This is a genomic window from Roseburia sp. OM02-15 (genome assembly GCF_003481835.1).
GTDB lineage: Bacteria > Bacillota > Clostridia > Lachnospirales > Lachnospiraceae > Eubacterium_I > Eubacterium_I ramulus_A.
Genome location: NZ_QULX01000004.1, coordinates 173,014 through 230,684, shown reverse-complemented (window position 1 = coordinate 230,684; position 57,671 = coordinate 173,014). Strand labels below are relative to the sequence as shown.

The following is a 57,671-nucleotide window of genomic DNA, read 5'->3' as shown; positions in this document are numbered from 1 at the left end:
TGCGGGGATGCAGGTCGTCTGGGATTGGCAGGACAGTATTTTGAGGTGGCAAAAAGCACATTTTGTGTAGATCATCATATCAGTAACCAGTCTTTTGCTGATTTTAACTATATTTTCCCAAATGCAAGCTCTACCTGTGAACTGGTTTATCAGCTTTTAGATAGCAGCAAGATCACAAAAGAGATTGCCGAGTGTATTTATCTTGGAATCGTGCATGATACAGGTGTGTTTCAATATTCCTGCACCTCATCGAAGACGATGGAGATTGCGGGAAAACTGATGGATAAGGGCATTGATTATTCCCGGATCGTAGACGAGACATTCTATATCCGTACTTTTGCGCAGCAGCAGATTCTTGGAAAGGCACTGATGGATGCGGAGCTGCATTTTGACGGAATGTGTATTTCCAGTGTGATCAAGCGCAAACAGCTGGAAAAATTTCATGTGGAACCAAAAGATCTGGATGGAATTGTAAGTACCCTGCGTTCTACCACGGGCGTAGAGGCTGCTGTGTTTGTATATCCGAATGAAAATGATACTTATAAAGTCAGTCTTCGTTCCGCTTCTTATGTGGATGTGGCAGCGATCGCCGTAGAATTTGGCGGCGGCGGACATTGCCGGGCAGCCGGTGCGTCCATCGAGGGAAAACCGGATGACATCCTCAAAAAAGTACTTGCAAAAGTCAGAAAGCAGTTAAAGACAAAAGAGGAAGATGGATGTACAACGGAATCATAAATGTATACAAGGAAAAAGGATATACTTCTTTTGATGTAGTGGCGCGGATGCGCGGGATCTGTGGACAGAAGAAAATCGGTCATACCGGGACGTTAGATCCGGATGCGGAAGGCGTGCTGCCAGTCTGCCTTGGAAAAGCAACGAAAGTCTGTGATATGCTGACCGATTCGGATAAGGTATATCGTGCAGTCATGCAGCTTGGCGTGGAAACGGATACACAGGATCTGACGGGAACCATTTTAAAAGAAGTGGATACTTCCGGTCTTATGGAACAGAAGGTTATGGATGCGGTGATGCAGTTTGAAGGCGAGATCCATCAGGTTCCGCCAATGTATTCCGCATTGAAAGTAAATGGAAAGAAACTGTGTGATCTGGCCAGAGCCGGTGTCACTGTGGAGCGGAAAGCCCGTCCGGTGACGATTTATAAGATTCAGGTGGAAAACATAGCACTTCCGTACGTAACAATGACGGTTTCCTGTTCCAAGGGTACTTACATTCGTACGTTGTGTCATGACATTGGACAGAAACTTGGCTGCGGTGCGGCTATGAAAAGCCTTGTCCGTCTTCAGGCAGCAGGATATCGCATGGAAGATGCATATAAGCTGGACACCTTACAGGAATATAAAGAAGCTGGCACATTAAAAGATGTGGTGACCCCGATCGAACATGTATTTGAAGTGTATCCGGTGCTGACAGCAAAGCCGGAATTTGACATTATGTTAAAAAATGGCAATAAGATGGCGCTGCAGCAGTTTCAGGAAACGATAAAACCGGAACCGGAAATGAAAGTGCGTGTCCGGATGTCGGATGGACGTTTTGCAGCCGTTTATGAATATCGGGAAGATCTTGGACTGTTCCGTCCGTCAAAAATGTTTTTGGAGGATTAACGAGTAAGGATGAAATATATAAAAGATACATTGGATTTTAAAATTGAAGAACCTTCGGTTATCACTCTGGGCAAGTTTGACGGTCTGCACAGCGGACACCGTTATCTGATGGAGGCTATGCAGAAAGGCAAGGAGCAGGGGCTCAAATGTGTGATCTTTACCTTTGATATTCCACCGAAAGCGATTCACAAAGGTACGTACAATGTGTTATCTACGAATGAAGAAAAAGCACATATTTTCGCAGAAGCGGGAGTGGATTATCTGATCGAATGCCCGTTTACCGATGACTTCCGTCAGCTTTCTCCCTATGCATTTTTGCAGATGCTGAAAGAGAAGATCAATGTAAAAATGATCGTGGCAGGCACGGATTTTCATTTTGGATATCAGCGTGCCGGTTCCTTTCGGGAATTACAGCAGTATGCGGATGATCTGGGCTATGAGGCAGTGATCGTTAAGAAAAAACAGTACAAAGGCGAGGATATCAGCAGTACGAGAATCCGTAAGGAGATCGCAGAAGGAAATATGGAAGAAGCCAATTATCTGCTGGGCTATTCTTATTTTCTCACCGGCCCGGTGCTTCACGGCAACGAGATCGGACGGACCATCGGAATCCCGACAGCAAATCAGCGCCCGGAAGAATTTAAACTGCTTCCACCAAAGGGTGTGTATGCAGTGGAGATTCTGGCAGAAGGAAAACAGTATGACGGTATCAGCAACGTGGGATGCAAGCCGACCATTGAAGGGGTCAATCCTATGGGCGTAGAGACATTTTTGTTTGACTACTCAGGCAATCTGTACGGAAAGGACATCAAAGTGTCTTTCCTGAAGTTTATCCGCCCGGAGCGGAAATTTGGTTCTCTGGCAGAATTAAAGGCACAGATGGACCGGGATATTTTGGTTTGTAAGGAATATCTGAAAAATGTGCATGAAGCATAAAAAGAGATAGCAGATGATTTTTGGTAAGTCTGACGGTGGATGATTTTGCAGAAAGTGGTTTACAAGTCAGATTGAATATGATATATTGATTAGGCGTGAGTAAAAAGCCCATACTCAGTACCCGGACACTCCGACCGGTACTTAGTAAACACGCGTGATTGGGCGATTATAAAAAATAAAGGAGGAAATCAAGATGATTTCAAAAGAAAAAAAAGCAGCGATTATGGCAGAGTATGGTAGAACACCAAACGATACAGGATCACCGGAAGTACAGATCGCAATCTTAACAGCAAGAATCCAGGAGCTCACAGAGCATCTGAAAGAGAACCCGAAGGATCATCATTCCAGAAGAGGTCTTCTGAAAATGGTTGGTCAGAGACGTGGTATGCTTGCTTACCTTCAGAAAAAAGATCTGGAAGGTTATCGTGCACTGATCGCAAAATTAGGCATCAGAAAATAATAACAGGATAGCTGTCAGAATAGAGCGGAATTTCCGCTCTATTTTGGATTGGCGGGAGGGTTTATCCGAGACCGCTGATGTGTGCAAAACCATGGATCACTTGTACAAAGGATAGATGCAAGTGTGATGTGGGAAAGTTTTGTACAGATCAGTAGTTTCGGGTCTCCTGCCACAGTAAAGAAGGAGAGAAAATAATGAAGAAAACCTATTCAATGGAACTGGCCGGAAGAACATTAAGCGTTGATATCGGTCGTGTAGCCGCACAGGCAAATGGCGCAGCTCTTATGCATTATGGAGATACAGTTGTATTATCTACAGCAACTGCATCCGAAAAACCGCGTGAGGGAATCGATTTCTTCCCGTTAAGCGTAGAGTTCGAAGAGAAAATGTATTCTGTAGGAAAAATCCCGGGTGGATTTAACAAACGTGAGGGAAAAGCATCTGAGAACGCTGTTTTAACAGCACGTGTTATCGACCGTCCGATGCGTCCGTTATTCCCGAAGGATTACAGAAATGACGTTACTTTAAATAACATGGTAATGAGCGTTGATCCGGAGTGCCGTCCGGAGCTTCTTGCAATGCTTGGTTCTGCTATCGCAACAAGTATTTCCGATATTCCGTTCTGCGGACCGTGTGCAACTACACAGATCGGTATGGTAAACGGCGAATTCGTTGTAAACCCGTCTCAGGCTGACTGGGATAACGGAGATCTTCAGTTGACTGTTGCATCTACTTCCGAGAAAGTTATCATGATCGAGGCAGGCGCAAACGAGATCAAAGAAGAGAAAATGATCGAAGCTATCTATATGGCTCATGAGATCAACCAGACAATTATCGAATTTATCAACAAAATGGTTGCTGAGATCGGCAAACCAAAACATGAGTATACAAGCTGTGCAGTTCCGGAAGAAATGTTCGCAGCAATGCGCGAGATCGTAACACCGGAAGAGATGGAAGAAGCTGTATTTACGGATGTAAAACAGGTTCGTGAGGAGAATATCCGTGTCATCACAGAGAAACTGGAAGAGGCATTTGCAGAGAACGAAGAGTGGCTTGCAGTTCTTGGCGAGGCAGTATATCAGTATCAGAAAAAGACTGTTCGTAAGATGATCTTAAAAGATCACAAACGTCCGGATGGTCGTGCCATCACACAGATCCGTCCGCTGGCAGCAGAAGTTGACCTGATTCCGCGAGTTCATGGTTCTGCAATGTTTACCCGTGGACAGACACAGATCTGTACGATCACAACTCTGGCTCCGTTATCTGAAGTTCAGAAAGTAGACGGATTGGATGAGAATATTACAAGCAAACGTTACATGCATCACTACAACTTCCCGTCCTACTCTGTAGGTGAGACAAAACCGTCCAGAGGACCGGGACGTCGTGAGATCGGACATGGAGCATTAGCTGAGAAAGCATTAGTACCGGTACTTCCGAGCGAGGAAGAATTCCCGTATGCAATCCGTACTGTATCTGAGACATTTGAGTCCAATGGATCTACTTCTCAGGCAAGTATCTGTGCATCTACCATGTCTCTGATGGCAGCAGGTGTACCGATCAAGAAACCGGTTGCAGGTATTTCCTGTGGTCTGGTAACAGGCGAGACAGATGATGATTACATCGTTCTGACAGATATCCAGGGTCTGGAAGATTTCTTTGGCGATATGGACTTTAAAGTAGCCGGAACACATGACGGTATCACAGCAATCCAGATGGATATCAAGATCCACGGACTGACAAGACCGATCGTAGAGGAAGCTATTGCAAGAACACGTGAAGCAAGACTTTACATTCTGGATGAAGTTATGAAACCGGCGATCGCTGAGCCGAGAGCACAGGTTGGAAAATATGCACCGAAGATCATCTCCATGCAGATCGATCCGCAGAAGATCGGTGATGTTGTTGGTCAGAGAGGAAAGACCATCAATGCCATCATCGAGCAGACTGGTGTTAAGATCGACATTACAGATGACGGTTCCGTATCTATCTGTGGTACAGACGCAGACATGATGAACCGTGCAGCAGAGCTGATCCGCATCATCGTAACAGATTTCGAGGCAGGTCAGGTTCTTACAGGTAAAGTCGTAAGCATTAAAGAGTTTGGTGCATTCATCGAGTTCGCTCCGGGCAAAGAGGGAATGGTTCATATTTCCAAGATTTCCAAAGAGCGTATCAACCGTGTAGAAGACGTTCTGACACTTGGCGACAAGGTTACCGTTGTTTGCCTTGGAAAAGACAAGATGGGAAGAATCAGCTTCAGCATGAAAGATGTAAAATAATAAATGATGAAATAAAAACCGGTGGGCAGATGCCTGCCGGTTTTGTTTTGGCTAAAATTGGAAATTTCGTTAAAATTTTCCCGGACAAAAGCACTTTCTGCCAGGCAGAATATATTACTATATGGAAAGAATCTTAAAATATATTCATGCGTCTGCTGCATACAGACAGGGGATTTTCGGACAGGGTATTCTTGTAGCGGTGCTGGATACGGGAATTTCTCCCCATACCGATCTGCAGGGGAGAATTGCCGGATTTCGGGATTATATCAGACAGCGTCCGCAGCCTTATGATGATAACGGACATGGAACGCATATCAGCGGAATCATAGGAGCCGGTGGGAAAGGAGCCATTCATGGAGTTGCACCGGGGTGCTATTTGTGGAGCTGTAAGGTTTTGGATAAAAACGGAAACGGAAAAATTCAGGATACCTGTCAGGCAGTAGAGGATATTGTTGCATACAATCAGAGACATACGCAGAAAATACGAATTATGAATATCTCTGTTGGTATGTTGGAACGGGTACAGCCGGAATTGCAGAAGCGTCTGTTGCAATGTGTAGAACGTGCCTGGGATCAGGGGATTGTGGTACTGGCAGCCGCAGGCAACAATGGGCCGGGAGAACATACGGTGACCAGTCCCGGGATCTCAAAGAAAATTATTACGGTGGGAAGCTTGGATAGCTGCAGTGAAACCAGGCGGGAACTGAGCCTGTATTCCGGGCGGGGGCCGACAGCGTCCTGTGTGGTAAAACCGGAGATCGTGATGCCGGGAACGGATATTATCAGTTGTGGCACGCGTCAGGGAAGTTATGTGAAAAAGAGTGGAACTTCCATGGCGGTGCCAATTGTATCTGGTATCATTGCGTTACTTTTGAGCAAAGATCCTTCTCTGACACCAAATGAGGTAAAATTACAGTTGTATCGCAGCGCGGACCGTACCGGGATGGATCGCCGGATAAAATGCTGGGGAACCATTGATCTTCGAAAATTACTATCTGTATATTAAATATAGATCGCAAAGGAACTGGGGGCATGAGTAAGTGGTAAAGGCGGATGGTGAATGTTCGTTTTGTGCGCTAGAAATATTGATGAGAGCAGTAATTCTTAGCAACGGAAGGTTCTCCATTTGAGCTGTGGTTACTATTGTTCAGGAAGAACCGGGATACAATCTGTACCCATGCATCTTTCAAAGTAAGTAACGGAATACTATTGGCAGCAAGAATGTTAACAGATCCCACATTTTCGCTGTTTAGTGTATACACAGCTTTGCCGATCACGTCACCCTTTTGAATTGGAGCTTCCACACGATCCGGGAGCTCTAATTTTTTCTCCAATTCTCCACTGGTATTTTGGGTGTCAAGATAATGGAAAGCGGATTCATATTGCAGTGAAAGCTGTGACTGACTGCCTCTGGAAACCAAAATGTCCGGTAAGACATCCTGATTTTCATCTGTATACACGCGGCAGTTGGCAAATCCCCAGTCGAACATGGATTTCACATCTGCAATGCGTTCTTTGCTGCTTGCGGCGCCCATAACGACTGCAATCAGACTGAGCGAATCTTTCGTTGCGGTTGCGGAGAGACAGAAACCGGCTTTGGAGGTAAAACCGGTTTTCAGTCCGGTGGCATAAGGATACTGCTTGATCAGATGGTTCGTATTGCTGAGGGTAAAGGCAGAATCGCCCCGGGCAGTATGGTGAATGATATCTTCCTGCCAGATTTTGGTATAATCAAAAATTGTCGGATGATTAACCGTAAGTTCCCGTGACATCAGGGCGATGTCATTGGCGCAGGAATAATGATTGTCTGCATCGAGTCCGCAGCAGTTTACAAAATTTGTATGTGTCATGCCAAGGGAGGCAGCAGTTTCATTCATTTTCTGAACAAAGGCATCTTCACTTCCGCTGATCAGTTCTGCCATGGCAACACAGGCATCATTGGCACTGGCAACGGTGATACATTTGATTAGAGTTTCCACCGTCTGGGTTTCGTTTGGCTCTAAGTACACCTGAGAACCGCCCATGCCGGCAGCATGTTCTGAAATCGTTACCGTGTCTTCCAGATGAATCTGTCCGGCTTCCAGTGCCTGAAAAATCAAAAGCAGTGTCATGATTTTGGTGACGCTTGCCAGCGGGCGTTCTTCGGTGGAATTTTTTTCATACAGGATCGTACCGGTGGCAGCATCCATTAAGAGGGCGCATGGCGCGGTAACGGAAGGGGCAGAGCCAGCAGTTTCTGTATCAGATGCAGAGATTTCTGTGGCATAAGTGGTGACAGGAAGGGTGCACAACAGCAGCAGGAGCGCGAGAAAAACAGAAAAGTGGCGTTTCAATCTTATTTTCATATAGAATCCCGGAATGTTTTTCTATATTTTTATGTGCCGGTGGGAAAAACTATGCGTTTGACAGGGAGAAAGTGGGAGAAGAAAGGGAAAAACCAGAGAAAGACCTTGAATTTTTGCGGGGATTCAGTACAATAGTGTAAGATTGGAGAAAATGTGTCTTATGGAATTAAAGGTAAAACTGGAAGTATTTGAGGGACCGTTGGATCTGCTGCTTCATTTACTGGATAAAAACAAGGTGAGTATTTATGATATTCCGATCGTGGAGATTACGAACCAATATCTGGATTATATCCGGGAGATGCAGCGTCAGGATCTGAACATTATGAGTGAATTTCTGGTTATGGCGGCAACGCTTCTGGAGATCAAGTCCAAATGGCTTCTGCCCAAGGAAGAGTCTGAGGAGGAAGAAGAAATCGATCCCCGTGCGGAACTGATGGAGCAGCTGCTGCAGTACAAGCTGTTTAAATATATGTCACAGGAATTAAAAGACCGGCAGATTGATGCGGGACGCCGTCTGTTCAAAAATCCATCAATTCCGGAGGAAGTGCGCTCTTATGAAGAACCGCTGGATCTGGATGAATTGACGAAAGGGTACGATCTGAAGAAGCTGCATGCGATTTTTGAATCAGTCATGAAAAAACAGACTGATAAAATGGATCCGATCCGTTCCAGATTTGGAAAAATCGAACGGGAGGAAGTGTCACTGGATGAAAAAATGATCTATCTGGAAACTTACTGCATGGAACATGAACGTTTTTCTTTCCGGGATCTGCTGGAGCGGCAGGGAAGTAAGGTGGAGATCATTGTAACCTTCCTTGGTATTCTGGAACTGATGAAAACCGGGCGGATACAGATCGAACAGGAACATTTATTTGACGAAATCTATATTACCGTATGCCCGAAAACGGAATTGGAGATACAGGAGTAAAGAAACATGAAAATTGAAGAATACGAAGCAGCGGCAGAAGCGATTCTGTTTGCAATGGGAGATTCGGTAGAACTGAAAAAACTGGCGTTTGCGCTGCAGGTCGGAGAGCGGGAGGCAGAACTGATCGTGCGGAATCTGGCAGACCGCTATCAGGCATCCAACTGTGGACTGCAGATCCTGGAACTGGATGGCGCGTATCAGATCTGTACAAAACCGTCCCAGTATGAATATCTGATCCGGATCGCAAAGCAGCCACGCAAACAGGTGCTGACGGATGTATTATTGGAAACGTTATCGATTGTTGCGTATAAGCAGCCGGTAACAAAAGTAGAGATTGAAAAAATCCGCGGGGTATCCTGTGAACATGCCATTAATAAACTTCTGGATTATGGACTCATTCAGGAGGCAGGACGTCTGGATGCACCGGGACGACCGATCTTGTTTGGAACCACGGAAGAGTTTTTACGCTGTTTTGATGTGCAGTCTGTGGAAGAATTACCGGACATGAATCCGGATAAGATCGAGGAATTGAAGCAGGAAGCTGAGGAAGAAGTGCAGCTTCAGTTGAAAGTGTAATTAACAGAACGAAACAAAATAAAACAGAATAAAAAAGTTCACAAAATTAAGTGGCAAAATTATACGAATTCGATTAAAAACATTGTTAATTAATTGACTATTATAAACAAGTGCTAATATCCTTTGTGATGATTTGTACAAAATACACAAAAATAGGTTGTAAAAATAGGTTAAAGTGACTAACCGGAAACCTGATAACCCATTTATCAGTATTGAAATAAATACAATCCTATATTAATATACGACACATGGGCGTTGCGAAACGGATGAAAATATGTAAAAAATATACAAAAAGCAGTTCTGGAATTTACATAAAATCATCGTGATGCAACCGACTTTACAGTGGTAAAGGTTTAGGAGGATAGGATATGAGCAGATTATCAGTAGTATCAGCTGACAAAGTAAATTCTACGACGGAACAGCTTATGAAAGAATTTACACAGCGAATTGTGGCAAATCCACCGGGAGTCTGTCCGGTAGATATGCAGCTGGCATTCTTAAAAGTATGTCATGCACAGACATGTGGAAAATGTGTTCCATGTCGCATCGGTCTGGGACAGTTAGAAGATCTTCTGGAGAAGGTTCTGGATAATGAAGCGACCATGGACACCTTGAAATTGATTGAGCAGACAGCAGAAAATATTAAAAACTCTGCTGATTGTGCCATTGGTTTTGAATCCGCGCGTATGGTGCTGGCAGGTCTGGAAGGTTTCAAAGAAGATTATATTTCCCATATTACAGAACACAGATGTCTGGGATCATTCGAGCAACCGATTCCTTGCGTAACACTCTGTCCGGCACATGTAGACATCCCGGGATATATCGCACTGGCAGGAGAGGGACGTTGTGAGGATGCGGTTCGTCTGATCCGTAAGGACAACCCGTTCCCGACTGCATGTGCCCTGATCTGTGAGCATCCGTGTGAGGCAAGATGCCGCAGAAATATCATTGATGATTCCATCAATATCCGTGGTATCAAACGATATATCGTGGACAATGCACCGTCCAATCAGGTACCGGTTCCGGAATGTGCACCGTCAACAGGCAAAAATATTGCCATTATCGGCGGTGGTCCGAGTGGTCTGACAGCTGCTTATTTCTTGCAGTTAATGGGACATCATTGTACTGTATTTGAGGAGAAGCAGCACCTTGGCGGTATGCTTCGTTACGGTATTCCAAACTACCGTTTCCCACGTGAACGTCTGCAGGAGGATATTGATGCAATTCTTGCTACCGGTGTAGAAGTAAAAATGAATCAAAATATCGGTACAGAAGAAATGAAGGAGATTCATAAATTTTACGATGCAACTTATGTGGCAATTGGTGCACATACCGATAAAAAACTTGGTCTGGAAGGCGAGGACAGCAAAAATGTAATCTCTGCGGTTGATATGCTGCGTGAGATCGGCGATGGAAAATATCCGGATTACACCGGCAAACGTGTCGTTGTTGTCGGTGGCGGAAACGTGGCAATGGACTGTGCGAGAACTGCAATTCGTGCCAATGCAGAGACTGTAAGTATCGTATACCGCAGACGCCAGGAAGATATGACTGCACTTCCGGCAGAGGTAGAAGGTGCTGTGGCAGAGGGAATCGAGCTTGTTACCTTAAAAGCACCGCTTCGTGTAGAAGCCGATGCAGAAGGAAACGCATGTGCACTCTGGGTACAGCCGCAGATCATCGGACCGGTAAGAGGAGGCAGACCTTCCCCGCGTAAGGCAAACAAACCGGAAGAACGTATGGAATGTGATATCGTTCTGGTTGCCATCGGACAGGATATCGTATCTCAGCCGTTTGCTGATTTCGGTCTTGCTACCAACTGGGGACGCATCGTTGCCAATGAAGGTGGTGCTGCCAACATGGTTGGCGTATATGCAGGCGGTGACTGTGTATCCGGTCCATCCACAGTAATCAAAGCAATCGCAGCAGGTAAAGCCGCTGCAGCAAATATTGACGAATATCTTGGCTGTCATCATCCGATCAGTTGTGATGTTGCAATTCCTGAGCCGATGCTGAATGACAAAGTTCCTTGTGGACGTGTCAACCTTCAGGAAGTAGAGGCATGGGCAAGAAGAACAAACTTTGAAGCAATTGAACTTCCAATGAGCTGCGAAGAAGCAGAGCAGGAAGCAAGCCGTTGCTTACGATGCGATCATTATGGTTGCGCCACACTGAGAGGAGGCAGAGAGTTCGAATGGTAAATTTAACAATTAACAATAAAAAAGTTCAGGTGCCGGAGGGTACGACAATTCTGGCAGCTGCTGCTCAGGTGGGCATCAAGATTCCGACATTGTGTTACTTAAAAGAGATAAATGAGATCGCATCCTGCCGTATCTGTGTGGTAGAAATAGAGGGCAAAGAGACATTGGTAGCTTCCTGTAATACCGTAGTAGAAGAAGGAATGGTTGTCTATACAAACAGTTATAAAGCGCAGCATGCCCGCCGTATGAACGTTCAGTTTATTCTGTCTGAGCATGATGCACATTGTACTTCCTGTGTGAAAAGTGGAAATTGCAGTCTGCAGACGGTGGCAAATGAACTGAATATCGGGGAAGTTCCGTTTGAAGAACATTATGAAGTAAATGAATGGCCGCAGGATTTCCCACTGATCCGTAATGCAAGCAAGTGTATCAAATGTATGCGTTGTGTTCAGATCTGTGAGAAAGTACAGGGACTTGGAATCTGGGATATGATCAATACTGGAAAACGTACCAGCGTTGGCGTATCTGGCAGAAAGAAGATTACAGAATCCGACTGTGCAGTCTGTGGACAGTGTATCACCCACTGTCCGGTTGGTGCGCTGTATGAGCGTGATGATATTGATCCGTTCATGAATGCAGTTCATGATCCGGAGAAAATCGTGGTTGTTCAGATCGCACCTGCTGTCCGTGCAGCATGGGGTGAGGGCTTAGATCTTCCACGGGAGATGGCAACAGAGAAGAGACTGGCAGCAGCGGTGCGAGCCCTTGGTGTTGACTATGTATTTGATACCAACTTTTCTGCCGATCTGACCATTATGGAAGAAGGAAATGAGTTTTTGGAGCGTATGACACATGCAGATCAGTATTCATGGCCAATGTTTACGTCCTGCTGTCCGGGTTGGGTCCGCTTTGTAAAATCTCAGTATCCTGACATGACAAAAAATCTGTCTACCGCAAAATCTCCGCAGCAGATGTTTGGCGCTGTAGCAAAATCTTATTATGCACAGATCCTGGATGTAGATCCGTCCAGAATTTTCAGTGTTTCCATTATGCCTTGTGTGGCAAAAAAACATGAGTGTGAAATTCCGGGAATGGATGATGCGGGAGCAGGTCCGGATGTAGATCTGTCTCTGACAACCAGAGAGTTAGACCGTGTATTGAAGGCAGAACTTGTTTCTCCGGCATTCTTAGAGGAGGAAGAGTTTGACCAGCCGTTAGGCATTGGCTCCGGTGCAGGTGTCATCTTTGGCGCAACCGGCGGTGTTATGGAGGCAGCTTTAAGAACCGCATACTATGTATTAAATGGCAAAAATCCAGATCCTGAGATGTTCAAAATGGTACGTGGTATGGACGGTATCCGTGAAGCAGAGCTTGAGATCGCAGGCATCAAGATCAAAGCAGCTATTGTCAACGGACTTGGCAATACCAGAAAACTGATGGAGAAAATCCGTTCCGGTGAAGCGGAATACCATTTCGTGGAAGTGATGGCTTGTCCGGGCGGTTGCGTTGGCGGCGGTGGTCAGCCAATCACCGATGGCGTGGAGCTTGCAGATGTACGTAGAAGAAATCTGTATCATCTGGATAAGAAGAATCCGCTTCGTTTCTCTCATGAGAATCCGTCTGTGATCAAAGCGTATGAAGATTTCTTTGAGAAACCGTTATCTCATAAATCTCATGAACTGTTACATACGGATCATGAAGCATGGAAAATGCCGAATCAGAGATAATCAATAGGTTGTGGAATCACTGATAGCAGGAGTTAGCTTTTTAGCTGGCTCCTGTTTTGTTGTACAGGGAAAACACAATGTTATGGGAAAGAAAAGTCAGGTTATGCAGGCAGGGAGTACTTTTGTGTTTTATGTTCTGAATTAATGCAGAAATATGTAAACTTGTTTTACGTTCTGAATCAATGTGGAAATACGTAAAATAGTGAAAAACAGGAAAAGCAAAAGTATATGTATCAGAACTTTGAATGTAAATTTCATGGACGAATATTTTTGCGTATATTTTTGACCGCAATTTTTATATGTGCTATTTTCACAGAAAACGGCTATGCAGCGACCAGATTTCCAACAGAGGAGATCAGTCAGAATTTTGCAGATTTTCACAGGGAGGATCTGAATCTGTATGCCAAAAGTGCAGTATTGACCGATGCGGATACCGGGCGGATCTTGTACGGAAAAGATGCCGGCACGCCGATGGCAAATGCCAGTACAACGAAGATCATGACCTGTCTGCTGGCGATCGAGAGTGGGAAAATACAGGATACGGTGACATTTTCGGAACACGCCTGCAGCATGCCAAAAGTGCGGCTTGGTTGTCCAACGGGGACACAGTTTGTACTGGAAGATTTATTGTATTCCCTGATGCTGGAATCCCACAATGACACGGCAGCTGCCATTGCAGAACATGTGGCAGGAAGTGTGGAAGCTTTTGCAGATTTGATGAACGAACGGGCAGCAGAATTTGGATGCCAGAACACGCATTTTGTAACCCCGAACGGACTGGACCGTTCCGATAAAAAAGGTGAACATCAGACGACGGCATATGATCTCAGTCTGATCATGGCAGCCTGTATCCAAAATGATAAATTTCTGGAAATTACGGAAACTGCTTCAAAAACAATCAGCAGTATCGATGGAACATTTCAGGCAGCATTAAACAATCATAATGCGTTACTTTCTATGCTGGATGGAGTGATCTCTGGCAAAACCGGTTTTACGGCAAAAGCCGGTTATTGTTATGTGGGAGCATATCGTCAAAATGACCGTACTTACACCTTTGCTCTGTTGGCATGTGGGTGGCCAAATCACAAGAATTACAAATGGGAAGATTCGAAAGCACTGATTTCATACGGAAATGACCATTATGAAAACCGGACGATTTTAAAAGAGGAAGAACATCAGACCATAGACCTGAACCGGACTATGGTAAAGACATTCGGAAAAAACCATTATTATTTTACAAATACGCTGTCTGTGACAAAAGAAGCCTGTGCGTTTCAAATACTTGTCTCAGAAAATGATGAAATTACGATGAATCCCCAGGGACAAAAGGAACTTTCATTTCCGGTCACAGAAGGGGATGTGGTCGCAACAGAAGAAATTTTGTGGAATGGATTGCCGGTGCAGACCCGCAGGATTCTTGCGGATGAAACGCTTTTTGCATCAGATTATCCCTGGTGCCTGTGGGAGATTTTGCTAAAGTGGAAGTTCTAATTGTTTCCGGCGAAGAATTGAGGTATACTAGTAACTAAGCGTGATGCGGCAGAACGTTTGACACGCATTATAAAGAATACATGTTGTATTCTTGAAAAATGGAGAAGAGAAATGAATAATTCAAATGAATTGATTAACAGGATCAATGAAAAGTACAGCAGTATGAGTAAGGGACAGAAGTTACTGTCCACATACATTACCGATAACTATGACAAAGCTGTATTTCTGACAGCGGAAAAACTGGGGAAAGTTGTCGGTGTCAGTGAGTCTACCGTGGTGCGGTTTGCAACACATCTGGGATATCGCGGGTATCCGGAATTTCAGAAAGCACTGGAGGAACTGGTGCGGAACAAATTAAATTCCATTCAGCGTATGGAAGTCACATACGGAAGAATCAGCCAGTCAAAAATTCTTGAGACTGTATTACAATCAGATGCAGAGAAAATTAAAAGTACGTTAGATCAGATCGATCAGAATGCTTTTGAAGCGGCTCTGGATATCATTTTGAATGCAAAACATATTTATATTGTCGGAATCCGAAGCTGTGCATCTCTGGCAAGTTTTATGGCATTTTATTTCAATCTGATGTTTGACAATGTGCATCTGCTTCATACCAGCAGCTCCAGTGAGCTTTTTGAGCAGATGGTGCGCATCAGTGAGGAGGATGTGATCATCGGTATCAGTTTCCCGCGGTATTCCATGCGTACGTTAAAGGCTATGGAATTTGCCAACAACCGGAATGCAAAAGTGATCACCCTGACAGACAGCGTACATTCCCCGATGAATCTGTATTCCTCCTGCAATCTGATCGCAAAGAGTGATATGGCATCCATCGTGGATTCCCTGGTGGCTCCGTTGAGTGTGATCAATGCACTGGTCGTGGCTCTGTGCATGAGAAAGCAGAATGAAGTGGCAGAGACATTGGAAACACTGGAAGACATCTGGGACGAATATCAGGTCTATGAAAGTGATGAGATCAATTATATTGATGACCATATGAAGATGCGATACGGCAAAGTGGATCACGTAGACCGGGAGGATCCCGACAAAAAAGAATAACTGCTTTGCAGGATTTCAGATTCAGAAATTCAGACATTCTGCAAAATAAGAAAAATGAGTGAAAATCGGAGAAATTGAATGAGTAATGTGGCAGTAATCGGCGGCGGTGCAGCCGGAATGATGGCAGCGTGTACCGCAGCCGGAAACGGGCATCAGGTAACGCTGTATGAACAGAATGAAAAACTTGGCAAAAAGATTTATATTACAGGAAAGGGACGGTGTAATCTGACCAATGCCTGTGATACGGAAGATCTGTTTGCAGCGATCAGGAAAAATGAAAAATTTTTATACAGTGCAATCTATACCTTTGATAATCATGCAACAATGGATTATTTTGAACGTCTGGGACTGAAAATGAAGACTGAGCGCGGAAACCGTGTATTTCCGCAGTCGGATCATGCGTCTGATGTGATCCGTGTGCTGACAGAGGAATTGCGCAGAAAAAAAGTGCGCGTCTGCCTGAATACAAAGGTGCAGGAGATTTTAAGTGATGGCACAAAGGTGACGGGACTTCGATGGGATTGTCATGATACCCATCAGAAAAATCAGGTATCAGAGTACGATGCTGTGGTGGTTGCCTGTGGCGGCATGTCTTATCCGACGACAGGTTCGGATGGAAGTGGTTTTACCCTGTGTCAAAAACTGGGACATACTGTTACGGAATTACGTCCTTCCCTGATCGGAATGACAACTGCAGAAGAGTATATCCCGCAGTTGCAGGGATTGTCCTTGAAAAATGTGACACTCACGGTAAAATCCGGGAAAAAGACGTTATATTCTGAATTCGGAGAAATGCTTTTTACCCATCAGGGCATCAGCGGACCGTTAGTCCTGACAGCAAGCAGCTGCATCCCTGACAAATATATGAAGCAGGAGCTGGCATTTGAGATTGATCTGAAACCGGCGCTGGAGGAAGAACCGTTAGACAAACGCTTACAGCGTGATTTTGCAGAAAATGTGAATCGGCAGTTTAAGAATGCCCTGCATGGACTGGTTCCTGCAAAACTGATGCCGGTGTTGATCGGACTGTCCGGCATTGATCCGGAGAAAAAAGTGCATTCTGTCACCAGAGAAGAACGGCATCACCTCCTGACGCTGCTGAAGCATTTTCCGGGCACTATCACAGGTCTTGGAAAAATGGAAGAGGCGATTGTTACAAGAGGCGGCATTAAAGTCAAGGAAGTAAATCCGTCCACGATGGAGTCAAAGCTGGTACAGGGATTGTACCTGTGCGGCGAGATGCTGGATGTGGATGCGGTGACCGGCGGGTTTAATCTGCAGATCGCGTGGTCTACAGGCTATCTGGCAGGTATCAGCATTGAGTAGCATTTTGAAAGAATACGCTTGATCATGATATTTCTAAAATGAGTTAAGGGATAAGGAAAAGTAGTTTAAAGAATCCTATACAATTTACAAAGATTTGTGAATAAAAGAAAGATAAATAGAAACAAGAGAGGTTTGGAACATATGAGTTTTAACATTGCGATCGATGGACCGGCAGGCGCCGGCAAAAGTACCATTGCGAAAAAACTGGCAAAAAAAATATCCTTTATTTATGTAGATACCGGTGCCATGTACCGTGCCATGGGATATTATTTTTTACAGCATGGCATCAAGGCAGAGGAAGAAGAAAAAATAAAGGAAGTCTGTGACTATATTTCTGTTGCACTTGCCTATGAAAATGGTGTGCAGAAAGTGTTGTTAAACGGCGAAGATATTTCCGATAAAATCCGTCAGGAGGAAGTCGGCAATATGGCATCCGCTACCAGCGGTTACGGTTTTGTCCGTGCAAAACTGCTGAGTCTGCAGCAGGATATGGCAGCACAGCACAATGTCATTATGGATGGTAGAGATATCGGAACCTGTGTCCTTCCGAATGCTCAGTTAAAAATTTTCCTGACAGCAAGCGTAGAGGTACGTGCAAAACGCCGGTATGATGAGCTGGTGGCAAAAGGAGAACAGTGTGATCTGGCAGAGATTGAAAAAGATATCAGCGAGCGTGATTACCGTGACATGCACCGTGAGATCGCACCATTAAAAGCAGCAGAAGATGCGGTAATGCTGGATTCTTCTGATCTCAATATTGATGAAGTTGTGGAAGCGATTTATGAACAGGCAAAAAAGGCAGGACTGGACGCATGAAAGTAGAACTTGCAAAGATGGCAGGATTTTGTTTTGGCGTAAACCGGGCAGTGGATACCGTGTATGAGGAAGCCAAACAGTTTTCGCCGGTTTATACGTATGGACCAATCATTCACAATGAGACGGTGATCGATGATCTGGAGAAAAAAGGTGTGCAGGTCATTCATTCCCTGGAGGAAGCCAAAGAACTTACCGAGGGTACGATCGTGATCCGTTCCCATGGTGTCACCCGCCGGGAACAGGAAGAACTGACCGCGGATGGACTGCGCGTGGTGGATGCCACCTGTCCGTTTGTAAAAAAGATTCATAAGCTGGTACAGGAGTATTCGGAAAAAGGATATTATGTGGTGATCATCGGAAGCGGGGATCATCCGGAGGTGCAGGGAATCGTCGGATGGTCGGATGAAACACGTACTTCGGTGATCTCTACGGTCGATGAAGCACAGAATCTGGATCTGAAACCGTGGAAAAAGGTCTGTATTGTCGCACAAACAACATTTAATTACAATAAATTTCAAGAACTTATTGAAATTATTCAAAAAAAAGGGTATGATAGTGAGAGTACGGTGGACAAGGATAAAAAATTTGTTGTTCACAATACGATATGCAATGCCACCAAGGAACGTCAGGAAGCGGCAAGAGAACTTTCTGGCAGAGTGGATGCAATGTTAGTAATCGGAGGGACAAGCAGCTCCAATACAAGAAAGTTGTATGAAATCTGCTCTGAAAAATGTAGAAATACTTACTTTATACAAACGAAAGAAGATCTAGAGAATTCTGACTTTTCGCGTTTCGACTACGTAGGTATTACAGCAGGGGCTTCAACCCCAAATAATATTATTGAGGAGGTTCAAAAATATGTCAGAAATGAGTTTTGAACAAATGTTGGAAGAATCTTTAAAAACAATCAGAAATGGAGAGGTAGTCGAAGGCACTGTTATAGATGTGAAACCGGATGAAATTATCCTGAATATTGGCTATAAATCAGACGGAATTATTACCAGAAACGAATACACAAACGACAATAATGTAGACCTTACTACTGTTGTTTCCGTTGGCGATACCATGGAAGCAAAAGTTCTGAAAGTAAACGACGGTGAGGGACAGGTTCTCCTTACATACAAACGTCTTGCAGCTGAGAAAGGCAGCGAGCGTCTGAAAGAGGCTTTCGAGAACGGCGAAGTATTAACAGGTACAGTAAGCCAGGTATTAGACGGTGGTTTAAGTGTTGTTCTGGATGAGACAAGAATCTTCATTCCGGCAAGCCTTGTATCTGATACTTATGAGAGAGATCTTGGCAAATACAAAGATCAGGAGATTCAGTTCGTATTAACTGAGTTCAACCCGAGAAGAAGACGTATCATCGGTGACAGAAAACAGCTTCTGGTTGCTGAGAAAGAGCGTAAACAGAAAGAATTATTAGAGAAGATCAACATTGGCGATGTTATCGAAGGAACTGTTAAAAACATCACAGACTTCGGTGCATTCATCGACCTTGGCGGAGCAGACGGACTTCTTCATATCTCTGAGATGTCCTGGGGCCGTGTAGACAACCCGAAAAAAATCTACAAAGTTGGCGATACTGTAAAAGTATTTATCAAAGATATCAAAGATACAAAGATCGCACTCAGCGTAAAATTCCCGGAGGAGAATCCTTGGAACAATGCTGCTGAGAAATATGCAGTTGGAAACGTTGTAACAGGTAAAGTTGCACGTATGACAGACTTCGGCGCATTCGTAGAGCTTGCACCGGGTGTTGACGCTTTACTTCATGTTTCCCAGATCTCCAGAGATCACGTTGAGAAACCAGCTGATGTATTAAGCATCGGACAGGAAATCGAAGCTAAGATCGTTGATTTCGACGAGGCAGACAGAAAGATCAGCTTGAGCATGAAAGCACTCGCTCAGAACACAGAGGCTGAGGCAGCTGAAGAAGAGTAAGAACTTCTTATTGAACATTAAATAACAGATTGAACAAACAGAAAGGGACCGTTGCGCTAAGTGATTAGTGCGCGGTTCCTTTTTTGTAAACTTTTAATAGAAAGAAAATCCCCGGTCCATGCACTGACATCCAATTGTTAGATTTTTTTGAACTAATTTTTGGAAACAATACAAATATCGGACAGGGGATTTTTTGACTTAAGTATTATTTACTTTTTGAAATACTATCTTTACCGGAAAGTATAGTTTGACAATAAAGATGTACGAAATCTTCTAAAGTTGAAAATTGTTCTGGCGGAAGTCGGTATCCTTTCGGAAAGGCATCATCTGTGCCCGGCAGTTCCAGATAGGTCGATTTGTCTGCCAGATCCTGCTTCAAGTAATGATCAGAAGATGCATATGGCAAAGTTAGATAATAACAGCTCTTTTCCAGATAACAGTTTTCCTTCGTGGCTTTTTGGCGATGATCCGGATCGATATAAGTGCCAAGACTTTTATGGATGATCGTATGTTCCTCTGGCAGATAATAATAGTTTTTATAATCCGGAAAATAATGCCGGAGTGCGCCGTGAAAGACCGGAAAGGACAGCAGTACTTTGTTCGGATGCATGACAAGGGTGGCATGTTCCTGTATACAATGAACTGTCTGCGGCAATAAAATATCTGGCATCAATGTGATATTGAAAAACAGATCGCCGGAAACAGATTGGATTTCCATATCAGAAAGTTGAAAATGCCCCTGTAAAAAATATGTATAGGATAATATTTCCAGAAGGTCATACATGCCAAAGACATCTTCTTTATTATGTAATAGCAGAAGTTGTAATGCTTCATCCTCAGGATCTTTGGCGTAAGATTTGTACAGTTTAATTAATTCTTTTCCGGTATACTGGTCTTCCCGGTTGATGCCAAGAAACAGTTCGATGGATTTTTGCTTATAACTGGTCAGTGGCAGTAGCTTCTTTAAATGCCGAATCTCCTGATAGAGATCTGTGTGGGAAAGTGCCTCCAACGGACTGGGAATCTGGAAGTGTTCGAACCGATGCCGGAGAAATGGGACATCAAAGGTGGTGCCGTTAAAAGTAATCAATTTGTCAAAGCCGCTGCATAAATCTGCAAATGTCTGAAGGATCAGAATTTCTTCCTCTTTATTTTCAGCGAAAAGGAGCCTTACCGCGATCTGATCGCCGGTTAGATAGGAACAACCGATGCAATAAATGTGATTTTTTTCGGCGGAGAGACCGGTGGTTTCGATGTCGACGAAAAGTGTATCTTCGGTCAGAGAAGAAACAGCGTAACAGTTTTTCTGAGTTAGTGCTTTGAAATGTAAAGTATCTTTCATAAATAATCCTTTGTTGACTGACGATTCTTGTATTTATTATAATTCACGTGGTATTTTTTTCAATACAAAACTTTTTTTTTGGTGAAATTAATACATTTTTAATCTTCTGTGCTATAATATTTAAGATATTTTGCAGGATATATTATATGATTTCCTGTAAGAAACTATATAGAGAAAGTGGGGCACAGGTTATGGGCTTATGTACTTTTAAGGGCGGTGTCCATCCATACGATGGAAAGGACTTGTCGAAAGATAAACCGATTCAGGAATATTTACCCAAGGGTGATCTGGTTTATCCGTTATCACAGCACATTGGTGCACCGGCAAAGCCAGTGGTTGCAGTAGGTGATGCTGTATTGAAGGGACAGATGATCGCTGAGGCAGGCGGTTTCGTATCTGCACCGATTTATGCAACAGTTTCCGGCACGGTTAAGGCAATTGAGCCACGTCGTGTTGCAGTAGGAGACATGGTGAACTCTATCGTGGTCGAGAATGACGGGGAGTTTAAATCTCTGGAGTTTACACCGGTAGACGATGTAGCGTCTCTGAGCAAAGAAGAGATCATCAAAAAGATCCAGAATGCCGGTATCGTAGGTATGGGTGGTGCGGGATTCCCGACACATGTAAAACTCTCACCGAAGGAGCCGGAAAAAATCGACTACATTATTGCAAACTGTGCAGAGTGTGAGCCGTATCTGACTTCCGATTACAGAAGAATGATCGAGGAGCCGGAGAAATTAATTGAGGGAATGAGAATCATTCTTTCTCTGTTTGATAATGCAAAAGGTATCTTCGGTATCGAGGATAACAAACCGGATTGTATTGCAAAACTGACAGAGCTGACAAAAAATGAGCCGAGAATGGAAGTCAAAGCATTAAAGACAAAATATCCGCAGGGTTCTGAGCGTCAGTTGATTTTCGCAACAACAGGCAGAGCTATCAACTCTACCATGCTTCCTGCAGATGCAGGCTGTATCGTAGATAACGTTGATACAATCGTTGCAATTTATCATGCAGTAAAACTTGGCAGACCGCTGATGCATCGTATCGTTACGATTACAGGTGATGCAATCGCTGATCCGAGAAACTTCTATGTCTGTATCGGAACAAACTATGCAGAGTTAGTAGAAGCAGCAGACGGATTCAAGACTCAGCCGAAGAAGATCATCTCCGGTGGTCCTATGATGGGATTTGCAATGTTCGGACTTGACGTTCCGACAACCAAGACAACATCTGCTCTGTTATGTCTGACAGAGGATGCCGTTGAGGATGCAAGCCAGAATGCAACAGCATGTATTAACTGTGGTCGTTGTGTAGAAGCATGTCCATCCAGAATTGTTCCTTCCAGACTTGCTGATTTTGCAGAAAATCATCTGGAAGAGCCATTTGAACAGTGGCACGGCATGGAGTGTGTAGAATGTGGAAGCTGTAGCTTCACATGTCCTGCAAAGAGAAATCTTGCACAGTCGATTAAATCCATGAGAAAAACAATTCTTGCAAACAGACGGAAAAAATAAAAAACGTTAGAAAGAGGTGGATTATTGTGAGTGAGTTATACAATGTTACATCATCACCACATATAAGAGCCAAAGACAGTACACAGAGAATCATGCTGTATGTAATCATTGCATTACTTCCGGCTACTGTATTTGGTATTATCAATTTCGGACCGCGTGCACTGGCAGTTGTTGTTGTATCTATCGCAAGCTGTCTGGTATCCGAATACTTATATAACAAAATTGCACACAAGAAACAGACCGTAGGTGATTTAAGCTGTGTTGTTACCGGTTTACTTCTCGGTCTGAACCTGTCACATACTGTTCCGTTCTTCATTCCGATCATCGGTGGCGCATTCGCGATCGTTGTTGTAAAAATGGTTTTCGGCGGACTTGGACAGAACTTCATGAACCCGGCACTTGGTGCTAGATGCTTCCTGCTTCTTGCATTCACAGGTCCGATGACAAGCTTCACATTTGATGGTGTATCAAGCGCTACTCCACTGGCAGTTATCAAAGGTGGCGAGCTTTACAGTGATACAATGGCAATGTTTACCGGACGTATCGCAGGTACGATCGGTGAGACTTCCGTAATCGCTCTTCTGATCGGTGCAATCTTCCTGATCCTGATGGGCGTTATCGATCTGAGAATCCCGGGTACATATATTTTAACATTTGTAGTATTTATCGTACTGTTCGGCGGACACCTTACAAGTGGTGATCTTGGACAGTTCGTAGTTCAGGAAGTATGCGGTGGTGGTCTGATCCTTGGTGCATTCTTCATGGCAACTGATTATGTTACTTCTCCGATCACTCCGAAAGGAAAAATTATTTACGGTATTATCTGCGGATGTCTGCTTGGTATCTTCCGTATGTTTGGCGCATCAGCTGAGGGATGTTCTTATTCCATCATCTTTGCAAACATGCTGGTACCGCTGATCGAGAGATTTACAATCCCGAAACCATTTGGTAAAGGAGGGGAAAAATAATGAACGGAAAAATCATTAAAGACGCCCTGATCCTTTTCCTGATCACAGTTATCGCAGGTCTTGGTCTGGGTGCTGTATATGGCATTACAAAGGTCCCGATTGAAAAAGCAAATTATAACATTCAGCAGAATGCTTATCGTACTGTATTCCCGGATGCAGCTTCTTTCGAGGATATGGACGGATTTGATTCCGCAAAAGCAACAGAAGCAGCTGCCGCAGCAGGATACGCAGATGACACGATTGAAAACTGTGTTGTTGCTGTAGACGCAAGCGGTGCTGAACTTGGTTATGTTATTTCTGTAACAGATCCGAACAGTTATGGTGGAGACGTTACCTTATCTATCGGTGTTACCGATGATGGTACATTAAACGGATATTCCATCACAACTATCAATGATACTGCCGGACTTGGTATGAAAGCAAAAGAAGATTCTTTCTCTTCTCAGTTTGCAGGAAAACAGGTAGAATCATTTGAAGTTACAAAGACAGGTGCAACATCTGATAACCAGATCGATGCAATCAGTGGTGCTACAATCACATCAAGCGCTGTTACAAGTGCTGTAAATGCTGGACTGGCTTATTACAGAACACTTGCACAATAACAGGAGGGGAACTTTTAAATGAATAAGTGTATAGAACGTATTGTAAACGGTATCGTGAAAGAGAACCCTACCTTCGTTATGTTGATCGGTATGTGCCCGACCCTGGCTGTTACAACATCAGCTATTAACGGTATAGGTATGGGACTTTCCACGACACTCGTACTTGTATTTTCAAACCTTTTAATTTCACTGCTTCGTAAGATTATTCCGGACAGTGCACGTGTACCGGCATTCATCGTTGTCGTTGCATCTCTGGTAACTATTGTTCAGTTCTTACTGCAGGGTTATGTACCATCTCTGTATGCATCACTGGGTATCTATATCCCTCTGATCGTAGTAAACTGTATCATCCTTGGCCGTGCCGAGAGCTATGCTTCAAAGAATCCGGTTCTTCCGTCTATCTTTGATGGTATCGGTATGGGACTTGGATTTACTGTTGGTCTGACATGTATCGGTGCAGTTCGTGAGATTCTGGGATCCGGACAGATTTTTGGTTTCCAGCTTCTTCCGTTAGCTGATGCAGCTGCAGGAAAAGCAGGTTATACACCACTTACAATTTTCGTGCTTGCTCCTGGTGCATTCTTCGTATTAGCTATGCTGATCGCAATCCAGAATGCATTCCGTGAAGCAAAACGTAAAAAGGGTATTGCAGTGAAAGAGAGAAGCGGATGCTTCGACGGAGACTGCGCAGCTTGTACAAGCGGAAGCTGTGAAGGCAAAGTGTTCACTGCAGGAACAGATGAGAAAGAATAAGGAGGAAAGGTTCAGATGAAAGAAGTATTACTTATCGCAATCGGCTCTGCCATTGTAAATAACGTTGTCCTGAGCCAGTTCCTTGGCTTATGTCCGTTTTTCGGTGTATCCAAAAAGGTAAATACTGCAGCCGGAATGGGTGCCGCAGTTATCTTCGTTATTACAATTGCATCCTTTATCACAAGCGTGCTGGATAAAATTATCCTGCAGCAGTTTGATATCACATATTTAAGAACAATTGTATTTATTTTAGTTATCGCTGCATTGGTTCAGTTCGTAGAGATGTTTATGAAAAAATCAATGCCGCCACTGTACAACGCACTTGGTATTTTCTTACCACTGATCACAACAAACTGTGCCGTTCTCGGTGTTGCCCTGAACAACGTACAGTATGGTTATGGTATTGGTGTAAGTACAATCAACGGTTTCGCAACAGCAGTTGGATTTACCATTTCAATTGTCATCATGGCAGGTATTCGTGAGAAAATCGAGTACAATGATATCCCGACACCTTTCAAAGGTTCCGCAATCGTGCTGGTAACAGCAGGTCTGATGTCAATTGCATTTATGGGATTTTCCGGTGTCATTTAGGAGGGTATACAGATGAGTGTTTCAGCAATTATTCTTGCCGCTGTTGTAGTCGGCGGAACAGGTATTGTCATTGGTATTATCCTTGGGATTGCCGGTGAGAAATTCAAAGTAGAAGTAGACCCGAAAGAGGAAGAAGTATTAGCAGCTCTTCCGGGAAATAACTGTGGTGGCTGTGGTTTTGCCGGATGTTCCGGTCTGGCTGCAGCAATTGCAAAAGGTGAAGCAGAGGTTGGTTCCTGTCCGGTTGGCGGTGCTCCGGTAGCAGCTAAGATCGGTGCGATCATGGGTCAGGAAGTTGGCGAATCTGTTCGTGAAGTTGCATTTGTAAAATGTGCAGGAACATGTGAAAATGCAAATACAGATTATGAATACTATGGAGTAGAGGATTGCTCCATGATGGCTTTCGTACCAAACGGTGGTCCGAAAAAATGTAATTTTGGATGTCTTGGATTTGGTGAGTGTGTGAAAGCTTGTCCGTTTGATGCAATCCACATCAAAAACGGCGTTGCTGTAGTTGACAAAGAGCAGTGTAAAGCCTGTGGAAAATGTATCAAAGCTTGTCCGAAGAACTTAATCGAGCTTGTACCGTATGATGCAAAACATGCCGTACAGTGTAGTTCTCAGGATAAAGGTAAACAGGTTATGACTGCTTGTAAAGTTGGTTGTATCGGATGTAAAATGTGTGAGAGAGTCTGCGAGTCAGGCGCTGTTACTGTTGAGAACAATATCGCGCATATTGATCAGACAAAATGTACCGGATGCGGCGCATGTGCTGAGAAGTGTCCGAAGAAGATCATCACAGGCAGAAAAGTTACTGCTTAATTGGATCAAACTTCATAATAGTAAAAATGCAAATGCTGCCCTGAGTTTTCAGGGCAGTATTTTTGTACGTTGATGATCTGATACAGATATTCTAAGGGATTTGTTAAATAGCAGATAAGCAACACATAAGGACTGGAAGATATGAGTATTGACAGAAAGAACTTTACCGATGTATCATAGAACACAAGAGTGTCAAAGCTGAAAAAGCACCTGAAAGTGGAACAACAATTGTTTTGCGAGGATATGACAAAAGGAGTGTACAAATGAACGTAAACGATTATTTCAAATATAAAAAGAGAGTAGTTGTCAAAATTGGATCGTCTTCTCTGCAGCATCCACAGACTGGAAGTATGAATCTGATGAAGATAGAAAAACTGGTGCGGGAACTCTGTGATCTGAGAAATCAGGGCATGGATGTCTGCCTAGTAAGTTCCGGAGCAATCGCGGTAGGACGTCAGGCAATCGGTTTGCAGAGCCGCCCGCAGGATATTTCTACCAAACAGGCATGTGCGGCAGTTGGACAGGCACGACTGATGATGACATATCAGAGAATGTTTGCAGAATATAATCAGACCGCAGGACAGATCCTGATGACAAAGGATACCATTCTGGAGGATGAGTCCCGTCAGAATGCGCACAATACCTTTGAGGAAATGTTCCGTTTAGGCATTATTCCGGTTGTCAATGAAAACGATACCGTATCTACTTACGAGATGCATTTTGGTGATAATGATACACTTTCTGCCATTGTATCATCTCTGGTTGGCGCAGATCTGCTGATCCTGTTGTCCGATATCGATGGATTGTATACCGATGATCCACGAAAAAATCCGGAAGCAACTTTAGTTGAATGCGTAGAAAAGATGAATGAGCATTATGATTCTATGGCAAAACAGTCTACCGGAAGCGATGTGGGAACCGGTGGAATGGCAACAAAGCTGACAGCAGCACGAATTGCGACGGCATCCGGCACTGATATGATTATTGCCAACGGTAAAGATGTGGGAATTATTCATCAGATTATCAGCGGAGATTTCAGAGGTACTTTATTCAGAGCGCAGAATGACGAAACCTTTGATATTCATACCTATTTACAGGAAAATTAGGAGATAAGGTGCTGTGTGAAGTCAGATTTCATGGAGCTGGAATAGTTGTTGCGAATTGGCATCTTATCAGTTTATTAACCAGAAAACTTATATTTATTACGATAGAAAAGGAGGAACATAACTATGTCTATGACAGATGAAAAAGTAAAAAGAATTAATGAATTATATCATAAAGCAAAAGCAGAAGGTTTGACAGAAGCTGAGAAAAAGGAGCAGGCCGTATTACGCGAGGAATATGTAGCTTCTTTCCGTAGAAATCTGCGCAGTCAGTTAGATCAGATCAATATCCAGAATGAAGATGGTTCAATTGAAAATCTGGGTGAGAAATACGGTAAGAAAGTCATTAAATAAGGATTTGGATGCGATAGTACAAATTAAGAAGAATATTTAGAGTTTTATCTCAGTCTGAGTTGAGACTCCCACTTCTGCAAGTGGTGAGTAGTAACAAGTATTTCTCAGTGGGAGTTCAATCTCCGACTGAGATAAATGCTCCGCGAGGGCGCACATTGTCTGGGAGACAATGGTTTTGCGCCGACCGGAACGGAGTGTAGAGTGCAGTGATTCTGAAAAGAAGATGTCAGCTTGCGCTGACCAGAATCACGCACCAAGTCTCACGTGCGTTCGACTTGAATTTTTGTATATTACCAGAAATAATCGAGAGATTCTGGAATTTCATGGATAAAATGATTCTGTACATGAATGTTATATAAAAAAGTATAAGTGTAACAAGAAAAGCTGTAACGAAGATATATGGACCTATAAAAGAGTATATATCTTCTGTTACAGCTTTTTCTGTATGGCAGACAGAATATCCGGTAGCGTAGTCCCTGCTGTTTTGATCGTATAAATTGGTTCATGAATGGTATTCAGATCATGCGCGTCCGAACTGCACAGATGGTTACAATTTGCCAGATAAGGATATTGCTGTTGTAAGGATGCCCAGTCAGTTTCCTGCTTGATCTCTACACAGGAAAAACGGCTGTTTTCCGGGATAAATCCAAGGTTTCCAAGCAAACTGGTCGTTGGCTTATTGATATGTGCGGGAACCATAATGCCGTCATATTGGTTTACCAGATCATAAATGGCATCAAAGGGAAGATCTGTGGCAGAGATCAATAATCGCTGTTCTGTACAGCTGATCTGATCCTGTTCGTTATAAATCAACTGATCTCCAAAAAACATCGGTTTATTTGGAGTGTCTGGCAGATGGTCTGATACATATCGATCAAAATCCATTGCCGCATCCAACGATGCAAAATAACACAGGACATGAACTTCCTCAGCGGTAGTCAATTCCATCCCTGGCAGAAACAGAAGCCCATATTCCCGAGCAGCGATAGCGACAGCAGGGCAGTTTTTGCAGGAATTGTGGTCGGTCAGTGCAATCAGATCCAGTCCGATGATTTTTGCCATACCAGCGATATTTGCCGGTGTCATATCATTATCCCCACAGGGGGACAGACAGGAATGGAGATGCAGATCATAAGCCAGCGTTTTCATGCAGTTTTTTATAAACCTCCAGAGCAGTTGTAAAAATGGAGTCAGGCGTCCGAAGAACATTGATATTTTCGCTGACAGCTTTTAATTTCATGTTATCACCAACAGATACATTGTTGCATAAAATGACACAGGAAGCCTCCGCCAGAGCGGCAACCGCCAGTGTGTTCATATTGCTCATAACGGTGCACCAGGCAGAACCGGCTGGGGCATTTCCCATGGCGATACTCAGCAGATCGCAGCAGTATGGCTCTGTCAGTACGGCATCCGGATTTCCGAGATGTACAATTTCAAAGGGACATTGTTCTGTCAATTCTTTTACGGTCATGATTCTTCCTCCTCCTTTTTGCGGGAATGTTGTTCCCATTGTTCACGCATCAGATAGATGCAGTCTTCTGGTTTTGCGCAGTCTACGCCTTTTACAATATCCTCTGCCAGCGCTTTGCAGGTTGGAGAACCACAGGAGCCACAGTCCAGTCCCGGAAGTCCACTTAAAATCTGCTGGCTTTCCATAATCTTTTCCATACTTTCAAAAATATTGGCCCCCAGTGTATACACAGGTTCATAGCTGACTTTTTGTGTCCAGAGAAAATCTTCTGGACGAAATTCTGGCAGATCCGCACAGTGCATGTGCAACACTGGTTCATATTTGAATGCCTGTTTCACTTTTGCTTTGGCAATGTAAGGGTTTTCTACGGTCAATACACCGCCCACACAGCCGGCGCTGCATGCATTTAATTCTACAAACTGCAGTCCCGGGAGAAATTTTTCGTCTTCCAGATCTTCTAACACCCGAATGACATTTTCAATGCCATCGGCAGCCAGATAATGATCGGATATGATGCCGTAAGCTTCTCCGCCGCTGATTGCCCAACCCTTACCGATCCGACCGGACAGCGTGTTGGAAATCGGGTGCTGTTCGGCTTCTTTCATGTGGGAGAGCAGTACCGGATAAATATCCTTGATGGCAAGTACTGCGTCAATATTGCTTTTTCCCATTCCAAGAGGTTCGTGGATGAAGGTGATCTTGGAAGGACAGGGAGACAAAAAAACGATACCGATCTTATCTTCCGGTAAGCCAGTCTTTTCTACTGCACGTCGGCGCGCCAGAATCGCAGCTGCTTCCATGGGTGGAAGCAGTGGCAGCAGATGCGGGATCAATCCCGGAAAACGGACACGGATCAGTCGTTCAATGGTTGGACATGCGGTACTGATCAGCGGATGAAGTTCCGGATGCTCATTAATATAAGTTCGTGATAATTCCGAAACAATCTCTGCACCGGCACTGACTTCAAAAACATCATCAAAGCCCATCAGAGTCAGTGCAGTCAGAAGGATGTCGTTGTCGCGTACATTGTTAAACTGACTGTAAAGAGAGGGAGCCGGAAGTGCCACGGTATATTCAAAACGATCCAGATCGCTGAGAAAATCACGTCTGGTATGTTTTGCATGATGAGGACAATGCCGGATACATTCTCCGCAGTCAATACAAAATTCACTGATAATATGTGCTTTTCCATTTCGTACCCGGATCGCCTGCGTTGGACAGCGTTTCAGGCATGTGATACAACCGGTACATTTCTCATCTTCCAGATATACTGAATGAAAAAATTTATTCATGATATAATAACAATCCTTTTTCCTACAAACTTAATCAAATTAAGACGGTGAATTTTTACTTGATACTTCCGGTGCCTGAAAATAGACGGTCATGGTGACGGTGGTACCAACATTGATGACGGTATCAATCTGCATTTCATCCGAAGAACGCTTCATGTTCGGCAGTCCCATACCGGCACCAAAACCAAGATTTAACACGTCTTCATTTGCGGTAGAATAGCCTTCCTGCATGGCAAGCTCTACGTCCGGGATTCCCGGTCCTTCATCTTTTAATACCATAACGATCCGGTCTGGAAAAATATCCACATCAATGACACCACCGTTGGCATGGATGACCATATTGATCTCTCCTTCATACATGCAAATAGCGCAGCGCCGGATTACATCTGGATTCAAATTCATCATTTTTAATGTCTGTTTCAGGGAACTGCTGGCTTCCCCTGCCATGGTAAAATCTTCTCCGTCTACGGTATATTGATAATGGATACTAGGCATCATGGCGGCTTCCTCCCCGTAATCCAGCGTGATAGAGAATGCCGCAGGCATCGAACATGGTGTAGTCTGTGGAGAGAACCGTAATACCAAGCTCATCCGCTTTTTTCAACATTTCCTCCTGCGGTCGTTTGCCGCGCACAAAGACCAGACAGACGATATCCAGCATTTCAGCAGTACGGATCACCTGCAGATTGTTCAGTCCGGTAAGCAGCAGTGCATTTTTTTTGATAAAAGCCAGAACATCACTCATCATATCCGAACCGCATACCGTTTCGATCTTATGATCGGTCTGTACCGTCTGAGATAATGGGGTGGCATCCAGCAGAAAAATGATTTCTGAGATTGTCATAGTAGCCTCCAAAATTTAAAATTTGTATTTTTTTAAATGCACAATTTTTTGGGTTTAGTATAGCATGCAATTTGTGATATTTCAACAAAAAAGGCTTGTTATTTTTATAACATACTTGCAAGTGTATTGCAGATTAAACAATTTCTTTGAAAAAAGTATCAAAATTATACAAAACTAACCGCATTTTTTTGTTGATTATTGTGGAATTGGATGATAGTATAAATGGCAGATGTATTGCAAAAAATACATTGGATATTAGGAGGGATAATTTTGAAAAAAACAAAATCCGTTCCGTTCAACGGAACACAGGAACAGGAAGCGATGCTGCGTGCAGTCATCGACGAACTGCGCAATGATCAGGGCTGTCTGATGCCGATCATGCAGAAGGCACAGGACATTTACGGCTATCTTCCATATGAGGTTCAGAAAATGATCTCAGATGAACTGGATGTGCCGATGGAAAAAATCTATGGAGTAGCAACATTTTACTCTCAGTTCAATTTATATCCGAAGGGACAGTACAAAATTTCGGTATGCCTTGGAACTGCCTGTTATGTAAAAGGCTCAGGTGATATTTACAACAAGCTTATGGAGATTCTTGGAATCGCCGGCGGTGAGTGTACCGCAGACGGTAAGTTTTCTCTGGATGCCTGTCGTTGTATCGGTGCCTGTGGTCTTGCACCGGTTATGATGATCAATGATGATGTATATGGTCGTCTGACTCCGGATGAATTAGATGGCATTCTGGCGAAATATATGTAATGTTACCAGAAATATCATTAAACATTCTGGATATCTCAGAAAATTCCGTATCAGCGAAAGCGACAGAAATTAAAATTGTGATCTGTGTGAACACGCAGCAAAATCAGCTGATGGTTCAGATCACAGACAACGGAAAAGGAATGGATGCAGAGACATTGAATCGGGTGACGGATCCTTTTTATACCACAAGGACGACCCGGAAAGTAGGACTTGGTATTCCGTTTTTCAAGCAGGAAGCGGAGTGTACCGGCGGATCATTTTCCATTTCTTCTGTACCGGGAAAAGGTACACAGATCACGGCGGTCTTTTGTACCGACAGTATCGACTGTATGCCGCTTGGAAATCTCAATGAGACGGTTTATTCACTGATCGTGATGCATCCGGACATTGATTTTTACTATCAATATCAGGTAAACGGTGCAGAGTTTCATCTGGATACAAAAGAAATGCGGGAAATGCTTGGCAATGTGCCGTTTTCAACGCCGGAGGTATCATCTTTTCTCAGAGACTATCTGGAAGAAAATGAAGCGGATATTAATCGAATGCAGAATTACCCGGGGTAATTCGAAGGAGGGATCATATGAAATCATTAGAAGAATTGAAAGCAATTCGTGAAAGAATGCAGGGACAGATCGGAATGCGTTCAGAACATGCAAAAGACACCCGCGTGGTTGTCGGCATGGCAACCTGCGGCATTGCCAGCGGTGCGCGTCCGGTTTTAAATACACTTGTAAAAGAAGTAGAATACAGAAATCTGGAGCATGTGATTGTCACCCAGACCGGCTGTATCGGTTTATGTCAGTATGAGCCGATCGTAGAAATCTATGAGCCGGGCAAAGAAAAAGTAACTTATGTGAAAGTAAATGAAGAAAAAGCAAAAGAAATTGTGGAGCAGCATCTGGTCAGAGGTCAGGTGGTTGACAAATATTTACTTCACATGGATGAGAATATGTAATGGGGGGGTGTAACTGAATGTATCGTTCACATGTATTAGTCTGTGGAGGAACCGGATGTACTTCTTCCGGAAGCGAGCAGATTATTCAGACTTTAAAAGATGAATTAAAGAAAAATAAATTACAAAATGAAGTAGCAGTTGTCAAAACCGGATGCCACGGTCTGTGTGCAGAAGGTCCGGTTATGATCGTTTATCCGGAAGCTGTATTTTATTCCAGAGTACGTCCGGAAGATGTGGAGGAGATCGTTTCTGAGCATCTGTTAAAAGGTCGTATCGTGGAGCGTCTTGTGTACCATGAGGCACAGACTCCGGAAGGAATCAAATCCTTAAATGAGACAACTTTTTATAAAAAACAGCACAGAATCGCACTGAGAAACTGTGGTGTCATCAATCCGGAAAGCATTGATGAGTATATCGGAACCGGCGGCTATGAGGCACTTGGAAAAGTACTGACAGAGATGACACCGGATGAGGTTATCCAGACCATTTTAGACAGTGGTTTAAGAGGTCGTGGTGGTGCCGGATTCCCGACCGGACTGAAATGGAGATTTGCGTCAGGAAACCGTGGAAACGTACAGAAATACGTCTGTTGTAACGCTGATGAGGGCGATCCGGGTGCATTTATGGACCGTTCCGTTCTGGAAGGTGATCCACACGTTGTACTTGAGGCAATGGCAATTGCAGGTTACGCCATCGGTGCAGATCAGGGTTATATTTACGTACGTGCAGAGTACCCGATCGCAGTAGAACGTCTGCAGATCGCAATCAACCAGGCAAGAGAATATGGACTGCTTGGCAAAAATATTTTTGATACCGGATTTAACTTCGATATCGAGCTTCGTCTTGGTGCCGGCGCATTCGTCTGTGGTGAGGAGACCGCGCTGATGACATCCATCGAGGGAAACCGTGGTGAGCCGCGTCCGAGACCGCCATTTCCGGCCGTCAAAGGTCTGTTTCAGAAACCGACCATTTTAAATAACGTTGAGACCTGGGCAAATATCCCACAGATCATCCTGAACGGACCGGAATGGTTTGCTTCCATGGGTACGGAGAAATCCAAAGGAACCAAAGTATTTGCACTTGGAGGAAAAATTAACAATACTGGACTGGTTGAAATCCCGATGGGAACCACACTTCGTACTGTTATCGAAGACATCGGCGGCGGTATTCCAAATGGCAAGAAATTTAAAGCCGCTCAGACCGGTGGACCATCCGGCGGATGTATCCCGGCAGAGCATTTTGATATTCCAATCGACTACGACAACCTGATCAGCATCGGCTCCATGATGGGATCCGGCGGACTGATCGTTATGGACGAAGATACCTGTATGGTTGATATTGCAAAATTCTTCCTGCAGTTTACGGTAGATGAGTCTTGTGGTAAATGTACCCCATGTCGTGTCGGAACAAAACGTCTGTTAGAGTTATTAGAGAAGATCACAGACGGACGCGGAACCTTAGAGGATATCGATAAGATGGAAGAACTGTGCTATTACATCAAAGAAAACGCACTCTGTGGTCTGGGACAGACTGCCCCGAACCCGGTTCTCTCCACACTTCGTTATTTCCGTGACGAATATATCGAGCATGTGGTAAATAAGAGATGTCCGGCTGGCGTATGTAAGAAACTCATTACATATAAGATTGATCCTGTGAAATGTAAAGGTTGTACATTATGTGCACGTAACTGCCCGGCAGATGCCATCGAAGGACAGGTAAAAGTGGCACACAGCATTGACACAAGCAAATGTGTGAAATGTGGAACCTGTATCGATAAGTGTCGTTTTGGCGCTATTTATAAAGAGTAACGGAGGAATCAATCATGGAAAATATTACAATTAAAATAAACGGAAGAGAGGTATCCGCACCGCAGGGTTCCACGATTCTGGAGGCAGCACGCCTTGCACAGATTGAAATCCCGACGTTATGTTACCTCAAGGAGATCAATGAGATCGGCGCCTGTCGTATGTGCGTTGTTGAAGTAAAAGGAGCCCGCAGCCTAGTGACAGCCTGTGTATATCCGATCAATGAAGGCATGGAAGTATGGACCAACACACCGAAGGTTATCGAGTCCAGAAGAAAAACCTTACAGCTTTTATTATCCGACCACGACCGCAAATGTCTGTCCTGTGTCCGCAGCGGAAACTGTGAACTGCAGACTTTATGCCGTGAGTATAAAGTAGATGATGAGGCTTACTACGATGGCGAGCGCAACGTCTATGAATTAGATACCAGTGCCGCTCATATGGTAAGAGATAATAACAAATGTATCCTGTGCAGACGATGCAGCGCTGTCTGTGAAAAAGTGCAGGGTATCGGTGTGATCGGAGCGAACGAGCGTGGATTTAAGACTTATATTGGATCTGCTTTTGACATGGATCTGGCAGAGACAAGCTGCGTATCCTGTGGACAGTGTATTGCAGTATGTCCGACGGGTGCAATTTATGAGAAAGACAATACCGAAGAAGTATTTGCAGCCATTGCTGATCCGGAAAAATATGTAGTTGTTCAGTGTGCACCGGCAGTTCGTGCAGGACTTGGTGAGGCCTTTGGCATGCCGATCGGCACAGATGTAGAGGGCAAGCTGGCAGCAGCACTGCGCAGACTTGGTTTTGATAAAGTATTTGACACCACATTCTCTGCAGACCTTACAATTATGGAAGAGGCCAACGAGTTCCTGGATCGTGTACAGAATGGCGGAGTGTTACCTCTGATCACATCCTGTTCCCCAGGATGGATCAAATACTGCGAGCACTATTTTCCGGAAATGACAGAGAATTTGTCTTCCTGTAAATCTCCGCAGCAGATGTTTGGTGCGATTGCAAAATCCTATTACGCAGAGAAAATGAGAATTCCGAAAGAAAAAATGGTGGTTGTCAGCGTTATGCCATGTACTGCAAAGAAATTTGAGATTGGCAGAGAGGATGAGAACGGTGCAGGCGTTCCGGATGTGGACATTGCTATTACAACAAGAGAGCTTGGCCGCATGATCGAGCGCGCAAGCATCCGTTTTGCAGATCTTCCGGATGAAGAATTTGATATGCCGCTTGGTCTTGGAACCGGTGCAGCAGTTATCTTCGGCGCAACCGGTGGTGTAATGGAAGCGGCACTTCGTACCGCAGTAGAGAAACTGACCGGAGAAGAACTTGCAAAACTGGAGTTCACTGATGTACGTGGTATCGAGGGCATCAAAGAGGCTACTTACAATGTAGCTGGTATGGATGTCAAAGTTGCTGTTGCTTCCGGACTGAAAAATGCAAAAGAACTGTTAAATAGAGTAAAATCAGGGAAAGCTGAGTATCATTTTATCGAGATCATGGGATGCCCTGGTGGATGTGTCAACGGTGGCGGTCAGCCGCAGCAGCCGGGATATGTACGCAATACCGTAGATATCCGTGCAAAACGTGCGGAAGTGCTTTACAATCTGGATAAAAATAATAAGATCCGTAAATCACATGAAAATCCGGCGATCATTGAATTATATGAAACCTATCTTGGTGAGCCGGGCAGCCATAAAGCACATGAGTTACTGCACACTACTTATGTAAAACGTACGGTAAATAAATAGTTTTACATTTGATAAGTTGCGTGATCAGATGAAAAAAATGAGAATATTTTTAAGAGGAGTCGTTGTATTTGTAACGGCTTCTTTTATCATATAAAAAAAATTAAGAAAATATTCATTATTTCTAAGGAAGAATTAAAGCATGGGATATGGCATCTGTGATAGAATTTTCAGAGAAATTGTTTAAGGAGCATTTTTATGAATTTGTTATCTGTTGCATTTATTTTGTTTGTAACTGTTTTATTTATACTGTATTACACTGTATTTCGGAAAAAACAATGGATCTGCCTGCTTTTATTCAGCATGGCATTTTATGCTTATTCAGGCATTTCGAATCTCATTTTTATTGCAATCACCGGATTCAGTGTGTTTGTGGGCGGCATATGGTTGGTTCGTTTTTCGAAACAATATCAGGAGATCCGAAAGGATAAAAGCATAGACAGAGCCAGGAGAAAGGAAATAAAAGCAGCATTTGATCGAAAACGCAAAATTATTCTCTGGACAATCATTGTGATTAATTTTGGAATGCTGGCAGTATTGAAATATCTGCATCCTTTGTTTGAAGGTTTTCTGATACCGCTTGGCATCTCTTTTTACATGTTTATTTCCATTGGTTATCTGGTGGATATCTATTTTGAAAAATACGAAGCTGAAAAGAATCCGTTTCGTTTCCTGCTGTTTGTTTCGTTTTTTCCACAACTGATCCAGGGACCGATCAACAGATATGATCAGATGAAAGAGCAGCTGTATGGCAGACATACTCTGGACTGGTATCGCTGTAAGCGTGCATTGATATTAATTTTGTTTGGATTATTAAAAAAGTATGCGATCGCAAATCTGCTGGTTCATGAAATCGCAAATATTCTGGATGCGCCTACGGAGAAAACACCTGGTTCTGCCATCGTGTTTGCAATATTATTATATTCAGCCCAACAGTACGCAGATTTTTCCGGTGGAATCGATATCGTTATGGGTGTAGCGGAATTGTTTGGGATTGAAATGATGCCAAATTTCAGACAACCGTATTTTTCTGTTTCACTGGGAGATTTCTGGAGAAGATGGCATATTTCGCTTGGTGCATGGATGAGAGATTATGTATTTTATCCATTTGCGCTGACTGCTCCTATGCAGAAATTCGGAAAATGGGCGAAAAAGCATCTGAACGTTCATTTCGGCCGTGTACTTCCGGCATCCATTGCGAATATTCTGGTATTTTTCCTTGTAGGTATCTGGCATGGCGCCCAGTGGCACTTTATCTTCTGGGGTCTTTACAATGGTATTGTAATTGCAGTTTCAGATATCTGTGCACCTTTGTTTGCAAAAATGGCAGAAAGACTGCACATAAATGTAAAGAGTAAGGCATTTCATGTATTTCGGATTATCCGGACTTTTATCATAGTAAATATCGGATGGTATTTTGACCGGATCTACAATATCAAAGACTGTTTTATGTGCATGAAAAACACGATAATTCATTTTCGTATGGGAGAATTATACGGAATTTTGGAACCAACTTTTAAAGAAGTGCCAAAGAAAGCGTATATCATAGCAATCGTGGCTCTGGTTATTGTATTTGCCGACAGTGTTGTAAAAGAGAAAGGAAAGGATGCAATTACATTGTTAGATGAACGACCGCTGGTACTTCGCTGGCTGATTTATTTTTTGATGATTTTCCTGGTTTTGGCATCGTTTAATTTTGCGGTTGGAGCAGGAGGTTTTATGTATGCGAATTATTAAGGGTATAAAAGTGATTGTATTTGTTTTCCTGTTCATAGTGATAAATTTGCTGCTGAGTTATCTTCTTGTGAAAGCAAATGGTCCAAGTGAGGTCATGTGGAAGGACTTCCGCAAAACAGAAAAAATAGATACCGTATATTTAGGTTCTTCTTTTTCACAGATGACGTTCAATCCCTATATTATAGATGAAGCTACCGGGTGGAGTTCTTTTAATATGGGAACACCGGGGCAGCCGTTGGATCAGACCAAAGAGGCATTAACGGCAGCGATTCAGGAAAAAAAGATAAAAAGGGCTGTTCTTGTATTTGGAATCCCGTCTCTGGAACTGATACAAAATGCAAATGCGAGAGCCACTTTTGCAAGGGCAAGAAAGTATGGATGTTCTCCTTTGGAAAAACTGCGGTTGGACTGGAGGTTTGTGACGGACAGTGAAAACTTTAATGCAGAAGCATCACTGACATATTTTTTTCCATGGACTTATAACAGTGTTGATTGGAAACGAAAGACGATTTCAGAAAATCTGAAAATCAAACGGGAAAGCAAAGATGCGAATGCAAGTTCGAAAAAAGTGGCAGGGTATATGGAGTATGTCGGAAAGGGATATGCATACGCAGGTGGTGTCTTTGATTATAATACAGCTGCTGTAAATAATACAAAAAAGGCTTATTCCGGAAAAAGCTCTGATAAGGCGTATGAAGAATTAGAGGAGATGTGTAAACTGTGCCAGGAAAATGGTGTAGACTTTATGGTTGTGAATACACCGAAAGCACCTTATGATATTGCAGCATATGGTGCGGAAAAGTATTTTGCGATCAACCAGAAAATCAGTGGGATATGCAGTAAGTACGGTGCCGATTATTATGATTTCAATTTGGTAAAACCGGAACTGTTTTCCATCTGTCCGGAGTATCTGTCAAATTTTGAACACCTAAATAAAACGGGGTCAGAAGTTTTTTGCAAGGCTTTTTCGAAATTTGTATTGAGCCGTGATGCAGGCGAGGATGTGTCACAATATTTTTATGATGAGGATGCCTATATGGAATCTGTCAAAGATATCGTTGCTGCTTACCTTCCGGGATATGACACTGCAAATACAAACAACCAAAATTAGATGTAAAGAGGAAACAAAATGACGAATGTATTAGAATGGCTGGAGCATATGGAAGCACAGTCCGGAGAAAAAATTGCAGTTGCAGATCCGAAAGAAGAATATTCCTTTACTCAGTTAAAAATGTATGCACAGAAGGGCGGAACTTATCTGAGAAAATGGATGACAGGGACTGCTCCGGTAGCAATTTATATGGAAAAAAGCTGTGTTACCTTAAGTATTATGTTTGGAGCGGTATATGCCGGCTGTCCATATTGCCTGTTAGATCTGCGCCAGCCGGAGGCGAGACTGCAGCAGATCATAACCGTGCTGCAGCCGGAAGTAATCGTTACAAAGGAAGAAAATCTGGAGAAAATGAAAAAGTGTCTGGATGCAATAGCCGGGGATGTTCCGAAAACGACAATTTTGCTGGCAGAGAAGTGTTTGGATGAAGCGACGATCGATCAGAGTCTTTTGAGACAGATTCGAACGGAACATACGGATCGAAAACCTTTGTATATTAATTTTACCAGTGGAAGTACCGGTTTGCCGAAAGGTGTTGCAGTAAGTCACAGAGCGGTGATGGATTTTATCCGGATCTATGCAGATACTTTTGCTATCACGAAGGAAGACATTATAGGAAATCAGGCACCGTTTGATTTTGATGTATCGGTAAAAGATATTTATACCGGTCTTTTGACCGGTGCGAAAGTACAGATCATTCCAAGAGAATATTTTAGTGATCCTACGACTTTGATGGATTATATGGCAGACAGTAAAATGACGGTGCTTACCTGGGCGGTCAGCGCCATGTGCTTTGTATCTGTCATGAATGGATTTGGTTATCGCACACCGGCTACTGTTCAAAAAGTCCTTTTTAGCGGAGAAGTACTTCCGATAAAACATTACAGGGTATGGAAAAAATATCTGCCGCAGGCAATGTTCGTAAATCTGTACGGACCAACGGAAGTTACCTGTAACTGCACGTATTATGTGCTTGATTCCAAACGCGAATATGAACTGACCGATGTGATCCCTATCGGAAAAGCTTTCCCAAATGAAGCGGTATTTCTTTTGGATGAGACAGATCAGCGGGTGACGGAAGCAGGAAAAGCCGGAGAGATCTGCGTTAGCAGCTCAGAACTGGCGTTGGGCTATTATAATGCGCCGGATAAAACGGCACAGGTTTTTGTGCAGAATCCATTGAATCATCGATACGATGAACGGATTTACAGAACCGGTGATCTGGCAAAATATGATGCACAGGGAAATCTTGTATATATTTCCAGAAAAGATTTTCAGATTAAACATCTGGGACACAGAATTGAACTTGGAGAAATTGAAGTGGCAGTAAATGCCGTGGATGGAATCACCAGATCCTGCTGTATTTATGAGACAGAAAAGGAACGTTTGCTGCTTTTTTACACAGGAGCATGCGAAAAAAGGCAACTGATAAAAATGTTACGTGGTGTATTGCCACCGTATATGATACCAAATACGGCTCTGCAACTTACAGAGATGCCGATGACCAAGAATGGAAAGATTGACAGAAATCAATTAAGGAAGATATATGAGGAGAGTTTACATGCAAGACATTTTAAAAAGTAATACACCTGCGTTTGTGTTTGACACGGCAGTTTTGCAAAAACGGGCTGTACAGATCAGAGAGATTGTCGGAGAAACAGTGTCACTTTGTTATTCCATGAAGGCAAATCCATTTTTGGTGACAACCATGTTGACGTGTGTGGATAAACTGGAAGTCTGCAGTCCGGGTGAACTTGCTATTTGTAAAAAACTGGGCGTAGATGGATCCAGAATCATTTATTCCGGTGTTAATAAGGGGATTACGGATATCAGAGAAGCCTATGAGTACGGAGTAGGAATATTTACAGCGGAATCGATCCGTCATGCAGATCTGATCCAGCAAGTGTTTGAAGCAGCAGATTCAGATCAGAAAGCAGAAGTGATCCTTCGCCTGAATGCCGGTTCTCAGTTTGGAATGGCAAAAGAGGATCTATTTGATATATTGCAGCACAGGGAAACCAGATACAGAAGTTTAAATATTACAGGAATTCATTATTTTGTCGGGACACAACGGAAACGGGCGAAAAGAAAGATAAAAGAACTTCAGATGCTGTTGGAATTATTTGAGGAGATCCGAAACCTTTTCGGACTGGAATTAAAAAAACTGGAATATGGACCGGGGTTTGCAGTCCCTTATTTTGCAGATGATGATTTTTCGGATACTTTATTTCCTGTAAAAGAGTTGAAAGATATCTTAAATGAAGTGGCACAAAAAGTAGAATTGACCATTGAGATGGGACGTTTTTTCACAGCGGAATGTGGAACGTATTATACAAACGTTGCAGATTTAAAAACAGTGGGAAACGCACATTATTGTATTGTGGATGGAGGAATGAACCATCTGACTTATTTGGGACAGATGATGGGCATGAAGACACCGATTATAAAACATTATAAAAATGCAATGGTGCAGGATGGTACAGTGGATAAGAAAACCTGGTGTCTCTGCGGAAGTCTGTGTACAACATCGGATATTCTCTGCAGAGAAGTGGAATTTGAACATCTGGAAATTGGCGATACGCTGGCTTTTGAAAATGTCGGAGCATATTCTGTGACAGAGGGGATTTATCTGTTCTTGAGTCGAACCATGCCAAAGGTTTATTTAAAAGATGAGAGTGGTTCCCTTACATTAGTAAGAGATGCGATAGAAACAAGTACTATAAATACAATGAATATATAAGAAAAGGAGATTTGTAACATGGAAGAATTATTGGAATTGTTAAAGGATATTAAAGAGGATGTAGATTTTGAAAATGAAAAGGCATTGGTGGATGATCATATTTTAGACTCTTTTGATATCCTGCAAATTATCAGTGACATTAGTGATGAGTTTGATATCGTGATACCGGCAGCGTATGTAAAACCGGAAAATTTCAACAGTGCAGAGGCACTTTGGAAGATGATTCAGGAGTTACAGGATTAATATCAGTGTAAACAGGCAAATGTAGAGAAAGGAATGTACGATCCAAAGGATGGTACGTTCCTTTTTGCTATAAAAAATAGTTTTTCTGATACTTCATTTGAAGGGGGATTAATGGTAAAATAAGATCAATAGAGGAGGATAGGGATATGAATGTGATTAATTTTCAGGATGCGAACTGCGCACATTGTTATAAATGTCTGAGAAACTGTGATGTCAAGGCGATTCGGATCAAAAACGGGCAGGCACAGATTGTCACGGATATGTGCATCTACTGTGGACACTGTATGGAAATCTGCCCGCAGGAGGCAAAAACTTTTGAGAGTGATCTTTCTTATGTAAAAAGTATGTTGCAAAAGAAAGAAAATGTGGTTGTTTCCCTGGATCCGTCTTATCAGGGACTGATGGATTATGAAGATCCGGGACAGATCGTGGATGCGCTGATGAAACTTGGCTTTTCCCAGGTGCGTGAGACGGCAGAGGGGGCTGCTATCATAACCCGTGAGTATGTGCGTCTGATGAAGGAAGGGCAGATGGACAATATCATTGTGACAAGCTGCCCGGCGATCGTTTATCTGGTGGAAAAACATTATCCGATGCTGATCCCGTATCTGGCACCGGTGGTTTCTCCGATGATCGCCCATGGTCGCTGGATCAAAGACCGCATGGGACAGCATACGAAAGTGGTTTTTATTGGACCTTGTGTGGCGAAAAAGATGGAGGCGGAAGCAGATGCCAGAACCCGTGGATGTGTGGATGCGGTCATTGAGTTTAATGAGTTACAAAGGTGGCTGGAGGAGGAAGGAATTGAACTAAAACATTGCCAGTCCCGTCCTTTTGCCAATCAGGATCCGATGGTCAATCAGCTCTATCCGATTACAAACGGCATCATCCGTGCGGTGGATGTCTGTGGCGCACCGGGGACTTATAAAAAATTGACGGTCAGCAGTATCAAGAGCTGCAGAGAGTTCCTGCACAGTATGAAACGTGGCTACATCAGTCACTGTTTTGTGGAATTAAATCTGTGTGCAGGTGGCTGCGTGAATGGACCAGGGGTAGACAAGCGGCGAGGATTCCGTTTTAAGGCGACGATGCGTATTGAAAATAATGCGCTGCTTGCAGCACCTCCGGCATATATTACTTTGCCGAAAGATGAACTGGAGCGGACTTATATACCGCGGCAGGTAGTGGATAAGATGCCGACGGAGGCTGAAATTCAGGCTATTTTAAAGACCATTGGAAAACGGAACAGTACGACAGAGTTTAACTGTGGCGCCTGTGGTTATATGACCTGTCGGGAAAAAGCCATTGCGATCTATCAGGGAAAAGCGGAAGCAGCCATGTGTCTGATCCGATCCTATGAAAATGCCCGTTCCCAGGCAAATGTCGTTATGGAGACAACACCGAACCTGATCTTTATTTTTGACAAAGAGATGCGGATCAAAGAATTTAACCGCAGGGCAGAAGAAGTGTTCCATACCACCCGTCAGGAAGCACTGAAAATGTATTTATACGAACTGATCGATACGGTGGATTTTGAGGAAGTATATCGTACCCATGAAAATAAACTGCGTGTAAAACGTAAATGGGATACGTATCATATGACCGTGCTGGAAACAATTGTATACATTCCTGCCTCCGACCGTGTACTGGCGATCATTGAGGATGTATCGGCAGAGGAAAAATGGGCAGAACAGATGCTGGAGCAGAAGCTCAATACGGTAAAAATGGCGCAGTCCGTTATTGAAAAACAGATGACGACGGCACAGGAGATTGCCGGTCTGCTTGGAGAAACGACAGCGGAAACGAAGGCAATTCTGACTAAGCTGCGTGATACGCTGCTGGAGAGCTAGAAAGGGGGCTGGAACATGAAACCGATTGCAATCGATATGGCATACAAAAGTCTGAACCACTACGGAGAAGAACTGTGTGGAGACAAAGTAGAGATTGTGGACAAAGAAGATTCCAGAATCCTGATTCTGGCTGACGGTATGGGAAGTGGTATCCGGGCAAATATTTTAGCAACTCTGACGTCGAAGATTATTGCAACTATGATGTACAATGATATGAGCATTGATGAGGTAGTTGCAACCATTGCGAAAACACTGCCGCTTTCTTCGGTGAATGGTGTGGCTTATTCGACATTCAGCATTATCCAGGTGTATTATACCGGAGAAATTTATGTGGTGGAGTATGATAATCCGGAGTGTATTCTGGTGCGACAGGGCAAGGTAAAAGCGCTGCCTTTTTCCTATCGAAAGATCGAAGGAAAGAAAATCCGGGAATGTCGTTTTCAGACGTTACCCGGAGATGCACTGGCGATCATGAGTGACGGATGTCTGTATTGTGGAACTGGAGATATTATGAATTACCGATGGGACTGGAATGCGCTGGCAGGGTGTTGTGAATCCAGCGCGGCAAAAACCAGGACAGCGGCGCAGTTAGCGGAACAGATGAACCGTGCCTGTGCGGATCTTTACGGTGGCGTATGCAGTGATGATACGACCATTGCTGTGGCACGGATCACGGAGGAGCAGATTGTGAATATCCTGACGGGACCACCATTGGAGAAAAAAGATGATGCCCGCATGGTACAGGATTTTATGAAGCAGGAAGGCATCAAGATCGTGTCTGGCGGTATCACAAGCCAGATTGTGGCAAGAGAGCTTGGTCGGCGTCTGATCACTTCTGTTGGTGTGCTTGATCCGGAAATTCCGCCAACAGCAAAAATCGAGGGTATCGATCTGGTAACGGAAGGTGTTCTTACCTTAAATAAAACAATCGAACTGCTGGAGCGCTATCAGCAGGATGATGTATCCGAAGAATTTTTTGATGAACTGAGCCGGGATAACGGTGCTACCCGTCTGGCATGCTATCTGATGGAAAACTGTACGACGGTAAATTTGTTTATCGGAAAAGCTATCAATAAAGATTATACAACAAAAGAATTGCCTTTTGAGATTTCGGTACGTCAGAATGTGATCAAGCGGCTACAGGCGGTACTGGCAGCAATGCACAGATCCGTACATGTGTATTACTATTGAAAAAAGAAAGCAAGGTGTGTTATACTTATTCAGTTCACGGTGATGGAACATTTGTTCTTGCGTGAAAAATACGAATAGATAAGGAAAAATATATGCAAATAGAACATTTTATTAATCAGATCGACTTGACACTGGATCCGCCGTCAGAGGAGCCGTTGCGTCAGTATTATTTCATCGCAAAGGCACGTATGCTGGTGGCACAGATGGAGAAAGAAACAGGCAGAAAGATGACGTTCTGCGTCAATACATTCGGATGTCAGATGAATGCCCGAGATTCCGAAAAATTATGTGGTATCTTAAATGCCATCGGCTATCAGGAGTCCGAGTCCGAGGATGCAGATTTTGTTATTTACAATACATGTACCGTCCGTGAAAATGCAAACAATAAAGTATACGGACGTCTTGGCTACCTGCACGGATATAAGAAGAAAAATCCACATATGATGATCGCACTCTGCGGCTGTATGATGCAGGAAGAAAAAGTAGTAGAAAAGATCAAACAGAGCTACCGTTTTGTAGACCTGATTTTTGGCACACATAATATTTTCAAATTTGCGGAACTTCTGGTGCATTCCATCGAGAATAAAAAGATGGTGGTGGATGTATGGGAAAATACAGACCAGATCGTAGAGCAGCTTCCAAACGAACGTAAATTCCGTTTCAAGAGCGGTGTCAATATCATGTTTGGCTGCAACAATTTCTGTAGTTATTGTATCGTTCCATATGTAAGAGGACGGGAGCGAAGCAGAGAGCCGCGGGAGATCATCCGTGAGATTGAGAACTTTGTGGCAGATGGTGTTGTGGAAGTTATGCTTCTGGGACAGAACGTGAATTCCTATGGAAAGAACCTGGATCAGCCGATCACTTTTGCACAGCTTTTGGAGCAAATCGAGCAGATCGAAGGACTGGAGCGTATCCGTTTCATGACTTCTCATCCGAAGGATCTTTCCGATGAACTGATCGAAGTAATGGCAAAATCAAAGAAAATCTGCAGACATCTGCATTTACCATTGCAGTCCGGCAGCAGTCGTCTGTTAAAAATTATGAACCGTCATTATGACAAGGAGCAGTATCTGACGCTGGTGGATAAAATACGTGCAGCAATTCCGGATATTGCACTGACCACAGATATCATTGTCGGATTCCCGGGTGAGACCGAGGAAGATTTTGAGGAGACTATGGATGTAGTGCGCAAAGTGCGTTACGACAGCGCATTTACGTTCATTTATTCCAAACGTACCGGTACACCGGCAGCAAAAATGGAAGATCAGGTGCCGGAAGACGTGGTAAAAGCACGTTTTGACCGTCTGTTAAAAGAAGTACAGGAGATTGCAGCAGAAAAATCTGCACGCCTGACCGGTCAGGTGCAGGATGTACTGGTAGAGAGTGTCAACCATCAGGATGACAGTCTGCTCACTGGACGACTTGGCAACAACAGTGTGGTACATTTCCCTGGAGGAAAGGAACTGATCGGACAGATCATTCCGGTGCGTCTGGATGAATGTAAAGGTTTCTATTATATTGGAAGCAGGGCATAAGCATGGACAAAAAAGTCGGTAAAAAAGAGATTTTATTACTGGTCATTATCTTTGTGGCAGCGGTGATCGGGTATTTTGTGTTTCAGAAAATGCAAAGTACACCCGGCGGACAGGTCAAAGTAACGGTAGACGGAAGCGTGTACGGCACTTATGACCTGCATACGACAGGAGAAAAAGCGCAGAAAATCGAGATAAAAAACGCAGAAGGAACGGTGACAAATACCCTTGTGATCGAAAATGGAAAAGCAGATATGATCTCTGCGGATTGTCCGGACAAACTCTGTGTAAATCAGCATGCAATTTCTTCCAACGGGGAGACCATCGTGTGCCTGCCAAATAAAGTCGTGGTGGAAGTGGAAGACGGGGAAGAAGCCCAGTTTGATACCCAGACAAAATAGTAGAACAAGAGAACGAAGAAAAAAGAAGCATTTCAGAAAATAGATTCATCTCAGTCTGAGTTGAGACTCCCACTTCTGCAAGTGGTGAGTAGTAACAAGTATTTCTCAGTGGGAGTTCAATCTCCGACTGAGATAAATGCTCCGCGTGGATGTGCAGTGATTCTGAAAAGAAGATGTCAGCTTGCGCTGACCAGAATCACGCACCAAGTCTCACGTGCGTTCGACTTGAATATGAGAAGTACGGAATAAAGAAGCGTGCTGGAAAATGATTCGAAAATGAAATGTTTCTAAAATGGAGTTTTTAATGTATTCATATATAAAAGGAACGTTAGAGGAAGTCAGTGAAGATTTGATCGTTGTGGAAAATAACGGCATTGGCTACAATATCCGTATTTCTGCCCGCATGCTGGATGCACTTCCGGCACGGGGAGAACAGGTCAAGATTTATACCTATCTGTATGTAAAAGAAGATGCCTTTTCCCTGTTTGGCTTTCCAAGCAGAGATGAGCTGGAAATGTTTAAATTACTGATCAATGTCAGCGGGATCGGACCAAAAGGCGGACTGGCAGTCTTATCTGTATTGTCTGCCAATGATCTGCGTTTTGCCATTGTGGCAGAAGACGCCAAGACTATTTCTAAGGCACCGGGCATCGGAAGCAAGACTGCAAAGCGTCTGATCATTGAACTGAAGGATAAAATTGATCTGGAAGCTGCCATCGAGACCGGATTTGAGGAAATGGAGACACCGGCAGCAGGTGGAAACAGTAACAACCGCATCCGTAAGGAGGCATCGGAAGCACTTGTGGCACTGGGATACAGCGCAACAGAGGCATCCAAGGTGCTTTCCGGTATCGAGATTACAGAGGTTGATGATGTGGAAAGTGTACTGAAGGCAGCTTTAAAAAATATGGCGCTGTTTTAATCGGTTCTGTTTAATTTGAACGAAATTGTATATCAGATGGGAGATGACTCCCACCTCTATAGGTGGTGAGAAACAAGCTAGTATCAGTGGTGGGAGCCAATCCCCCATCTGATATAGCCTCCGGCAGGATTACAGAGGTGCGCAGTTGAAGTATGTCATGCAATTGCATGACGCGCACCTCGCAACAAGAATGCCGGAGCATTCTTGAATAAGTTTCAAATATATTTGACTAAGAATCGTACAAGAAAGTATAGTTTTATAGAATAAAAAACAGTGGATATAAAATAATGTAGTGTATTGAAGCGAGGAAATTCATGGAAAAACGAGTGATTTCTACCCAGATTCAGGAAGAAGATCTGCAGACCGAAACCAGTCTGCGACCAATGTCTCTGGAGGAATATATCGGACAGGAAAAAATAAAAGGCACCCTGCGTGTCTATATCGAGGCGGCACGGCAGAGGCAGGAACCGTTAGATCATGTGTTGTTTTACGGACCGCCTGGACTTGGAAAGACAACACTTTCCGGTATCATTGCCAATGAGATGGGCGTACATATGAAGATCACTTCCGGACCGGCGATCGCAAAACCGGGAGAAATGGCATCGATTTTAAGTAATTTGCAGGAAAATGACATTTTATTTGTAGATGAGATCCATCGTCTGAACCGTCAGGTGGAAGAAGTGCTGTATCCGGCGATGGAAGATTATGCCATTGATATCATGATCGGAAAAGGGGCATCCGCCCGTTCCATCCGACTGGATCTGCCGAAGTTTACATTGGTGGGAGCAACTACCCGTGCAGGACTGTTATCAGCACCGTTGAGAGACCGTTTTGGGGTAATCCAGCATCTGGAATTTTATACGCCACAGGAATTGCAGACGATTATTGAACAATCGGCAAAAAAACTTGGTGTGGAGATCGAGCCAGAGGGTGCCGCAGAGCTGGCAAAACGTTCCAGAGGAACGCCACGTCTGGCAAACCGCCTGTTAAAACGTGTCCGTGATTTCGCACAGGTAAAATACGATGGGGTGATCACAGAAGAAGTAGCTTCTTTTGCCCTAGATCTGCTGGAAGTAGATCGCTGTGGTCTAGATAAGAATGACCGTTTGATTCTGTTAACCATTATTCAGAAGTTTGGTGGAGGACCAGTGGGACTTGAAACACTGGCGGCAGCGGTTGGAGAAGATTCCGGTACGATCGAAGATGTATACGAACCGTATCTGGTAAAAAATGGATTTTTAAACCGTACGCCAAAAGGACGTGTGGCGACCGCACTGGCAATCGAGCATTTTAAAGGAATCTAATACTGACTGTGAGTTAAAACAGAGGGAAAGAAACATGACAAAAAAATCAATGGTACAGGTGGCAATTGGTGGAAAAGTATTGACAATGGGCGGTGCGGATGATGAGACACACATCCAGCGTATCGCGTCCTGTGTCAACCATGTACTTCAGGAGTTTGAAGATAAGGATGAATACCGCTGTCTGCCGGCAGATCTGAAACCTGTACTAATTCATATTAATATTGCAGAAGAACTGATCAAAGCACAGGATCAGATTCAGCAGTTAGAGGAAGATCTGCGTCTGAAAGAGAACGAACTGGCAGAACTGCGACAGGAACTGGCAGAGACAGAAGTAAGACTTGAGAGACTGGAAGGACATCAGGAATGAGAAAACATGAATTATTATCCCCGGCGGGATCGCTGGAGATATGCAAAGCAGTGCTGAATGCCGGAGCGGATGCAGTTTATCTGGGCGGTGACAAATTCGGTGCCCGGGCATTTGCTAAAAATTTCACACAGAATGATATTCAGGAAGCTTTGGATTTTGCACATATGCGCGGAAAAAAAATATTTCTGACGGTCAATACACTGTTAAAAAATAAAGAAATTGAAACGGAGCTGTTTTCTTATCTGAAGCCGTTGTATGAGCATGGATTAGATGCAGTCATTGTGCAGGATTACGGTGTGTTTCAGTTTGTTCATAGAAACTTTCCGGAACTTGCACTACATGCAAGCACACAGATGTCAGTATCTAATGTGTCCGGGGCAAAGTTTCTGGTGGAACACGGCGCAGAGCGTATTGTAACTGCCCGTGAATTATCCCGGTCAGAGATTCGTCGAATCTATGATGAGACCGGAGTGGAGATTGAAAGTTTTATCCATGGTGCACTTTGTTACTGTTATTCCGGTCAGTGCCTGATGAGCAGTATGCTTGGCGGACGAAGCGGAAACCGCGGACGCTGCGCACAGCCTTGCCGTCTGGCCTATCAGGTAACCGATGAGCGTGGCAATTTGTTACATAAGAAAGAGAAATATCCGTTAAGTCCAAAAGACCTGTGTACGATCTCACAGCTTCCACAGTTATGTGAGAGCGGTATTTATTCCTTTAAGATAGAGGGACGTATGAAAAAGCTGGAATATGCGGCAGGTGTTACTTCTATTTACCGGAAATATCTGGACTTGTATGAATCATGTCCGGAACATTACCGGGTTGAGGATGCAGATATGGAGCGTCTGCTGGCATTTGGTAATCGAAATGGTTTTACGGCGGGTTACTATGATATGAGAAACGGTCGTTCCATGATGACACTGACAGATTCTTCCCACAGCAGCAACGAAGCGAAAGCGGCTTATCAGGCACCGGAAGAGACAAAAGTTCCGGTAGAATTAAAAGCTGTATTTCATGCCGGGGAACCAATGCAGTTAGAGGCAGCATTATCCGTGAACGACACAGAGGCAGAATCCCACAGTGATAAAAAAGTCTGTGTGACCGGTGAAATCCCGGGAACGGCACAGAATCGCCCACTGTCAAAGGATGAATTAAGAAAGAGACTTTCCAAAACAGGAGATACACCATTTTACGTACAGCATCTGGAAATCGATCTGGAGGATGGATTGTTTGTACCGGTGGGACAGATCAATGAGCTTCGCAGAAATGCGCTGGAACAGTTACAGGAAGCGGTACTTGGCAGCTGGCGAAGAAATGAAGTGGTGACACTGAAAAAGAGATCAACTGACGGAATGAGAATGAAGCAGAATGGAGCAATTGGCAGCGGTGATAAGCCAATGTTAAATGTATGGCTGACCGGTTCTGCTTTGCAGCATCTGGGAGCAGTTCTGGAAAATCAGACAATTGATATGGTTACGCTGGAAGGTTTTGCAAATCTGGAAGCAGCAGTAAAAGAGATCCATGCTGCCGGAAAACAGGCAGGTTATGCGTTCCCTTATGTGTTGCGGGAAAATTCGGAAGGATTATTGCGAAAACAGGGATCTGTGTTAAAACAGTTTGACCGCATCTGGGTACGAAGTTACGACGGCATAGGTTTTGCTAGGGAAGAGTTATATCTTCCGGCAGAAAAGCTTGCATTAGATGCAGGACTGTATGTATTTTCCAATGAGGCAGCCGTAGATTTTATGGCAGATGGATTCGCTGGTTATACTGCATCCATGGAGCTGAACCGGAAAGAACTGGCTCATATGGAGAATAAACAGGCAGAGTTAATGCTTTACGGTTATGCACCGTTGATGATTTCGGCACAGTGTGTATACAAAAATTATGCGTCCTGTATCCGGGAGCAGAAAAAAGAATCTGGAAAGCAGTCGCAGCGGTTATATTTGAACGATCGTTATCAGAAGCAGTTTGAAGTGCAGCGGGACTGTACCCATTGCTACAATGTAATCTACAACAGCCAGCCAACGTATCTTTTACATCATGCGGATGAAATTAGCGGTTTGGATTTTGGCGCACATCGCATTGTTTTTCGCAATGAGTCAGCAAAGCAGATGCATGGGATTTTACAGCAATATGAAGATGCTTTCCGGTCAGGCAGGAAGATTCAGCCGCCGAAGGAAGGAACTTACACCAACGGTCATTTCCGCCGTGGCGTGGATTAGAAGAGAAGTTAAGGAGCAGATATGATACATTTGATCACAGAATTGTCCAAATATGTGATGATCATTCTTTTTGCAATCTATACCTGGTACAGTTATGTGGTACTGGTAATAAAAAATGAGGAACGGCAGAAACGGATGTACAAAGCGCAGACAACCTGCATGTTTTTGATCCATCTGGATGCCTTTATGGTATTGTTTGCGGTGACAAAGGATTTTAAAATACTGATCTTTTACGGTGCACAGGTGCTGTTTGTGCTGTTTTTATTCCTGATCTACCGGATCATATACAAGCGGGCAGCGCGTCTGGTTGTCAATCACATGTGCATGTTGTTACTAGTAGGATTTATTATCCTGACCAGACTCAATTTTGAAAATGCCATCCGTCAGTTTGAGATTGCAGTGGTGGCGGCGGTGGTATCAGCGTTTGTTCCGATTTTGGTAAGAAAATTAAAATTTTTACGAAAATTTACCTGGTTTTACTGTGCGGTCGGCGTAGTAGCACTTGGTATCGTTCTGGTGCTTGGAAAAATGAGCGGTGGTGCACATCTTTCTTTCACGGTAGCTGGTATTACGTTGCAACCGTCAGAATTTGTAAAAATTATATTTGTATTTTTCGTGGCATGTATGCTTTATGAAGCAACAGATTTTCGACAGGTGTGTATTACGACCGTTGCGGCAGCTGTCCATGTGGGAATCCTGGTACTGTCAACCGACCTGGGAGCGGCACTGATCTTTTTCCTGACCTATGTGGTAATGCTGTATGTGGCAACCCGGAAACCGGTTTACTTTTTTGGTGGACTGGGCGTAGGATGTCTGGCAGCACTGGCAGGTTCTAAGCTGTTTTCTCATGTACGGGTGCGAATCGAAGCATGGAAAGATCCTTTTGCCTCCATTCATGGCGGCGGATGGCAGGTGGCACAGGCATTGTTTGCCATTGGAACCGGCGGATGGTTTGGTATGGGACTGTATCAGGGAATGCCGGATAAGATTCCACTTGGATCATCAGATTTCGTGTTTGCGTCCATTTCTGAGGAACTGGGCGGTGCCTTTGCCGTGTGTATCGTGCTTGTTTGTTTTAGCTGCTTTTTGATGTTTTTGAATATTGCGATGCAGATCCGGGATCAGTTTTATAAGCTGATCGCACTGGGACTTGGCTGTGTGTACGGCGTGCAAGTGTTTTTGAACGTGGGCGGTGTCATCAAATTTATCCCGTCTACCGGTCTGACACTTCCGCTGGTCAGCTACGGAGGAAGTTCCATATTATGTACGATCATTATGTTTGCAATTATTCAGGGACTGTATATTATGAGACAGGATGAAGAAGGAGAATCGAATGAGCAGAAGAGTCGAGGACGAAAACAAAAGAGGGACTACAGCAAGAAGAAAGTCAACGGCGTCCGGTCACAGCAAAAGCCAAAGATCAAATCGGGTCAGACAGGGTATCGAGGTCATGAATCTGGATCAGGCAGACCGCGAGGCGGCGCGTCCTCACGGTTCGATGAGGACGAGATCGAGGAAATCTGGTAAAACTGGCAGAAATCTGGAATTTCTGATCATTACCTATCTGTTTCTGACAATTTTTATCGGTATGATCGGATATTTTGTTTATTTCCAGCTGGTAAAAAGTGAGAGTATCATCAACAGCTCTTATAATTCCCGTCTGGATCTGTATGCAGAGCATGTGGTACGCGGAGATATTACGGCAGCAGATGGCACGGTACTTGCGAAAACGACTGTAAATGATGATGGCAGCGAGACCAGAGAATATCCATATGGAAGGATGTTCGCCCATGTGGTCGGTTATATGAATAATGGAAAAGGCGGTCTGGAGTCACAGTACAATTTCAACCTGCTTCGTTCCCATTCCTTTTTCCTGACACAGATTATCAATGATCTGAAAAATGAGAAAAATACCGGAGATACACTGGTGACAACACTGGATTATGATGTTCAGAAGACGGCATATGATGCTTTGGGTGACCGGGACGGAGCTGTGGTTGTCATGGAGCCAAAGACAGGTAAAATCCTTGCCATGGTGTCAAAACCGGACTATGATCCGAACACGCTGGCAGATAAATGGGATGATATTGTGTCGGATAACAGTAGCAGTGTGTTGTTAAACCGTGTAACTTCCGGTCTGTATCCGCCGGGATCGACCTTTAAGATATTTACAACATTGGAATACGTGCATGAGAATCCAAACTATCAGGATTACAGTTTCAACTGTGAGGGAGAATTGAACGTGGATGGCAATGAAATTCACTGTTATCACAAATCCGTTCATGGTCAGGAGAACTTGAAGGATTCCTTTGCAAATTCCTGTAATACGTCCTTTTCCAATATTGGACTGTCTTTGAATATTACAAAGTTTCAGGAATTGTGTAATGACATGCTTTTTAATCAGAAATTGCCGGGTACGCTTTCAGGAAGCAAGAGTAGCTTTACTCTGTCAAAGGATGCGGATAAAGGCAAGATTATGCAGACTTCCATCGGTCAGGGTGATACGCTGGTATCTCCACTTCATATGGTATTTGTAGCATCTGCCATTGCCAACAATGGAGTTGCCATGGAGCCTTATGTTGTGGATTATGTGGAAAATGACGGTGGTGTGCATGTGAAAAACTACAAAGAAAAAGAGTATGGTCAGCTGCTCTCTGAATCGGATGCAGCGCTTTTACAGGACTATATGCGCGGTGTTGTGGAAAATGGAACCGGAAAGGCGTTAAATGGTCAGAGTTACACTGCCTATGGCAAAACCGGATCAGCAGAGTACAACAGTGCCGGTGACAGTCATGGATGGTTTGTCGGTTATGGAACAAAAGAAGGCTATAATGACATTGCCATTGCGGTAATTGTAGAGGATGGCGGTTCCGGAAGCCAGTCTGCCGTACCGGTGACAAAACAGATTTTTGACGTATATTTCAATAAATAAAAATGGGCGAGGTATTGCAAGTTAACTCCAAAAGGCGTATACTTAAAATCAGATTTGAGACCGCATCGGGAGGGCTTGCAATGATTGAAGCAACCAGCTGTGGCGGTGTGGTTATATTCCGTGGAAAGATTCTGTTGCTGTATAAAAATTATCGTAACAAATATGAAGGCTGGGTTTTGCCAAAGGGAACGGTAGAAGCCGGTGAGGAGTATAAGGATACTGCTGCAAGAGAAGTGAGAGAGGAGACTGGCGTAGATGCCTCTATCATAAAATATGTTGGAAAGAGCCAGTATACATTTACAGTTCCCGAAGATACTGTAGAAAAACAGGTACACTGGTACCTGATGATGGCTGACAGTTATTACAGTAAACCGCAGCGCGAAGAGTATTTTGTGGATTCCGGTTACTACAAATACCACGAGGCTTATCATCTGTTAAAATTTGCAAATGAGAAACAGATTCTGGAAAAAGCATACAATGAATATCTTGATTTGAAACGGAGTAATCTGTGGGGAACCAAGAAGTATTTCTAGAACCCGGAAGAGACAGAATTAGTAAAACGATCTTTACAAATGAGATGGTTTTATTAATTCTGTTTGCATATTAGCGAAAATATCAGACGAAAATAAAAATGAGGGATCTGATTTATGTTTTGGTACAAACACTTATATTTGGACAGGAAGTGTATGCGCCATACCAATCGGTTAAAATATAAGATTGAGCATGGAGCAGCGCATAAGGGGGTATATCTCATTCATCTTCCAGATCGTGCAGGTGCCGTTCTGGAGCTGATACCAAGTATTCTGTTACGGCAGAGCCGGTATCCACGGGAGCAGTTGTGCATTATAGGCATGGCAGGTGACCGGGCGGGTGCCTTAGAGCTGATCCGGAAGATCGTGGATGAAGTATATCGGGAGCAACACAATTTTGATATTGCGTCCTATCTGCAGATCGACCGGAAAAATACTTCGGATGAGGGGACCGGCCTATGATGATTTTTTTACTTATATTGAAAATAATCGGTATCATACTGTGTGTGATATTGGGAGTCCTGGCAGTGATCCTGTTTGTCCCAGTTTTTTACGAGGCAGATGCCAATATCGATGAGATGGATTATAAAGTCCGGATCCACTGGTTGGCAAAGCTGATTCGCTTTGAGTTTCGGTGGAAAGAAAAGGCACATGCAGTGCTGAAGATCCTCTGGTTTGTGATAGATTTTACCGATCCGGAGGCAGTAGCCGCCAGAAAAGCAAAGAAAGAGGAAAAAGCCCGCAAAAAGCTGTTAAAGCAGCAGAAGAAAGAAGCAAAAAAGCGGGAAAAACAGACGCGTCAGAGACAGAAAGAGGCACAGCAGGAACAGGCAGACCGTGAAGCACGGGCACAGCAGAGAGAGGCATTTCGAAAACAGCAGGAAGAAGCTGGCAGCAGGGAAAATCAGTCTGAGAAGACGTTAGCTGAGGATGCCAGTGGAAATGATACGAAAACAGAAAAAATAGCAGACGTGGATGCCGGCAGAATTGAAGTGGAAACGAAAAATGTGGAAGCTATAAATGCAGATGAGAGTTTCCATAAAGAAACGTCTGTGGCACAGGATAAAGAGACTTATGAAAAAGCAGAACAGACGAAACCAGAGAATAATGTCCGGCAAGAGTCTGTTGAATCTGAAAAAGCAGAAGCGAATGAATCGAGAGCATCTATTCTGGAAAAATTAAAATCCGCTCATGGAACAGCAGGATCCATTTTGGATAAAGTAAAAACGGTGTTGGCAGTTATCCGTTATTTGCGGGAACAGGAACTGATCTCAGCGGTTTGGGTAAAATTACAGGTGTTTTTGCTGCATATCCGTCCGCGAAAGCTAAGTGGTCATCTGAAGTTCGGATTATCGAATCCGGCAGACACTGGTCAGGTCCTTGGTGTGATTGCGATGGTTCCGTTGTTCTATCAGACAGAACTTCAAATCGAACCGGATTTTGAAGCAGAAGATAATTATATTCAGGGACAGGTATATGTGAAAGGGCATATTTGCTGTATCCATCTGGTGATCCTGATCATTCGGTTATTGCGGGATGAAAAGATCCGAACATTGATTCGTAGGATAAGAGAGAAAAATTAACAGGAGGTATTGGAAAATGGCAGAGAATAATAAAAATACATTTCAGACAACCGTAGAATCTCTGATGAAAGGAATGGATGGATTTGTATCATCTAAAACTGTAGTCGGGGAACCACTTCAGATGGGTGAGACCATCATCCTTCCACTGGTTGACGTATCCTTTGGTATGGGCGCCGGTGCATTTTGTGGAGAAAAGAAGAAAAACAGCGGCGGCGGTATCGGTGGAAAAATGTCTCCAAGCTCCGTACTTGTACTCCAGAACGGAAGCACCCGTCTGATCAGCGTAAAAAATCAGGATGGTATTTCCAAGCTGTTGGACATGATACCGGATTTTGTTGACAAATTTATG

General features: G+C 43.7%; 55 protein-coding genes (2 of these 55 only partly in view). 48 read left to right on the top strand and 7 right to left on the bottom strand.

Translation table 11 applies throughout. The features are described 5' to 3' along the window. The 6 genes from DXB15_RS05960 to DXB15_RS05935 form a co-directional block, all read left to right on the top strand. Nucleotides 1–735: the 3' portion of a DHH family phosphoesterase gene (locus tag DXB15_RS05960; RefSeq protein WP_109215632.1), read on the top strand. Its footprint begins 255 nt before the window's first position; only the last 735 of its 990 coding nucleotides appear in the window; the start codon falls outside the window, past its left edge; its stop codon occupies nt 733–735. Beyond that, nucleotides 717–1,622, top strand: coding sequence for a tRNA pseudouridine(55) synthase TruB (gene truB, locus DXB15_RS05955; RefSeq protein ID WP_118702315.1), 906 nt, complete (start codon nt 717–719; stop codon nt 1,620–1,622). The genes DXB15_RS05960 and truB overlap by 19 nt, the downstream gene beginning before the upstream one ends. 9 nt (nt 1,623–1,631) lie before the next feature. Continuing rightward, entirely contained in the window at nt 1,632–2,558 is a 927-nt protein-coding gene (locus DXB15_RS05950; RefSeq protein ID WP_118702314.1) for a bifunctional riboflavin kinase/FAD synthetase, read from the top strand. A 193-nt stretch (nt 2,559–2,751) separates the two neighbouring features. Continuing rightward, entirely contained in the window at nt 2,752–3,018 is a 267-nt protein-coding gene (gene rpsO / locus DXB15_RS05945) for a 30S ribosomal protein S15 (RefSeq protein WP_022036754.1), read from the top strand. Between the two features lie 194 nt (nt 3,019–3,212). After that, nucleotides 3,213–5,297: a polyribonucleotide nucleotidyltransferase gene (locus tag DXB15_RS05940; protein WP_109215612.1), complete on the top strand. Its 2,085-nt coding sequence runs from the start codon at nt 3,213–3,215 to the stop codon at nt 5,295–5,297. A gap of 121 nt (nt 5,298–5,418) precedes the next feature. Next, nucleotides 5,419–6,303, top strand: a complete 885-nt coding sequence (locus tag DXB15_RS05935) for a S8 family peptidase (protein WP_109215611.1) — start codon at nt 5,419–5,421, stop codon at nt 6,301–6,303. A 70-nt stretch (nt 6,304–6,373) separates the two neighbouring features. On the opposite strand, the gene DXB15_RS05930 is transcribed toward DXB15_RS05935, so the two are convergent. Further along, on the bottom strand, nt 6,374–7,642 hold the full coding sequence (locus DXB15_RS05930; protein WP_118702313.1) for a D-alanyl-D-alanine carboxypeptidase family protein: 1,269 nt from the start codon (nt 7,640–7,642) through the stop codon (nt 6,374–6,376). Between the two features lie 160 nt (nt 7,643–7,802). Here DXB15_RS05930 and DXB15_RS05925 point away from each other — a divergent pair, with 160 nt between their 5' ends. The 10 genes from DXB15_RS05925 to rpsA all read left to right on the top strand — a co-directional run bounded on the left by DXB15_RS05925 (nt 7,803) and on the right by rpsA (nt 19,707). Further along, nucleotides 7,803–8,570, top strand: a complete 768-nt coding sequence (locus DXB15_RS05925; protein ID WP_109215609.1) for a segregation and condensation protein A — start codon at nt 7,803–7,805, stop codon at nt 8,568–8,570. 6 nt (nt 8,571–8,576) lie between these two features. After that, entirely contained in the window at nt 8,577–9,146 is a 570-nt protein-coding gene (gene scpB, locus DXB15_RS05920) for an SMC-Scp complex subunit ScpB (protein WP_109215608.1), read from the top strand. 368 nt (nt 9,147–9,514) lie between these two features. Beyond that, nucleotides 9,515–11,347 carry an NAD(P)-binding protein gene (locus DXB15_RS05915; protein ID WP_109215607.1) on the top strand — a complete coding sequence of 611 codons (1,833 nt, stop codon included), beginning with the start codon at nt 9,515–9,517 and terminating at the stop codon, nt 11,345–11,347. Beyond that, a complete protein-coding gene (locus tag DXB15_RS05910) occupies nt 11,341–13,074 on the top strand; it encodes an NADH-dependent [FeFe] hydrogenase, group A6 (RefSeq protein ID WP_109215606.1) in 1,734 nt (577 codons plus the stop codon). Before DXB15_RS05915 ends, DXB15_RS05910 begins: the two co-directional genes overlap by 7 nt. A 270-nt stretch (nt 13,075–13,344) precedes the next feature. After that, nucleotides 13,345–14,565, top strand: a complete 1,221-nt coding sequence (locus DXB15_RS05905; protein WP_158582199.1) for a D-alanyl-D-alanine carboxypeptidase family protein — start codon at nt 13,345–13,347, stop codon at nt 14,563–14,565. A gap of 111 nt (nt 14,566–14,676) precedes the next feature. Next, a complete protein-coding gene (locus DXB15_RS05900; protein WP_109215604.1) occupies nt 14,677–15,624 on the top strand; it encodes a MurR/RpiR family transcriptional regulator in 948 nt (315 codons plus the stop codon). 78 nt (nt 15,625–15,702) lie between these two features. Next, nucleotides 15,703–16,950 carry an NAD(P)/FAD-dependent oxidoreductase gene (locus tag DXB15_RS05895; RefSeq protein WP_109215603.1) on the top strand — a complete coding sequence of 416 codons (1,248 nt, stop codon included), beginning with the start codon at nt 15,703–15,705 and terminating at the stop codon, nt 16,948–16,950. A 141-nt stretch (nt 16,951–17,091) separates the two neighbouring features. Continuing rightward, the gene (gene cmk / locus DXB15_RS05890; RefSeq protein WP_118702312.1) at nt 17,092–17,766 is read left to right on the top strand and encodes a (d)CMP kinase; all 675 of its coding nucleotides are present in this window, start codon (nt 17,092–17,094) and stop codon (nt 17,764–17,766) included. Next, nucleotides 17,763–18,644, top strand: coding sequence for a 4-hydroxy-3-methylbut-2-enyl diphosphate reductase (gene ispH, locus DXB15_RS05885; RefSeq protein ID WP_118702311.1), 882 nt, complete (start codon nt 17,763–17,765; stop codon nt 18,642–18,644). The genes cmk and ispH overlap by 4 nt, the downstream gene beginning before the upstream one ends. Continuing rightward, nucleotides 18,625–19,707, top strand: coding sequence for a 30S ribosomal protein S1 (gene rpsA, locus DXB15_RS05880; protein WP_109215600.1), 1,083 nt, complete (start codon nt 18,625–18,627; stop codon nt 19,705–19,707). The genes ispH and rpsA overlap by 20 nt, the downstream gene beginning before the upstream one ends. Before the next feature lie 205 nt (nt 19,708–19,912). Here the strand turns inward: rpsA and DXB15_RS05875 are convergent, their stop codons facing one another. After that, on the bottom strand, nt 19,913–21,049 hold the full coding sequence (locus tag DXB15_RS05875) for a ribonuclease H-like domain-containing protein (protein WP_109215599.1): 1,137 nt from the start codon (nt 21,047–21,049) through the stop codon (nt 19,913–19,915). Nucleotides 21,050–21,240: 191 nt separating this feature from the next. On the opposite strand from DXB15_RS05875, the gene rsxC reads away from it, so the two are divergent. The 8 genes from rsxC (at nt 21,241) to DXB15_RS05835 (ending at nt 27,759) form a co-directional block, all read left to right on the top strand. Beyond that, the gene (gene rsxC / locus DXB15_RS05870; RefSeq protein ID WP_118702338.1) at nt 21,241–22,566 is read left to right on the top strand and encodes an electron transport complex subunit RsxC; all 1,326 of its coding nucleotides are present in this window, start codon (nt 21,241–21,243) and stop codon (nt 22,564–22,566) included. Between the two features lie 26 nt (nt 22,567–22,592). Beyond that, nucleotides 22,593–23,534, top strand: a complete 942-nt coding sequence (locus DXB15_RS05865) for an RnfABCDGE type electron transport complex subunit D (RefSeq protein ID WP_118702310.1) — start codon at nt 22,593–22,595, stop codon at nt 23,532–23,534. Further along, complete coding sequence (locus tag DXB15_RS05860; RefSeq protein ID WP_109215597.1) at nt 23,534–24,136, top strand: RnfABCDGE type electron transport complex subunit G; 603 nt, start codon at nt 23,534–23,536, stop codon at nt 24,134–24,136. The genes DXB15_RS05865 and DXB15_RS05860 overlap by 1 nt, the downstream gene beginning before the upstream one ends. Nucleotides 24,137–24,154: 18 nt before the next feature. After that, nucleotides 24,155–24,889 (top strand): electron transport complex subunit RsxE, encoded by a 735-nt coding sequence (rsxE, locus tag DXB15_RS05855; RefSeq protein WP_109215596.1) that lies wholly within the window; start codon nt 24,155–24,157, stop codon nt 24,887–24,889. 15 nt (nt 24,890–24,904) lie between these two features. After that, entirely contained in the window at nt 24,905–25,480 is a 576-nt protein-coding gene (rsxA, locus tag DXB15_RS05850) for an electron transport complex subunit RsxA (RefSeq protein ID WP_109215595.1), read from the top strand. A 12-nt stretch (nt 25,481–25,492) separates the two neighbouring features. Continuing rightward, nucleotides 25,493–26,302 (top strand): RnfABCDGE type electron transport complex subunit B, encoded by an 810-nt coding sequence (gene rnfB / locus DXB15_RS05845; RefSeq protein ID WP_109215594.1) that lies wholly within the window; start codon nt 25,493–25,495, stop codon nt 26,300–26,302. Nucleotides 26,303–26,565: 263 nt separating this feature from the next. Continuing rightward, nucleotides 26,566–27,408 carry a glutamate 5-kinase gene (proB, locus tag DXB15_RS05840; RefSeq protein WP_118702309.1) on the top strand — a complete coding sequence of 281 codons (843 nt, stop codon included), beginning with the start codon at nt 26,566–26,568 and terminating at the stop codon, nt 27,406–27,408. 129 nt (nt 27,409–27,537) lie between these two features. Further along, nucleotides 27,538–27,759 carry a DUF896 domain-containing protein gene (locus DXB15_RS05835; protein WP_109215630.1) on the top strand — a complete coding sequence of 74 codons (222 nt, stop codon included), beginning with the start codon at nt 27,538–27,540 and terminating at the stop codon, nt 27,757–27,759. A 429-nt stretch (nt 27,760–28,188) separates the two neighbouring features. On the opposite strand, the gene DXB15_RS05830 is transcribed toward DXB15_RS05835, so the two are convergent. From DXB15_RS05830 to DXB15_RS05810, 5 genes are read right to left on the bottom strand one after another with little or no spacing between them, the layout of a single operon-like run. Beyond that, complete coding sequence (locus tag DXB15_RS05830) at nt 28,189–28,908, bottom strand: PHP domain-containing protein (protein WP_118702308.1); 720 nt, start codon at nt 28,906–28,908, stop codon at nt 28,189–28,191. Next, nucleotides 28,889–29,233 (bottom strand): hypothetical protein, encoded by a 345-nt coding sequence (locus tag DXB15_RS05825; RefSeq protein ID WP_109215590.1) that lies wholly within the window; start codon nt 29,231–29,233, stop codon nt 28,889–28,891. The genes DXB15_RS05830 and DXB15_RS05825 overlap by 20 nt, the downstream gene beginning before the upstream one ends. After that, nucleotides 29,230–30,525 (bottom strand): [Fe-Fe] hydrogenase large subunit C-terminal domain-containing protein, encoded by a 1,296-nt coding sequence (locus tag DXB15_RS05820; protein ID WP_118702307.1) that lies wholly within the window; start codon nt 30,523–30,525, stop codon nt 29,230–29,232. Before DXB15_RS05820 ends, DXB15_RS05825 begins: the two co-directional genes overlap by 4 nt. Nucleotides 30,526–30,564: 39 nt before the next feature. After that, nucleotides 30,565–31,023, bottom strand: a complete 459-nt coding sequence (locus DXB15_RS05815; RefSeq protein WP_330427474.1) for an ATP-binding protein — start codon at nt 31,021–31,023, stop codon at nt 30,565–30,567. Next, nucleotides 31,013–31,369, bottom strand: a complete 357-nt coding sequence (locus DXB15_RS05810; RefSeq protein ID WP_109215588.1) for a DRTGG domain-containing protein — start codon at nt 31,367–31,369, stop codon at nt 31,013–31,015. Before DXB15_RS05810 ends, DXB15_RS05815 begins: the two co-directional genes overlap by 11 nt. Nucleotides 31,370–31,690: 321 nt before the next feature. On the opposite strand from DXB15_RS05810, the gene DXB15_RS05805 reads away from it, so the two are divergent. The 24 genes from DXB15_RS05805 to DXB15_RS05690 all read left to right on the top strand — a co-directional run. Then, nucleotides 31,691–32,131, top strand: a complete 441-nt coding sequence (locus DXB15_RS05805; protein WP_370769961.1) for an NADH-quinone oxidoreductase subunit NuoE family protein — start codon at nt 31,691–31,693, stop codon at nt 32,129–32,131. Further along, nucleotides 32,131–32,694 carry an ATP-binding protein gene (locus tag DXB15_RS05800; RefSeq protein WP_118702306.1) on the top strand — a complete coding sequence of 188 codons (564 nt, stop codon included), beginning with the start codon at nt 32,131–32,133 and terminating at the stop codon, nt 32,692–32,694. The genes DXB15_RS05805 and DXB15_RS05800 overlap by 1 nt, the downstream gene beginning before the upstream one ends. Before the next feature lie 17 nt (nt 32,695–32,711). Then, nucleotides 32,712–33,086 (top strand): (2Fe-2S) ferredoxin domain-containing protein, encoded by a 375-nt coding sequence (locus tag DXB15_RS05795; protein WP_118702305.1) that lies wholly within the window; start codon nt 32,712–32,714, stop codon nt 33,084–33,086. A 17-nt stretch (nt 33,087–33,103) separates the two neighbouring features. Beyond that, entirely contained in the window at nt 33,104–34,894 is a 1,791-nt protein-coding gene (gene nuoF / locus DXB15_RS05790; protein ID WP_118702304.1) for an NADH-quinone oxidoreductase subunit NuoF, read from the top strand. A gap of 14 nt (nt 34,895–34,908) precedes the next feature. Then, on the top strand, nt 34,909–36,654 hold the full coding sequence (locus DXB15_RS05785; RefSeq protein ID WP_118702303.1) for an NADH-dependent [FeFe] hydrogenase, group A6: 1,746 nt from the start codon (nt 34,909–34,911) through the stop codon (nt 36,652–36,654). A 195-nt stretch (nt 36,655–36,849) separates the two neighbouring features. After that, the gene (locus DXB15_RS05780) at nt 36,850–38,388 is read left to right on the top strand and encodes an MBOAT family O-acyltransferase (RefSeq protein WP_118702302.1); all 1,539 of its coding nucleotides are present in this window, start codon (nt 36,850–36,852) and stop codon (nt 38,386–38,388) included. Further along, complete coding sequence (locus DXB15_RS05775; protein ID WP_118702301.1) at nt 38,375–39,499, top strand: hypothetical protein; 1,125 nt, start codon at nt 38,375–38,377, stop codon at nt 39,497–39,499. The genes DXB15_RS05780 and DXB15_RS05775 overlap by 14 nt, the downstream gene beginning before the upstream one ends. Nucleotides 39,500–39,517: 18 nt before the next feature. Further along, complete coding sequence (locus tag DXB15_RS05770; RefSeq protein ID WP_118702300.1) at nt 39,518–41,083, top strand: amino acid adenylation domain-containing protein; 1,566 nt, start codon at nt 39,518–39,520, stop codon at nt 41,081–41,083. After that, nucleotides 41,061–42,239 carry a diaminopimelate decarboxylase gene (locus DXB15_RS05765; RefSeq protein WP_199670975.1) on the top strand — a complete coding sequence of 393 codons (1,179 nt, stop codon included), beginning with the start codon at nt 41,061–41,063 and terminating at the stop codon, nt 42,237–42,239. Before DXB15_RS05770 ends, DXB15_RS05765 begins: the two co-directional genes overlap by 23 nt. 18 nt (nt 42,240–42,257) lie before the next feature. Then, nucleotides 42,258–42,482 carry an acyl carrier protein gene (locus DXB15_RS05760; RefSeq protein ID WP_109215579.1) on the top strand — a complete coding sequence of 75 codons (225 nt, stop codon included), beginning with the start codon at nt 42,258–42,260 and terminating at the stop codon, nt 42,480–42,482. Nucleotides 42,483–42,628: 146 nt separating this feature from the next. Beyond that, the gene (locus tag DXB15_RS05755) at nt 42,629–44,332 is read left to right on the top strand and encodes a [Fe-Fe] hydrogenase large subunit C-terminal domain-containing protein (protein ID WP_109215578.1); all 1,704 of its coding nucleotides are present in this window, start codon (nt 42,629–42,631) and stop codon (nt 44,330–44,332) included. Nucleotides 44,333–44,347: 15 nt separating this feature from the next. Further along, entirely contained in the window at nt 44,348–45,523 is a 1,176-nt protein-coding gene (locus tag DXB15_RS05750) for a SpoIIE family protein phosphatase (RefSeq protein WP_109215577.1), read from the top strand. A 92-nt stretch (nt 45,524–45,615) separates the two neighbouring features. After that, on the top strand, nt 45,616–47,061 hold the full coding sequence (miaB, locus tag DXB15_RS05745) for a tRNA (N6-isopentenyl adenosine(37)-C2)-methylthiotransferase MiaB (RefSeq protein ID WP_118702298.1): 1,446 nt from the start codon (nt 45,616–45,618) through the stop codon (nt 47,059–47,061). 2 nt (nt 47,062–47,063) lie between these two features. Beyond that, nucleotides 47,064–47,459 carry a NusG domain II-containing protein gene (locus tag DXB15_RS05740; protein WP_109216431.1) on the top strand — a complete coding sequence of 132 codons (396 nt, stop codon included), beginning with the start codon at nt 47,064–47,066 and terminating at the stop codon, nt 47,457–47,459. Nucleotides 47,460–47,763: 304 nt separating this feature from the next. After that, complete coding sequence (gene ruvA / locus DXB15_RS05735; RefSeq protein WP_181369406.1) at nt 47,764–48,381, top strand: Holliday junction branch migration protein RuvA; 618 nt, start codon at nt 47,764–47,766, stop codon at nt 48,379–48,381. 314 nt (nt 48,382–48,695) lie between these two features. Further along, the gene (ruvB, locus tag DXB15_RS05730) at nt 48,696–49,685 is read left to right on the top strand and encodes a Holliday junction branch migration DNA helicase RuvB (protein WP_109214413.1); all 990 of its coding nucleotides are present in this window, start codon (nt 48,696–48,698) and stop codon (nt 49,683–49,685) included. 34 nt (nt 49,686–49,719) lie between these two features. Next, the gene (locus tag DXB15_RS05725; protein WP_109214414.1) at nt 49,720–50,052 is read left to right on the top strand and encodes a cell division protein ZapA; all 333 of its coding nucleotides are present in this window, start codon (nt 49,720–49,722) and stop codon (nt 50,050–50,052) included. Continuing rightward, nucleotides 50,049–52,277 carry a peptidase U32 family protein gene (locus DXB15_RS05720; RefSeq protein WP_118702297.1) on the top strand — a complete coding sequence of 743 codons (2,229 nt, stop codon included), beginning with the start codon at nt 50,049–50,051 and terminating at the stop codon, nt 52,275–52,277. The genes DXB15_RS05725 and DXB15_RS05720 overlap by 4 nt, the downstream gene beginning before the upstream one ends. Before the next feature lie 21 nt (nt 52,278–52,298). After that, the gene (locus DXB15_RS05715) at nt 52,299–53,804 is read left to right on the top strand and encodes an FtsW/RodA/SpoVE family cell cycle protein (protein ID WP_118702296.1); all 1,506 of its coding nucleotides are present in this window, start codon (nt 52,299–52,301) and stop codon (nt 53,802–53,804) included. Beyond that, a complete protein-coding gene (locus DXB15_RS05710) occupies nt 53,728–55,209 on the top strand; it encodes a peptidoglycan D,D-transpeptidase FtsI family protein (protein ID WP_243115602.1) in 1,482 nt (493 codons plus the stop codon). The genes DXB15_RS05715 and DXB15_RS05710 overlap by 77 nt, the downstream gene beginning before the upstream one ends. An 80-nt stretch (nt 55,210–55,289) precedes the next feature. Further along, nucleotides 55,290–55,742: an NUDIX hydrolase gene (locus DXB15_RS05705; RefSeq protein ID WP_021739937.1), complete on the top strand. Its 453-nt coding sequence runs from the start codon at nt 55,290–55,292 to the stop codon at nt 55,740–55,742. A gap of 114 nt (nt 55,743–55,856) precedes the next feature. Next, nucleotides 55,857–56,201 (top strand): hypothetical protein, encoded by a 345-nt coding sequence (locus DXB15_RS05700; RefSeq protein ID WP_146190158.1) that lies wholly within the window; start codon nt 55,857–55,859, stop codon nt 56,199–56,201. Next, nucleotides 56,198–57,322, top strand: a complete 1,125-nt coding sequence (locus DXB15_RS05695) for a DUF2953 domain-containing protein (protein ID WP_118702295.1) — start codon at nt 56,198–56,200, stop codon at nt 57,320–57,322. The genes DXB15_RS05700 and DXB15_RS05695 overlap by 4 nt, the downstream gene beginning before the upstream one ends. A gap of 16 nt (nt 57,323–57,338) precedes the next feature. Next, nucleotides 57,339–57,671, top strand: partial view of a GerW family sporulation protein gene (locus DXB15_RS05690; protein ID WP_109214420.1) — the 5' portion only. 108 nt of this gene lie beyond the right edge of the window; 333 of the gene's 441 nt are visible here — the first part of the coding sequence; it begins with the start codon at nt 57,339–57,341; the stop codon falls past the right edge of the window.

Coding starts and splice junctions, on each gene's coding strand:
- DXB15_RS05830 (WP_118702308.1), bottom strand. CDS start 28,908: ATGAAAACGCTGGCTTATGATCTGCATCTCCATTCCTGTCTGTCCCCC.
- DXB15_RS05700 (WP_146190158.1), top strand. CDS start 55,857: ATGTTTTGGTACAAACACTTATATTTGGACAGGAAGTGTATGCGCCAT.
- DXB15_RS05755 (WP_109215578.1), top strand. CDS start 42,629: ATGAATGTGATTAATTTTCAGGATGCGAACTGCGCACATTGTTATAAA.
- DXB15_RS05825 (WP_109215590.1), bottom strand. CDS start 29,233: ATGACCGTAAAAGAATTGACAGAACAATGTCCCTTTGAAATTGTACAT.
- scpB (WP_109215608.1), top strand. CDS start 8,577: ATGAAAATTGAAGAATACGAAGCAGCGGCAGAAGCGATTCTGTTTGCA.
- rpsO (WP_022036754.1), top strand. CDS start 2,752: ATGATTTCAAAAGAAAAAAAAGCAGCGATTATGGCAGAGTATGGTAGA.
- DXB15_RS05725 (WP_109214414.1), top strand. CDS start 49,720: ATGACAAAAAAATCAATGGTACAGGTGGCAATTGGTGGAAAAGTATTG.
- rsxA (WP_109215595.1), top strand. CDS start 24,905: ATGAAAGAAGTATTACTTATCGCAATCGGCTCTGCCATTGTAAATAAC.
- DXB15_RS05715 (WP_118702296.1), top strand. CDS start 52,299: ATGATACATTTGATCACAGAATTGTCCAAATATGTGATGATCATTCTT.
- DXB15_RS05910 (WP_109215606.1), top strand. CDS start 11,341: ATGGTAAATTTAACAATTAACAATAAAAAAGTTCAGGTGCCGGAGGGT.
- ruvB (WP_109214413.1), top strand. CDS start 48,696: ATGGAAAAACGAGTGATTTCTACCCAGATTCAGGAAGAAGATCTGCAG.
- DXB15_RS05780 (WP_118702302.1), top strand. CDS start 36,850: ATGAATTTGTTATCTGTTGCATTTATTTTGTTTGTAACTGTTTTATTT.
- DXB15_RS05915 (WP_109215607.1), top strand. CDS start 9,515: ATGAGCAGATTATCAGTAGTATCAGCTGACAAAGTAAATTCTACGACG.
- rpsA (WP_109215600.1), top strand. CDS start 18,625: ATGTCAGAAATGAGTTTTGAACAAATGTTGGAAGAATCTTTAAAAACA.
- DXB15_RS05835 (WP_109215630.1), top strand. CDS start 27,538: ATGACAGATGAAAAAGTAAAAAGAATTAATGAATTATATCATAAAGCA.
- DXB15_RS05800 (WP_118702306.1), top strand. CDS start 32,131: ATGTTACCAGAAATATCATTAAACATTCTGGATATCTCAGAAAATTCC.
- rnfB (WP_109215594.1), top strand. CDS start 25,493: ATGAGTGTTTCAGCAATTATTCTTGCCGCTGTTGTAGTCGGCGGAACA.
- rsxE (WP_109215596.1), top strand. CDS start 24,155: ATGAATAAGTGTATAGAACGTATTGTAAACGGTATCGTGAAAGAGAAC.
- miaB (WP_118702298.1), top strand. CDS start 45,616: ATGCAAATAGAACATTTTATTAATCAGATCGACTTGACACTGGATCCG.
- DXB15_RS05925 (WP_109215609.1), top strand. CDS start 7,803: ATGGAATTAAAGGTAAAACTGGAAGTATTTGAGGGACCGTTGGATCTG.
- DXB15_RS05930 (WP_118702313.1), bottom strand. CDS start 7,642: ATGAAAATAAGATTGAAACGCCACTTTTCTGTTTTTCTCGCGCTCCTG.
- truB (WP_118702315.1), top strand. CDS start 717: ATGTACAACGGAATCATAAATGTATACAAGGAAAAAGGATATACTTCT.
- DXB15_RS05740 (WP_109216431.1), top strand. CDS start 47,064: ATGGACAAAAAAGTCGGTAAAAAAGAGATTTTATTACTGGTCATTATC.
- ruvA (WP_181369406.1), top strand. CDS start 47,764: ATGTATTCATATATAAAAGGAACGTTAGAGGAAGTCAGTGAAGATTTG.
- nuoF (WP_118702304.1), top strand. CDS start 33,104: ATGTATCGTTCACATGTATTAGTCTGTGGAGGAACCGGATGTACTTCT.
- DXB15_RS05770 (WP_118702300.1), top strand. CDS start 39,518: ATGACGAATGTATTAGAATGGCTGGAGCATATGGAAGCACAGTCCGGA.
- DXB15_RS05765 (WP_199670975.1), top strand. CDS start 41,061: ATGCAAGACATTTTAAAAAGTAATACACCTGCGTTTGTGTTTGACACG.
- DXB15_RS05950 (WP_118702314.1), top strand. CDS start 1,632: ATGAAATATATAAAAGATACATTGGATTTTAAAATTGAAGAACCTTCG.
- rsxC (WP_118702338.1), top strand. CDS start 21,241: ATGGGCTTATGTACTTTTAAGGGCGGTGTCCATCCATACGATGGAAAG.
- proB (WP_118702309.1), top strand. CDS start 26,566: ATGAACGTAAACGATTATTTCAAATATAAAAAGAGAGTAGTTGTCAAA.
- DXB15_RS05940 (WP_109215612.1), top strand. CDS start 3,213: ATGAAGAAAACCTATTCAATGGAACTGGCCGGAAGAACATTAAGCGTT.
- DXB15_RS05875 (WP_109215599.1), bottom strand. CDS start 21,049: ATGAAAGATACTTTACATTTCAAAGCACTAACTCAGAAAAACTGTTAC.
- DXB15_RS05720 (WP_118702297.1), top strand. CDS start 50,049: ATGAGAAAACATGAATTATTATCCCCGGCGGGATCGCTGGAGATATGC.
- DXB15_RS05750 (WP_109215577.1), top strand. CDS start 44,348: ATGAAACCGATTGCAATCGATATGGCATACAAAAGTCTGAACCACTAC.
- DXB15_RS05775 (WP_118702301.1), top strand. CDS start 38,375: ATGCGAATTATTAAGGGTATAAAAGTGATTGTATTTGTTTTCCTGTTC.
- DXB15_RS05805 (WP_370769961.1), top strand. CDS start 31,691: ATGCTGCGTGCAGTCATCGACGAACTGCGCAATGATCAGGGCTGTCTG.
- DXB15_RS05935 (WP_109215611.1), top strand. CDS start 5,419: ATGGAAAGAATCTTAAAATATATTCATGCGTCTGCTGCATACAGACAG.
- DXB15_RS05710 (WP_243115602.1), top strand. CDS start 53,728: ATGAATCTGGATCAGGCAGACCGCGAGGCGGCGCGTCCTCACGGTTCG.
- DXB15_RS05820 (WP_118702307.1), bottom strand. CDS start 30,525: ATGAATAAATTTTTTCATTCAGTATATCTGGAAGATGAGAAATGTACC.
- ispH (WP_118702311.1), top strand. CDS start 17,763: ATGAAAGTAGAACTTGCAAAGATGGCAGGATTTTGTTTTGGCGTAAAC.
- DXB15_RS05895 (WP_109215603.1), top strand. CDS start 15,703: ATGAGTAATGTGGCAGTAATCGGCGGCGGTGCAGCCGGAATGATGGCA.
- DXB15_RS05810 (WP_109215588.1), bottom strand. CDS start 31,369: ATGACAATCTCAGAAATCATTTTTCTGCTGGATGCCACCCCATTATCT.
- DXB15_RS05695 (WP_118702295.1), top strand. CDS start 56,198: ATGATGATTTTTTTACTTATATTGAAAATAATCGGTATCATACTGTGT.
- DXB15_RS05900 (WP_109215604.1), top strand. CDS start 14,677: ATGAATAATTCAAATGAATTGATTAACAGGATCAATGAAAAGTACAGC.
- DXB15_RS05815 (WP_330427474.1), bottom strand. CDS start 31,023: ATGATGCCTAGTATCCATTATCAATATACCGTAGACGGAGAAGATTTT.
- DXB15_RS05860 (WP_109215597.1), top strand. CDS start 23,534: ATGAACGGAAAAATCATTAAAGACGCCCTGATCCTTTTCCTGATCACA.
- DXB15_RS05705 (WP_021739937.1), top strand. CDS start 55,290: ATGATTGAAGCAACCAGCTGTGGCGGTGTGGTTATATTCCGTGGAAAG.
- cmk (WP_118702312.1), top strand. CDS start 17,092: ATGAGTTTTAACATTGCGATCGATGGACCGGCAGGCGCCGGCAAAAGT.
- DXB15_RS05795 (WP_118702305.1), top strand. CDS start 32,712: ATGAAATCATTAGAAGAATTGAAAGCAATTCGTGAAAGAATGCAGGGA.
- DXB15_RS05760 (WP_109215579.1), top strand. CDS start 42,258: ATGGAAGAATTATTGGAATTGTTAAAGGATATTAAAGAGGATGTAGAT.
- DXB15_RS05785 (WP_118702303.1), top strand. CDS start 34,909: ATGGAAAATATTACAATTAAAATAAACGGAAGAGAGGTATCCGCACCG.